Source organism: Shewanella sp. c952 (genome assembly GCF_019654975.1).
Taxonomy (GTDB): domain Bacteria; phylum Pseudomonadota; class Gammaproteobacteria; order Enterobacterales; family Shewanellaceae; genus Shewanella.
In genome coordinates, this window is sequence record NZ_BPEW01000034.1 from 1 (window position 1) to 45,864 (window position 45,864).

Annotated in this window: 29 protein-coding genes and 1 pseudogene; 15 read left to right on the forward strand and 15 right to left on the reverse strand. The window is 42.0% G+C overall.

Annotated features, from left to right (window positions below):
- Window positions 1-250: 250 nt before the first annotated feature.
- From K5R16_RS18010 to rplY, 4 genes and pseudogenes are all read left to right on the forward strand, one after another.
- Window positions 251-817 (forward strand): annotated as a pseudogene (locus K5R16_RS18010) (type II secretion system protein); the annotation flags it as partial.
- 166 nt (window positions 818-983) lie between these two features.
- On the forward strand, window positions 984-2,378 hold the full coding sequence (locus K5R16_RS18015) for a murein L,D-transpeptidase (protein WP_220739195.1): 1,395 nt from the start codon (window positions 984-986) through the stop codon (window positions 2,376-2,378).
- Window positions 2,379-2,474: 96 nt separating this feature from the next.
- Complete coding sequence (locus K5R16_RS18020) at window positions 2,475-3,023, forward strand: DUF882 domain-containing protein (RefSeq protein WP_220739197.1); 549 nt, start codon at window positions 2,475-2,477, stop codon at window positions 3,021-3,023.
- A 135-nt stretch (window positions 3,024-3,158) separates the two neighbouring features.
- On the forward strand, window positions 3,159-3,446 hold the full coding sequence (rplY, locus tag K5R16_RS18025) for a 50S ribosomal protein L25 (RefSeq protein WP_220739199.1): 288 nt from the start codon (window positions 3,159-3,161) through the stop codon (window positions 3,444-3,446).
- A gap of 60 nt (window positions 3,447-3,506) precedes the next feature.
- Here rplY and K5R16_RS18030 read toward each other — a convergent pair whose 3' ends face one another.
- The 5 genes from K5R16_RS18030 to nhaB form a co-directional block, all read right to left on the reverse strand.
- Window positions 3,507-5,036, reverse strand: a complete 1,530-nt coding sequence (locus K5R16_RS18030) for a SpoVR family protein (RefSeq protein WP_220739201.1) — start codon at window positions 5,034-5,036, stop codon at window positions 3,507-3,509.
- 8 nt (window positions 5,037-5,044) lie between these two features.
- Entirely contained in the window at window positions 5,045-6,313 is a 1,269-nt protein-coding gene (locus K5R16_RS18035) for a YeaH/YhbH family protein (protein ID WP_220739203.1), read from the reverse strand.
- Between the two features lie 55 nt (window positions 6,314-6,368).
- Window positions 6,369-8,303: a PrkA family serine protein kinase gene (locus K5R16_RS18040; RefSeq protein WP_220739205.1), complete on the reverse strand. Its 1,935-nt coding sequence runs from the start codon at window positions 8,301-8,303 to the stop codon at window positions 6,369-6,371.
- A gap of 407 nt (window positions 8,304-8,710) precedes the next feature.
- Window positions 8,711-9,235 carry a disulfide bond formation protein DsbB gene (gene dsbB, locus K5R16_RS18045; RefSeq protein WP_220739207.1) on the reverse strand — a complete coding sequence of 175 codons (525 nt, stop codon included), beginning with the start codon at window positions 9,233-9,235 and terminating at the stop codon, window positions 8,711-8,713.
- Between the two features lie 92 nt (window positions 9,236-9,327).
- Window positions 9,328-10,914, reverse strand: a complete 1,587-nt coding sequence (nhaB, locus tag K5R16_RS18050; protein WP_220739209.1) for a sodium/proton antiporter NhaB — start codon at window positions 10,912-10,914, stop codon at window positions 9,328-9,330.
- A gap of 305 nt (window positions 10,915-11,219) precedes the next feature.
- Between nhaB and fadR the strand changes: the two genes are divergently transcribed.
- The gene (gene fadR / locus K5R16_RS18055) at window positions 11,220-11,939 is read left to right on the forward strand and encodes a fatty acid metabolism transcriptional regulator FadR (RefSeq protein WP_220739210.1); all 720 of its coding nucleotides are present in this window, start codon (window positions 11,220-11,222) and stop codon (window positions 11,937-11,939) included.
- A gap of 69 nt (window positions 11,940-12,008) precedes the next feature.
- Here the strand turns inward: fadR and K5R16_RS18060 are convergent, their stop codons facing one another.
- Together K5R16_RS18060 and K5R16_RS18065 are read right to left on the reverse strand one after the other, a co-directional pair.
- The gene (locus K5R16_RS18060; RefSeq protein WP_220739212.1) at window positions 12,009-16,010 is read right to left on the reverse strand and encodes a translocation/assembly module TamB domain-containing protein; all 4,002 of its coding nucleotides are present in this window, start codon (window positions 16,008-16,010) and stop codon (window positions 12,009-12,011) included.
- Window positions 16,007-17,848 (reverse strand): autotransporter assembly complex family protein, encoded by a 1,842-nt coding sequence (locus K5R16_RS18065; RefSeq protein ID WP_374758408.1) that lies wholly within the window; start codon window positions 17,846-17,848, stop codon window positions 16,007-16,009. Before K5R16_RS18065 ends, K5R16_RS18060 begins: the two co-directional genes overlap by 4 nt.
- 162 nt (window positions 17,849-18,010) lie before the next feature.
- On the opposite strand from K5R16_RS18065, the gene K5R16_RS18070 reads away from it, so the two are divergent.
- From K5R16_RS18070 to K5R16_RS18115, 10 genes are all read left to right on the forward strand, one after another.
- Window positions 18,011-19,048 (forward strand): isoaspartyl peptidase/L-asparaginase family protein, encoded by a 1,038-nt coding sequence (locus tag K5R16_RS18070; RefSeq protein WP_374758409.1) that lies wholly within the window; start codon window positions 18,011-18,013, stop codon window positions 19,046-19,048.
- A gap of 94 nt (window positions 19,049-19,142) precedes the next feature.
- Window positions 19,143-19,439, forward strand: a complete 297-nt coding sequence (locus K5R16_RS18075; RefSeq protein ID WP_220739216.1) for a hypothetical protein — start codon at window positions 19,143-19,145, stop codon at window positions 19,437-19,439.
- 126 nt (window positions 19,440-19,565) lie between these two features.
- Window positions 19,566-20,525 carry a Solitary outer membrane autotransporter beta-barrel domain gene (locus K5R16_RS18080; RefSeq protein ID WP_220739218.1) on the forward strand — a complete coding sequence of 320 codons (960 nt, stop codon included), beginning with the start codon at window positions 19,566-19,568 and terminating at the stop codon, window positions 20,523-20,525.
- A 179-nt stretch (window positions 20,526-20,704) separates the two neighbouring features.
- Window positions 20,705-21,121 (forward strand): CBS domain-containing protein, encoded by a 417-nt coding sequence (locus tag K5R16_RS18085; RefSeq protein WP_220739220.1) that lies wholly within the window; start codon window positions 20,705-20,707, stop codon window positions 21,119-21,121.
- 88 nt (window positions 21,122-21,209) lie between these two features.
- Window positions 21,210-25,088 (forward strand): ATP-dependent RNA helicase HrpA, encoded by a 3,879-nt coding sequence (hrpA, locus tag K5R16_RS18090; RefSeq protein ID WP_220739222.1) that lies wholly within the window; start codon window positions 21,210-21,212, stop codon window positions 25,086-25,088.
- Window positions 25,089-25,806: 718 nt separating this feature from the next.
- On the forward strand, window positions 25,807-26,124 hold the full coding sequence (locus tag K5R16_RS18095) for a chaperone NapD (RefSeq protein ID WP_020912856.1): 318 nt from the start codon (window positions 25,807-25,809) through the stop codon (window positions 26,122-26,124).
- Window positions 26,121-28,610, forward strand: coding sequence for a nitrate reductase catalytic subunit NapA (gene napA, locus K5R16_RS18100; protein ID WP_220739224.1), 2,490 nt, complete (start codon window positions 26,121-26,123; stop codon window positions 28,608-28,610). Before K5R16_RS18095 ends, napA begins: the two co-directional genes overlap by 4 nt.
- A gap of 12 nt (window positions 28,611-28,622) precedes the next feature.
- A complete protein-coding gene (locus K5R16_RS18105; RefSeq protein ID WP_220739226.1) occupies window positions 28,623-29,093 on the forward strand; it encodes a nitrate reductase cytochrome c-type subunit in 471 nt (156 codons plus the stop codon).
- 20 nt (window positions 29,094-29,113) lie between these two features.
- Window positions 29,114-29,704: a NapC/NirT family cytochrome c gene (locus K5R16_RS18110; RefSeq protein WP_220739228.1), complete on the forward strand. Its 591-nt coding sequence runs from the start codon at window positions 29,114-29,116 to the stop codon at window positions 29,702-29,704.
- Window positions 29,705-29,713: 9 nt separating this feature from the next.
- Entirely contained in the window at window positions 29,714-29,842 is a 129-nt protein-coding gene (locus K5R16_RS18115) for a TIGR02808 family protein (RefSeq protein ID WP_220739230.1), read from the forward strand.
- A 277-nt stretch (window positions 29,843-30,119) separates the two neighbouring features.
- Here K5R16_RS18115 and K5R16_RS18120 read toward each other — a convergent pair whose 3' ends face one another.
- The 8 genes from K5R16_RS18120 to K5R16_RS18155 all read right to left on the reverse strand — a co-directional run bounded on the left by K5R16_RS18120 (window position 30,120) and on the right by K5R16_RS18155 (window position 45,723).
- Window positions 30,120-31,121, reverse strand: a complete 1,002-nt coding sequence (locus K5R16_RS18120) for a D-alanine--D-alanine ligase (RefSeq protein WP_220739232.1) — start codon at window positions 31,119-31,121, stop codon at window positions 30,120-30,122.
- Between the two features lie 117 nt (window positions 31,122-31,238).
- On the reverse strand, window positions 31,239-33,218 hold the full coding sequence (gene recD / locus K5R16_RS18125) for an exodeoxyribonuclease V subunit alpha (protein WP_220739234.1): 1,980 nt from the start codon (window positions 33,216-33,218) through the stop codon (window positions 31,239-31,241).
- Window positions 33,218-36,910 (reverse strand): exodeoxyribonuclease V subunit beta, encoded by a 3,693-nt coding sequence (gene recB, locus K5R16_RS18130; protein WP_220739236.1) that lies wholly within the window; start codon window positions 36,908-36,910, stop codon window positions 33,218-33,220. The genes recD and recB overlap by 1 nt, the downstream gene beginning before the upstream one ends.
- Before the next feature lies 1 nt (window position 36,911).
- Entirely contained in the window at window positions 36,912-40,580 is a 3,669-nt protein-coding gene (recC, locus tag K5R16_RS18135) for an exodeoxyribonuclease V subunit gamma (protein ID WP_220739238.1), read from the reverse strand.
- A gap of 173 nt (window positions 40,581-40,753) precedes the next feature.
- Entirely contained in the window at window positions 40,754-42,853 is a 2,100-nt protein-coding gene (locus K5R16_RS18140) for a DUF3488 and transglutaminase-like domain-containing protein (protein WP_220739240.1), read from the reverse strand.
- Window positions 42,846-43,835 carry a DUF58 domain-containing protein gene (locus K5R16_RS18145; RefSeq protein WP_220739242.1) on the reverse strand — a complete coding sequence of 330 codons (990 nt, stop codon included), beginning with the start codon at window positions 43,833-43,835 and terminating at the stop codon, window positions 42,846-42,848. Before K5R16_RS18145 ends, K5R16_RS18140 begins: the two co-directional genes overlap by 8 nt.
- A 44-nt stretch (window positions 43,836-43,879) precedes the next feature.
- Window positions 43,880-44,791, reverse strand: a complete 912-nt coding sequence (locus tag K5R16_RS18150; RefSeq protein ID WP_220739244.1) for a MoxR family ATPase — start codon at window positions 44,789-44,791, stop codon at window positions 43,880-43,882.
- 209 nt (window positions 44,792-45,000) lie between these two features.
- On the reverse strand, window positions 45,001-45,723 hold the full coding sequence (locus K5R16_RS18155; protein WP_220739246.1) for an EAL domain-containing protein: 723 nt from the start codon (window positions 45,721-45,723) through the stop codon (window positions 45,001-45,003).
- Window positions 45,724-45,864: the final 141 nt, after the last annotated feature.

Consider the following 45,864-nt stretch of genomic DNA (forward strand, 5'->3'; position numbering starts at 1 on the left):
GACACAAGGGATTTAAAATCCCTCGCTTAATAGGCGTGCCGGTTCAAGTCCGGCCTCGGGTACCAAACATTCTCGCAAGAGAATTACAATAAGCCTCAACGAAAGTTGGGGCTTTTTTGTATCTTAAATTGACACTCCTTTAGTTTTTCCTTAATTAGATCGGTGGACTAGATGTTGCGTGACATCAAGCAGTCACCTATGTATGTTACGTCCAAATCTATATCTAAAGGTCAAAACATGAAGCCTATTTAAAGGGTTTACTCTTATTGAGCTAGTTACTGTAATTACCATACTGGGGATTATCGCAATAGTCGCTATGCCGAGGTTTGTAAGCTTGGGTCAAGATGCCCATGATTCCGTTGCCCGTAATGTGTTTGCTAGCTTTAGCACATCTGTGAGCCTTTACCATAGTTGTTGGGCGGCTTTTGGCGCTAATGGCTACCAAGTTGATTTAACTTGTTACGGTGCTGGAGATGTTGACTCTACGACGACTGGTTATCCTTTAGGTAAAGACACAAGTAGCAGTGCAAATGGTACTAAACTTCAAGGTGACTACTGTAAACAAGTTTGGCAAGGACTGTTAGCTAACAACGACTACAAGCTTGCAATGCATTCAAATGCAGCCTTTGAAGGTAATAATGATATTGTTTATTGGTATTATGGCGGCGATCTGACAAACAAAGAGACCCACTGTTATTACAATTACATTGCCGATGATAGAAGTAAGGGCGCTGAAAACTGGCAACTAAAATACTTCCCAGGTACAGGTCTAACTCAGGTCTCAAGGTCAACTTTAAGTATTCAACCCGATCCATAATAAAAAGATGTCGGTTAATGTTTTATCTTTTTTACCATTAACTAGTTGATTCAGCAATATTGACCTAGTTTAAGACATTGTCTTAGTCGCTTTATGCTGTCTACTGTCATATACAAAGCACATTTATTTGCCATACTTAAAAGGTGTATTCTTTTTTGGTGTGTCAATGCGCTTTTTTAGTCTTAGCTTGTTTATCTATTTTGTATTGATGAGTGCTACTGCTCTCGCGGACGAGAGATTGAGTGCAGCAAACAACATGTTGTTAAAGCAACTCAAATTAATTGCCATTGTTGAACCTGATACTGAGTATCAACAGCACATTACGGCGTTGAATACTACAGTCGTAAGTAAAGAGCAACTACAGGTTATAGAAGCAGACATTGTTAATTTTTGGACACGTCATCACATTGAAACCCGCAAGATTGCAACCTCTCAAGTTAAGGATCCACTTGTTCGAGCAATGTCTCTAGAGCCTAGGATCAACAACTATTTACAATTACAAAATCGGATATCGCACCTGCAGTGGCTTGCTAAACAATATCAATGGAAATTAATACGTATTGAAGGATTAGTAAGGCCGGGTATGAAGAGTGCTTCTCTTTCCCTAATAGCACAACGTTTGTCTTTGCTTGGGGACGGCGCAGCTAGCTCTATTGATGCAGATATTTTCGATGATAACTTAGTTAATGCCGTTAAACGTTTTCAACGTCGTCATGGCTTAAGCGCTGATGGAATTTTAGGCCCAGAAACAATGAAATGGCTGAATATTACTCCTTCAGAGCGGGCTACTATTTTAGCGCAAAGCTTTATGCAGAAATCAGAGTTTATGTCCCAAAGAGCAGATCGCTTTTTGGTGATCAATATTCCCGCCTTTGAAATGGAACTTATTAATAAAGGTAAAGTGGAACTCGAATCTCGGGTCATTGTTGGTAAGCCATATAGGCAAACACCGTTGTTGAGCAGTGCAATCTCTAATGTTGTTATCAACCCAAGTTGGCGTGTGCCCAAAAAGATCCTATACAATGATTTATTGCCACAGGTACGCAAAGATGGTCATTATATCGAACAACGTGAATTTGATGTTTTTGATCGAGCCGGCAATCAAGTGTTCAAGTCACCACAGCAGTGGCGTGATTTAGCGGCAGGCCCATTTCCATTTAGATTTGTCCAGCGTCCTGGTGCTAATAATACCCTTGGGCGTTACAAATTTTACTTTCCCAATGACTTCAGTGTTTACCTGCACGACACGTCGGATCCTAATCTTTTTAATCAGAGTAATAGAGCACTATCTTCCGGTTGTATAAGAATTGAGAATGTAGAAGGTTTAGCCAACTGGATGGCTGCGAACCTAGTGAAGGACAAACAAACCTGGGTTGATAGGCATATCGATAGAAACAAGACACAGTGGTTTGCGCTCAATTCAACATTAAACGTTCATTTAGTTTACTGGACCGCATGGATTGATAAAAATAATTTGGCTCAATTTAGAAATGACATTTACCAAAAGCAGTCGATTAACACTGAGTCAGCGCCCTCTGTTGCACAGATCAATAGCTTATAGCTAATTTCGCGATATTTTAAACTGAGAACTTGCATTCCTAAGACTTTAAGGCTACTTTGCCAGCCAGTTGTAGGAAAAGTAGTCAGTGGTGATCGTGTGACCGTAGTATGTTCTGCTCGTAGACAGTTATTATTAGGCCTTGGTGGAGTAGCAATGTTTTCTATGCTGCCAACTAAAGCACAAGCAAGTCGTTCAACCAAAGGGGTTAGAAGTTTAGGCTTTTACAACCGTCATACAGGTGAACGCGGGCAGGGAAGCTATTGGATTGATGGTGATTACCAAAGTGATATTTTGACTGATTTTAGTCAAGTATTGCGTGATCATCGCCAAAATGAATCTGCTCCAATGGACAAGCGTTTATTTGATTTTGCTTTTTTATTAAAACAATCCTTAAATTATGACGATGAATTACACATAATATCAGGATATCGCTCTCCAAAAACAAATCAAATGCTTGCTAAGAGAAGTAATGGTGTTGCTAAGAAAAGCTACCATATGAAAGGCATGGCTCTAGATATCGCAGTGCCAGGTGTAAAGCTTGCTGAAGTCAGAAGTGCTGCTTTAGCGCTTAAACTGGGTGGAGTCGGCTATTACCCTAACTCAGGTTTCGTGCATATCGACACAGGACCAATTAGAAGTTGGTAACTAACTTTGCGTGCTGACAGATAATATTTTGTTTACGCGATAATGTATGTTAGTATCCGCCCGCTTTTAGTAAGTAATGGTTGGTCGAAAATCGTTACTGTACATTTATATTATTTTTATTAAGTGAGTTTTATTATGTCTTATACAATCGCTGCACAAATCCGCACTGAAATAGGGAAAGGTTCGAGCCGCCGCCTACGTCATGCTAACAAAGTTCCTGCTGTTATCTATGGTCCAGGTAAAGAAGCTATCTCTATTGTTTTCGATCATAAAGATATCATCAATATCCAAGCGAACGATGAATTTTACAATACTGACCTAACTATCTCTTTAGATGGTAAAGACGTATTAGTACGCGTTCAAGACATGCAACGTCATGCGTTCAAGCCTTTGATTGAACATATTGATTTCAAATTTGCTTAAATCTTAAGTAAATTTAAAAAGCGCCAAATAAGGCGCTTTTTTTGTGGGCTATTTTTAGGATCAGATGTTAGCAGCGTTATCTAACTTTTGTTCAGGGCAGGCCGCTATTACCTTAATATCACCATTTTCACCTTGCTCTATCTTTACGTCAAATCCCCAAAGCCGATGTATATGTTTGACAACCTCGTGGCGTGTATCTGCTAACGGGATCCTCGCATTGGGCACATATCTGAGGGTTAGCGATCTATCACCTGAGACTTCCACATTGTGAACTTGGATATTGGGTTCTAAGTTGGACAGGTTATATTGTTGTGACAGCTTCTCTCTGATCTCTTTATACCCCTGCTCGTCATGTATCGCTGATACAGCCAAGTAGTTTTTGTTATCGTCATCTAGAATTGAAAAAAGCTTGAATTGACGAATGATATTGGGAGAAAGGTACTGACTAATGAAACTTTCATCTTTAAAATTCTCCATGGCAAAATGCAGTGTCGTTAGCCAATCACTGCCAGCAATGTCTGGGAACCAGTGTTTATCTTCCTCTGTTGGGTTTTCGCATATACGGCGTATATCAATAAACATATTAAAACCGAGTGCGTAAGGGTTTATGCCGCTATAGTGTGGACTGTTATAACTTGGCTGAGCGACAACGCCGGTGTGGCTTTGCAAAAATTCTAACATGAAGCGGTCTGTCACTAATCCCTCATCGTAGAGATGATTTAAAATTGTATAGTGCCAAAAAGTAGCCCATCCTTCATTCATTACCTGGGTTTGCTTTTGTGGGTAAAAATACTGCCCCATCTTTCTTACAATACGAACTATTTCTCGTTGCCAAGGTTCTAGAAGGGGAGCATTTTTCTCAATAAAGTACAGAATGTTCTCTTGGGGCTCTGCCGGAAAGCGTTGCGCTTGAGCTTTCTGCTCTTCATGAGGTGCTACAGGCACGGTACGCCATAGATCATTAACCTGACTTTGAAGATATGCTTCACGGTCTTTCTGGCGCATTTTCTCCTCTTTGAAAGAGATCTCACTAGGCCGTTTGTATCTATCGACTCCAAAGCTCATTAGTGCATGGCATGAGTCAATGACACTTTCTACTCTTTCAATTCCATGTTTTTCCTCGCAATCACTAATATAGTTTCTAGCAAATACCAGATAATCAATAATAGAACTAGCGTCAGTCCAAGTCTTAAATAAATAGTTACCTTTGAAAAAACTATTATGGCCGAAACTTGCATGCGCCATTACTAGCGCTTGCATCGTTATGGTGTTTTCCTCCATTAGGTATGCAATACAAGGGTCTGAATTGATGACTATTTCATAGGCTAAGCCCATTTGTCCTCTTTTATAGCCTTGCTCAGTCTCGATAAATCTCTTGCCAAAGGACCAATGAGTGTAGCCAATAGGCATACCTATACCAGCATAGGCATCCATCATCTGTTCAGCGGTAATAACCTCAATTTGATTTGGGTAGGCATCCAATCGGTAGTGGTTTGCTACGCGTTCAATCTCTGTTAAATAGGTCTGTAGCAACTCGAAATTCCAATCGGGACCATCGTCTAATGGTGTTCTTTTTTTTGTGTTGTCCATAGCACCCCCTAAACAGCCTGTTTCTTGAACAATTCTCTAAATACAGGATAAATATCCTCTGCTTGCTTTATATGTTGCACAGCGATGTTATCGTGAGATTTCTGTAGGGTTTCGTACTCTCGCCACAGTGTTTGATGCGCTCTGTTGGTGATTTCGATATAACTGAAGTACCTGACTACTGGCAGCAATTTTTTTTCCAATATTTGATGGCAAGATGGAGAGTCGTCGGCCCAATTGTCACCATCAGAAGCCTGTGCTGCATAGATATTCCATTCATTTTCAGGGTAACGCTTCTGTTGGATCTCGTGCATTAATTTCAATGCGCTAGACACAATTGTTCCCCCCGTTTCTTGGGAATAGAAGAATTCGTGTTCGTCGACCTCTTTAGCTTGGGTGTGATGGCGGATGTAAACAACTTCTAGGTTTTTATAGGTTCTTGTTAAAAATAAATAAAGCAAAATGTAGAAACGCTTAGCCATGTCTTTTGTCGCCTGATCCATCGATCCTGAAACATCCATGAGGCAAAACATGACAGCCTGACTGGAGGGGACTTCGCGTTTAGCATAGTTGTTATAGCGTAAATCAAAGGTATCAATGAAAGGCACCTTCTTGATCCTACGTTGTAAATCATCTATTTCTGCTTTTAAAACTAAAATGCGTTCTGCGTTAGAGCCTGCTTTACTTTCAAGTTCTTCAAGTTCTTGTTGCAGTTCATTTAGGGTACGCTTCTTGGTGGATGTCATCGCCATACGACGTGCGATTGACGAGCGTAGTGAACGTACTATATTAATATTTGCGGGAACGCCGTCATTGGTAAAACCTGCCCGATAAACCTGATACTCAACAAGCTTATTAAGTCGGTTATTTTGAAGGTTAGGCAGCTCCAGATCTTCAAATAACAGTTCTAAGTATTCATCTTTAGAGATCTGAAATACGAAATCATCGTTGCCTTCTCCTGAATCAGAGGCTTCACCTTGTCCTGCTCCTTGGCCGTTACCTGAAGGCGGTCTTTCTATTTGGTCACCACGACTAAATTGGTCGTTTCCTGGGTGAACCCTGTCACGAACGCCCCCACTTCCCTGATGGAATGTCGGCTCACTAATATCCCGTGTGGGAATGCTTATCTTCTCACCTTTGTCTACGTCAGTAACACTACGATGTGTTACAGCGTCACTTACCGCTTTCTTTATCTGTTTTTTATAGCGATTAATAAATCGCTGTCTATTGACGGTACTTTTACCCTTAGCGTTAAGTCTTCTATCAATGAAATTTGCCATGCGCACCTCCTAACCAGACAAAGGGGAGTTTGTCTCCCCTTTTATTGTGGCTTTTCTAAGAAGACTTTCTAACTCTCAGATACCACTCTGATAGCAGTCTTACTTGCTTTTGGGTATAGCCTTTCTCCATCATTCTATTGACAAAATCATCATGCTTACGCTGATCATCAGTGGATGTTTTGCCATTAAAGGAGATTACTGGTAGTAGATCTTCAGTATTAGAGAACATTTTCTTCTCTATTACCGTTCTTAGTTTTTCATAACTTGTCCACAGAGGATTTGTGCCTTCATTATTAGCTCTTGCCCTAAGAACAAAGTTAACTATTTCATTTCTAAAATCTTTTGGGTTACTTATACCTGCTGGCTTTTCTATTTTTTCTAGCTCGGCATTAAGCGCTGCTCTATCAAATAATTGACCAGTTTCAGGATCTCTATATTCTTGATCCTGAATCCAAAAATCAGCATAGGTAACATATCTATCGAAAATGTTTTGTCCATATTCCGAGTAAGATTCTAGATAGGCTGTTTGAATTTCTTTGCCGATAAATTCAACATATTTAGGAATAAGATAGCCTTTTAAAAATTCTAAATAGCGCTCGGCAGTTTCAGTTGGAAACTGTTCCTGCTCGATTTGGCGTTCCAATACATAGAAAAGATGTACTGGATTTGCTGCAATTTCCGTATGGTCAAAATTGAATACTTTGGATAAGATTTTGAATGCAAAGCGGGTAGATAATCCCAGCATACCCTCATCAACGCCAGCATAGTCACGATACTCTTGGTAAGATTTTGCCTTAGGATCAGTATCCTTTAGGCTTTCACCATCATAAACACGCATTTTTGAATAGATTGAGGAGTTCTCTGGCGCGATGACTCGTGAGAGAACGCTGAATTGCGCTAAGGTTTCTAGTGTACCTGGAGCACAAGGTGTATTGGCCAGTTCTGAGTTTGTGAGGAGCTTTTCGTAAATTCGCACCTCTTCAGATAGACGTAAACAATAGGGGACTTTTACGATATAAACACGGTCTAAAAATGCTTCATTGGTTTTGTTGTTTCTAAAGGTTGTCCATTCTGACTCATTAGAGTGAGCCAAAATAATACCGCCAAAGGGAAGGGCGGAAAGCCCCTCTGTGCCGTTAAAGTTACCTTCTTGAGTCGCTGTTAACAGCGGGTGAAGGACTTTTATTGGCGCCTTAAACATCTCTACAAACTCCATAATCCCTTGGTTTGCCCGACACAGTGCGCCTGAGTAAGAGTATGCATCTGCGTCATTTTGCGCAAAATGTTCTAATTGCCTGATATCTACTTTCCCGACTAACGATGAAATGTCTTGGTTGTTTTCATCTCCGGGTTCGGTTTTAGCGATGGCAAGTTGGTCTAGAATAGAGGGGTAAACTTTAACGACTTTAAATTTAGATATGTCTCCACCAAATTCATGTAGTCGTTTTACTGCCCACGGTGACATAATACTTTTTAAGTAACGCTTCGGAATGCCATACTCTTGTTTCAAGATCTCGCCATCTTCTTCTAGATTAAATAGACAGAAAGGATGGTCGTTTACAGGGCTGCGAACACCGTCGGCAGTGAGTACATAAATAGGTACATTTTGCATCAAAGCTTTCAGCTTTTCAGCCAAAGATGATTTACCACCACCAACTGGGCCTAACAAATAGAGGATTTGCTTAGACTCTTCTAACCCTTGGGCTGAATGCTTTAAATAAGCGACAATTTGCTCAATCGCATCTTCCATACCGTAAAAGTCTTTAAAAGCTGGGTATCGCGAAATTAGTCGATTAGAAAACAGTCTACTTAAGATAGGATCTTTCGAAGTATCAACGAGTTCGGGCTCTCCTATTGCAATTAAAAGCCGCTCAGCTGCTGACGCAAAGGAGCTACGGTCCTCTTTACAAATGCTTAGAAACTCTTCTAATGAATACTCTTCATCTAGCTTTTTTTCATAGCGTTGTTGGTAATGCTCGAAAATACCCATAACCCACCCCCTAAAACAACTTAAAAAGAATTAGAGGCTAATATAAACTGCCTCCTACTATTAAGGTTAGACCCTAAATTGCTTCATTGAGATAAAAAACCAAATAAAAACAACAAGAAATAGTTGCAATTGCAATAGTTGCAAATGAGGTAATGGGCTATTCATTAATTTTTACTTCAAGAAATTGTTGAATGTGAGCATCAAAATTCATTTGAAAATAGGCGATATGTTGCTTAAAAAGCGCAATTATTGCCGTTATAGAAAGTATTGCTCTTGTGGAGCTAGGTGCTTTTAGTTTGGAAGAGATAATGATGAATGTATTTTTTGCAGGGAAGACAATCCGAGATAAATACTCGGATTGTCTATGTTAACTAGTAGCAATAACCGCTAGGCTAGCTGCATTTTTCCTATCTAAACTGGCTTTTAGTTTTTGAAAGCAATGCTGGAATAAAAAAGAGGACTAACGCTAATAGATATACTGAAAATGCCACGATCATCCATTGACCCATTGTGACGCCCATCATCTGCCATGGTATATCGGTGCACATCCCTGTCGGCATGAAAATCGATGGGATCCATTCATGCAGAGGCATCCAGCTTGGAAACTCTGGCAAAAAAGAGCAGGTTGCAAACGGAGAAGGGTTAGTTTGCATATCGACTAACTCAAGCGCTAGCTTAAGGCCATAGGCAGCACTCGTTCCCCAGAGTCCCATCGCAACAAAACGTACGATACGAGATTGGTAGCCAACAATGCCAAGCATACCAGCAAATAAAATACCAAATATTGCCAACCTCTGATAGATACACATCACACAAGGGTCAAGCTTCATTACATATTGAAAAAATAATGCGGCAAGTTCTAAAGCAAGTGCCGTAGCCGTCAGTGTTAGCCATGCTGTACGTGATTGGGCAAAATTGATTAATGCATTCAACGATTAGGTCTCCATTGCAAATAAAAAACGCCCGAAATAGGGCGTTTTATATGACTTACAAACTCTAAATTAGTTCAGTCAGCACATTATCATTAATGCGCTGATGCTGCACTATTTCCAACTTCTTGAAGAGTGTGGTGCAGCAACATATTATTATCATAGAAATACTGTGTCATCTGCTCAAGCCCTCCAAACTGAATTGCTAAGATACCTACAATTGATAAAACAATGGTATAAGGTAGTGCCATCCAAACCATACGCCCGTAAGAAAGGCGAATAAGTGGGGCAATAGCTGATGTCAGCAAGAATAGGAAAGCCGCTTGTCCGTTTGGTGTTGCCACCGACGGTAAGTTAGTACCAGTGTTAATTGCAACAGCGAGAAGATCGAACTGATCGCGAGTGATTTGTCCATCAAGTAAGGCTGCTTTAACCTCATTGATGTAAACCGTACCCACAAACACGTTATCACTAACCATTGACAGCAAACCGTTGGCGATATAGAAAATAACTAACTGAGTGTTACCTTCATAACTAAGCGCCCACTGAATGACGGGGGCAAATAGTTGTTGGTCGATAATAACGCCCACTATGGCAAAAAACACAGCAAGTAAGGCTGTGAAAGGTAGCGCTTCTTCGAAAGCTTTACCAAGTGCATGCTCGTTAGTTACGCCATTGAATGCAGTCGTTAAAATGATGACGGATAAGCCAATGAGACCTACTGATGCAAGGTGGAATGCGAGGCCAATAATAAGCCAAATACCCACAAATGCTTGCACGACTAATTTGATCTTGTCATGTTTAGTACGGTGAGCGTCTTCGTGAGCAGAGTAATCAGACAAGATCTTATGTACTGCATCGGGTAATTGTTTACCGTAATCAAAGACTTTGAACTTCTCTACCAGATAACAAGTGAGCACGCCTGCAACAAAAACGGGCACGGTTACAGGAGACATACGCAGCGCAAATTCTGCGAACTGCCAATTTGCTTGAGCAGCAATAATGAGGTTTTGTGGTTCGCCGACCATGGTGCAAACACCACCCAATGCCGTACCAACACCTGCATGCATCAATAGGTTACGTAAAAAGCCTCGAAATGCTTCAAGCTCCTCTTCACATAACTGGTTCTGTCCATCGCTAGTATGATCATGGCTATCATTAAAGTTTTTACCCGATGCCACTTTGTGGTAAATCGAATAAAAGCCAACTGCAACTGCAATAATGACTGCTATTACCGTCAGCGCATCTAGGAATGCTGACAAAAATGCTGATGCGACACAGAACATTATTGAAACTGCAATCTTGGAACGAACTTTGGTGATCATTTTCGTGAAGGCAAACAGTAATAGTTGCTTCATGAAATAGATACCAGCAACCATAAAGATCAGTAGCAATAAAACTTCTAGGTTTGCTTCAATCTCATGCAGGACTTGACTGGGTGAAGTCATGCCTATTATTACCGCTTCGATTGCAAGTAAGCCCCCTGGTTGCAATGGATAGCATTTGAGAGCCATAGCAAGGGTAAAGATAAACTCTAAAACCAACAGCCAACCCGCTACAAACGGATTAAGATAGAAAACGACAGGGTTGATCACTAGAAACGATAATATTGCGAATTTGAACCACTTTGGCGAATTGCCTAGAAAGTTATCAAGAAACGCCTGACTCATTGTCACAGGCATGGAATCCTCACTCTTGTTTTTGTAATGTTCGATTGTAACAAGAAATTAACTAGATTTGTTGTTACTAATAAAATTGCCGACGCTAAAGGTAATTCCTTTTGACTAACTTAAACAGCATTGATTACCCAAACGTGTATCTAAATCAAAAAAAATCAACTAAAACTCATTGCTAGCGTGTTTTTTGACCGTAATTTGTATTTTCTCGTAACAGTGTTTATCTAATGGAGCGGTTTAGGTTTCCATTTTAAATAGCTCTGGTATGATCAGTAGTTAGAACAACACTAATAATTGGATAGAGTAGGCTGATGATCATCAATGCCAAAGGCCCTGCAAGTTTTGCAGAGAAATATATTGTACGATCCATTTGGGAGAACAAATTTGCCCCCGGTTCTATTTTGCCAGCTGAACGAGAGTTGTCTGAATTAATAGGCGTAACACGCACAACATTACGTGAAGTGTTGCAACGTCTTGCGCGAGATGGCTGGCTAACTATTCAACATGGTAAACCCACTCGAGTGAATAACTTCTGGGAGACCTCTGGACTTAATATCCTAGAGACCATCGCTGAACTTGATCCTGATGGCTTTCCTGAACTCGTCGATCAATTGTTATCGGCCCGCAGCAGTGTGAGTGCTATCTATTTTAGAGGTGCTATTCGCAACAACCCTGACAAAGCTGTTGAAGCTTTATCAAAGTTAGGTGAGCTTGAAGATACAGCTCAGGCCTATGCTGATTTTGATTATGAGTTGCAGCACACATTAGCGTTTTCTTCTGGTAATCCTCTTTATGTTCTCATTTTGAATGGCTTTAAAGGGTTATATAGCAGAGTCGGACGTTATTATTTTTCGAGTGCCGATGCTCGAGCATTAGCGCTGGACTTTTATAAGCAACTGCAACAGCTCGCAGTTGATAAGAATTATGCAGATGTTGCTGCGTTAATGCGAACCTACGGGATTAATAGCGGCATGATGTGGCAGAGTTTACGCGACCAAATGCCAGTTGAGCTAGGTCATTCAAATACGTAGAATTTTGTCTTAGTTTGGTTCGTTTAATAAAAAAGCCATCTTTTAAGATGGCTTTTTTGATGCTTAAGATTAAAGGTCAAAGCTATAGTAGATATCTAAGGATTGTTCGATTGTACCCGATACAGTCTCCAAATAGAGTTGCGACAACAAGTAATAACGAACGGTCATTTCATAGCCTGGATTAAACACCCCAATACCGTATTTCACCATGAGATCCTCACCGATAAAGCCACTAATAGCAAATCGCCCATCATCGTTTGCATCGAGTTGGACATTTGAAAAACCAATTTTTTCAATGATACCAGTTGCTGTATTACCTATATTGCCGATGGCTCCGCCGCCAATTTGGTTACTCAATGTCAATGCCGCTCCCATCATCAAGCCGCTGTTTTGGTCAACATCGTTACTGTTTAGGCCTGTACCTCTGACAATATAATTTAAAATTTCAGCCTGTTCTTTTGCTGGGTTTGAATAAAGGTTAACGATTGGTTTCATCGGTGTTCCTGTTATGCGAACACCTGCAATCACATCTTCTTCTTTTATTTCCCGGGCAGCCTCTATATTCAAATTGGGTACATCAATAGGGCCAATAAACTGCATTTCACCGGCTTTTATTTTTAAAGTCTGCCCCATGAACTTATAAGATCCATCAATAACTTTAATTTCGCCGAAAAGTAGTGGGGGTCTAAAAGGACTTTGCTTTAATTCCAACTTGCCTAATAGTTTGCCGTCGAGTCCCATTCCATCAACTTTTAAATCGTCGCCAATATTTAAATTCACTTCTGCTGAAACGGCTAACGGCGTGGCTTTCGACGTTTGTGTTGCAAAGCTATCCTTAAACACGACGTCTTTAGACACTGCTACACCGCCTTCTGGCAACTGAACAATCGTAATCTGCCCACTAGGCACATTAATATCGCCTTTTACATCAACGGAATGGTCGGTAAAACTAATATTGAGATCTGTTCCAACACTTAGAATAGCAAGCGGCGGCTGAATAACAGCAAGGTCTTTACCTTTTATATCGAAGTTACCTTGTAACTGTTTATTTAACCAATCCAGTTGACCGTCGATATAAGCGAGTCCTTTGCCCATTTTAAGCTCACCGTCTATTTGTGCTTGTTTGCCGGCGAAGGTTAGATTCAAGTCCACATCTTCTATAAGCGTTGGGTTTGCAGTTGCTAGAATAGAACCATTTCTAAGAGTTATGTCGCCTGAGGCTTGAGGGTCTGCAAGCGTTCCGCTCAAATTAAGATTACTAGAGACTATACCTTCTAATGTTTCTAGCTCAGGTAATAGCTGGGCGAGTGCTTGTAAGTCTATTTGATGTAAGGCTAGTTTGCCGTCAATGGTTCTATCAGGGGTGACACTGACTGTGAGGTTTGCATCCAAACTGGCTATCTTATAAGACTCTAGTGCGATTGTAGTTTTAAGGAACTGTTCATTTAATAGGCTTTGTATGTTGAAGGATTTATATCCGACACTGACCTCATTACTATTGGTTGTCTTAAAGTCTATAGTGCCAGGCTTTAGATCCAGCTCTAATCGACCTGTTGGCTTACCTTGTTCAAACCACTTAAATTCTGTCGCTAATGTTGAAGGCGCTTGCCACTTTATACTTTCAGGTAGCCATGGTGAAATTAAAACCCCAAGATCACCAGCATATTCCATTGTTGCCTGACCACTGAGTCCGACTTCAATTGGCTTTACAGCACATAATTTCCCGCTTTCATGGATTAAACAAAATGGGGTTATCTGTCCCTTAGTTTTCGACATGTCGTACTGCGCATTTAATGGCTTTTCTAGGTTAACCTCACCAAGCTTTGATTGCAGACTAAGTTGATTTATTTGGGCATTAACAGTGTTTTTATTGTCATCAAACTGGCTGTTTATCGCTGTGGTTAATCCGAGTTCTCCTAGGGTTTCAATATTCAAGGATTGTTGGTTTAAGTCGCCGTTACTTTTCACATCGATACTATCTAGAAAAATAGTATCGTAGCTAAACTTGTCTGAGGTTAACTGAGCTGAGAATGCCTGATTATCAAGAGGTTTATAGTGACCTTTTAAATTTAGTTTTTCTAGAGATAGCTGACTAAACTTAAGGCCATTGGCTAAAAGAGACACTTCAATGTTTGGGTGTTCAGATTCTCCCGTGACGGTAATGTCGCTATCAATATGACCTCGTGCATCTTGGTGCCAAAGGCTTAAATCGGGTACGGTTAAGTCACCTGTTAGTGCCCAGCGCTTATCTACTTCACCTTCAATGTATAAAGAACTCTTCAACGCGTGAATATTAAGTCCAGTCGAACTTAAGTACCAATTGTGATTAAGTGTTAGATTGCCATCGACCGTTAATGGGTATGTTTCTATATCGCCATTAAGTTCTGCATCTGATATGCCTACTGACCAGTGTGTATTGGCTAATGAGAATTGTCCGTTACTGCTAAACTGGCCATTAATGCTGCTCTCAGGCAAAGACTGTTCCAAATCGAGTTGGAGTTGGCCAATATCTAGTTTTTCAGTAACGACATTAGTGTCCCATATAAACGTATCGCCGTAAGCCAGTTTTCCGTCGATAGACGCATTACCCATCTTGCTTTCAATCTTTAATACACTGAAATCAATTGTGGAATCTTGGTGTTCGAATAGAGTGTTAACTTTCATCATTGGGTGGTAGTTGGAGTTGAAATGCGTTTGTAAATCGACTTGTTGCTGCTTGAGATCACCTTGAGTCTTCAGCGTGATGTTGGTTGCAATATATTCAGGCTTTTTTATCGGCCATTGTAGTTTTTTCGATTGCAGTGCTATCGAATAGGGGAGCTTGGGATCCGCTAGCGCAATACTCGACGATAGCTCAAATTCAAACTGCCCCTGACCGGAGACCTCGCTTTTCAGTTGTTTGAATCCTTGAACGACTGTGACATTAAGTTGCTGCCCCTTTAGTCCCGGTACTTCATCAACGTGATCAAGATTAATATCTAGTTCAAAATCCATTGGGTAATCATTTGAAAGAGACATATGCCCATCTAATTCGACCGAACCGTAGCTGTGAGATACTGATAATTCATCTATATTGATCAGAAAAGTTTGATAGCTTCCACTAAGGGTAATAGTGTTAAAATGATCTTCTCTTGGCCCTAGAATTAAATCTCCGTTGTTGACCTCAAGTGATTCAACATAGACAGGTATTGGCATAAACACTTCAGGTAAATGAGCCATGGCCCACTTATTAGCATCATCAGTAATTGCATTGGCGCCACTTGCTTGATTTATGGCTTCACTTGTCGAGGTAGGCTTAGCTGGTTTTTCTTCAGTGACCATAGTAGCGTCTGCATTATTCTCATCGCTGCTACCGAGTGGAATAGATACTAATAAATCTTCAGCATAAATCGATTGAGCTCGAATTCCGGTGCTTTGCCATTCAGCTCTTAAATTAAGTTGCGCTGCATTAAAGTCCATATCATTGACGCGCACAGTCACTTGGCTCAATGCACCTATAGCAAGCTTAATACCAAACGGTAAGACAATTTCTTGATTCTCTTCAATGCCATTGACGATAGTATCGATAGGTTGACTGATATCTGTGATTAAATTGTCTTGATTGTCATTGGAGATTGCAATTGCGGCATCATTTGTAGCCACTTCAATAGTGGTTGGCTCACCAAGCAAGTCGGTATCTATTTCAACATTAACCTTAGTTGCACTTAACTCATTTACGCATAACTGCTTTTGCACTAAGCACATAGGGTTCCAATCTAAGATTAACCCTGTAGTTTCAACTTTGACTCCTGACATTTGCCAGTTACCGACGTCTAATTGAAGACGGTTGTTTATTTTCCCTGATACATAACTGACGTCGAGATCGGGCACCAAAATATCCGCTATTTTAACTGCGAAGTGAGAACCAAAGTTTGTACCGATAATAATGGCTAAGCTGATTAACAAGCCAAGAGGAATATAGAAAATAATCCGGAAAAGGCGTTTAAACCAGCGCCAGATGGCACCTTTTGTTTGATGAGTCTTGTTATTTGGTTGCGGAGCTTTGTCTGTATTCGTTGTTCTTGTTGTCATAGCTCTGCCCCCATCGTGATATGGATACGCCAAGGTCTACTAATGGTATCGGTTTCCTTTAAGCCTACACCCACATCAAATTTCACTGGGCCTATTGGAGATATCCAATGGATGCCGGCACCGACAGAGGTAATGGCTTCTATCTGATTAACATCAAAGGCGTTACCCGCATCAATAAAGGTGGCTACCCGCCAAGTGGGGGTGACGTAATACTGATACTCAATGCTACCTACCATCAAATAACGTCCACCGACAACTTCTCTCACTATTTCGCCTTCATCATTTACAGAGTCTATAGATGGACCAAGTTCGTTATAACTGTAGCCACGAATACTTTGGTCACCACCTGCAAAATAGCGTAATGAGGGCGGGATCTGCGCTAAATTGCTTTCATTGGTAATATTTGCGGCGAGATCTAGACGCGATACAATACGGTGGTTTTCGAAAAACCGCTGGATCCATTTAAACTTAGCCTGCAGGCGTGCTAAACGTACCTCTGAGCCCAAATTTGGATCTGCATACTCTACGCTGTAATACTGCAAAAAGCCTGATTTGGGATCGAGAGAGTTATCACCACGAGACGTTTTAGACACATTTGCCCCGAATAGTACAAAGAAGGGATCGTAATCGACACCAGATTGAGTGTAACTCTCACGCATTACTTCGGTAGAGTAATTGAGGATCCATTGATGACCGAGACGTTGCTGACGGATAACCGCAAAAAGTAATTTAGATGATTCTAATTGCCCAGTATTCTTAAATTTTCTATCTTCTTCATTGTAAATTTGGGTCACACCATATTTGTCTCTTAACATGCCAACCCGCAACTTAAGCTGATCATCGAGAGGGTGGGTTAAAGGAATGGTGTAAGTGGTTAAAAACTTTGGTCTATCAGGCGCCCATTCTGCTGAGGTTTCTTGAGAATGACCATAACTGTTTATTTGTGGTGTACGCCAAGTCACTCGAACCCGGGGCTCGATATTGTTATCGACGGTATTACCGACATCCACACCTAAGCCAAGCTCAATGGAGTGATCCGGTTTAGGGCTGAGATCGACCCTAACGGGAACAAGTAACCCCTCAACTTGCTCAACTAAAGGTAACACCTTAATGTTTGAAAAGTAGCCTGTATCAAGTAGTTGTCTATTTAATTGCCCCAAATTGCCAGTACTATAGGGAGCATCAAGCTCGAAAGGGATCAGCTCCTCTAAAATTTCAGGCTGTAGTGTGTGGCCAGTAAAGGTGACTTCACCAATATGGTAGCGTTTACCTGAGTCATAATGCAGCGCTATTTTTGCGCTATTGTAATCCCTATCAACTTCTATCTCAGCCTTGTCAAATTTGCCATCAAAATAGCCACGGGCTAATGATAAAGTCAGTAACTGAGCTTTCAATTCTTCATATACGCCGTGATTAAGCCTATCTCCTGGTCGAATGGCCAATTGGGAAAGCCATTGTTCGAACAGTTGATCATTGCGCATCTCACCACTAACTTGAATATCAACCCAACGGACTGTAGTTGGCTCTCCAGGAGTGATGTGATAGCTAAGTTGCCAAGGGCCTTTATCGTTACGATTAAACTCTTGCTCTATCTTGCTATTGTAATAACCCATAGAGTGCAAAGCGGCATTGATATTATCTTCAGCATTAAAAATAAAAGCACGGCGTTGTACATCTGACTTAGGTAATGTTCCCAGATGCGCTTTTACATTGCGTTCAAGACTGCCAGTTACGCCTTCTACCTTCAGCGTTAACAGGTCATTTGCGAAAACAGCAAAAGGACTCAGTAGAAAACCGAACAATAATGTCAGTATGCTGGTTGTTCGAATCAAACTTATCAAAAATATCAGACTCTTATTATTAACTTTAGTTTTATGAAGCTATTGTCACTAGAATCGCCAAATCAAGCAAGTTGCTGATTGTAATTATGGTCGAAAATAGTTACAAAGAGAGCAAATAAATGCAAAAGGATACCGTTTGTGAATTATTCTCCAATCGTAGTGAGTTGTTTATTGGCATTAACCATTGTAACGCCCGTGGCTTTTGCAACCGAAAAGCCATTTTCTATCGCAATTCATGGCGGTGCAGGTACCATTTCCAAAGCAAAACTGACTGATGAGCAGCAAAAGGCCTATCGCAGTAAGCTACAAGAAGCCATTGATGCAGGTTATAAAGTGCTTAGTGAGGGCGGTGACAGCTTAGAAGCAGTCAGGGTGTCTATTAATATACTTGAAGATAGCCCCTTGTTTAATGCGGGCTTAGGTGCTGTTTACACCTATGATGGTGCTCATGAGATGGACTCATCTATTATGGATGGTAAAACCATGAACGCTGGTGCTGTTGCTGGGGTTAGGCATATTAAAAACCCAATCAATTTAGCTCAAACCGTAATGGATAAGTCTCCACATGTTATGCTTTCAGGCCAAGGTGCTGAAGAGTTTGCCCTAACACAAGGGTATAATTTGGTACCCGTTAGTCATTTCGATACCGAAAACCGTTATAAACAACTGCAAAGTGCCAAAGAGAAAATCAAAAAGGCTGAATCAAATAAAGACTATCAGGCAAGCAATGGGCATAACTATAAGCAAAGTGCTTTAGATTATATGGAGTTCGATTATAAATTTGGCACAGTCGGCGCTGTTGCGCTGGATCAAAACGGTAACCTCGCGGCAGGGACTTCAACCGGTGGCATGACGGCAAAGCGCTTCGGGCGTATCGGTGATTCGCCAGTGATTGGCGCTGGAACTTACGCCGAAAATGGTGTTTGTGCTGTGTCTGCTACAGGCCATGGGGAGTATTTTATCCGCTACCATGTGGCTGGAGATATCTGCGCTAAAGTTAAGTATCAGAAAAAATCGATTATACAAGCGGCTGATGAAGTGATTAATCAACGGTTAATTACCGCTGGAGGTACTGGCGGTGTGATAGCTATTGACCAACGTGGCAATATCGCAACACCGTTTAATACCGAAGGTATGTACCGTGCGACCCGAAAGAAGGGTGAAGCAGCGCAAGTAATGATCTGGTCTGATTTATAGGACTAGATATGTGTACCAAACTTAATCACCGAGCTTTGGTACACATTTTCAATTACACTTACATGCAATACTCATTGTGCTAATTAGCCGTTTTATGTCACCTAAGCCCGATCGCGTTACCGCGATGAAAAATATTATTAAGCAAGTTAAGCAGGAGCTCCCTCTTAAAGATCCACAACACTTTGTCTGCGGTCCTGAAGGAGCTTGTATTGGCTGCCCCAAAAAACTGTTAGAGATTGTAGACAGTGAATTGAGTTATTGGGAGAGTGCAATCGATAATGGTGAGGTCCCTCAATTTGGTGATATTAGTCGTTTTGCAAAACTGTGCAAAAATGTTAGACGAGGATTAGTCCGGAACAACGTATTGGAAAGTTATCAGAGCACGAAATAGTAGTGCATAAGCTTTGAATCAGATTAAGTATGAAATGACGCTAGAAAGAATCGTGAATTTGTAACACTTCTAAATCATAGGCATTCGATGCATATTTATAGAGTAATGATATGTTTGATCATGATCATGTTGAGCAACATAGCTTATGGGGCGAGCCAATCAATAAACTCTCTTGATAACATGGTGAGTAGAGTTGCAAAACAGAATATAGCGACAGCCATTGTGTTAACCGATGCCAATTTAATCACGTTAGGAGTGGTTAATTTTGACCCTAGCTCGGTTATCGATTTTGGCGATCTAGATGCTGGGTCTGAAAGCTCGCTTGAGCGGCGCCGAGAGCTAAAAAGCTATTCTTTACCTTGGCATTCCGATTGGAGTGAGTTAACACCAAATTGGAACACTTCTACCTACCTTAAATTTTCTTACGTCGGATCCAGTCAAACCGTCGACTTTTCTCAATCAGCTGAAAATTTTGATTCTTTTACTGAAAAAAGTTACTTATTTCAGGCTGAGCAACGTTGGCAACATGCGCTCAGTGAGCATTGGAAAATGCAGTTTGGCATCGGAGCACAAACAATTTGGTATGAAAATAATTTTCAATATCGAAGCGTATTGGAACAGTTAGCACCTGTATTTGATAATGGGCTACTTAATACTTCTTATGGTGCGTTAATGATTGATCCATCAATCGAGTTTAGATACGACAGTCACTTTTATGGTCATCGGTGGCAGTTCATCAGTAGTTATCGATATGCCATCGGCCATACTCTTTTAACCGACTCAGAACCGCAAAAGGTGACATCAAAAGTCGGCCGTTTTAACAACACCTTACTGTTTCATTATCAGCTTCCACAAATGGGTATGAATGATAATGAACTTCGCTTTATGTTTAAAAGAATTGATTTATCGGGAGATGCAGTTGAGCCTTTAGCGACCGACCACTACTATGAAGTTGGCGCGGGCTGGGTGATTGACACACCTTGGTTAAATTCATGGGTAGATAACTTAGGTATTGGCGTTACAGTTAATGTTGGTAGCGTCCTAAGCGGTGGTAGTATTTTGCTCTTATTTAATGAAGATATTTAGCCCCCATTAAATGTGTATCGATTTCCAGTTCGCTTGCTCAATATTCGATAATACAAGCATATAGCGCGGAATTTAATTTTCAGATTCTAGTCACTCGTTTAAGGCAATCGCTTTAATCCACTCCCCAATTGCCAAATATTAGCTAAACTAAAATTGAGGTAAATAATTAGGGGAATGTAATGGATTCAATACATGTAAAAGAGCATATGGATCGTCAACCAGTGATGCTAACGCCTTCAATGTCTTTAGCGACTGCAGTGGAAAATCTATTAACTAACAAAAAATTAGGAGCTCCAGTTGTTGATAATGACGGCAAGCTAGTGGGCTTTTTATCACAACAAGATTGTTTAGCTGTGATGCTCAAAAGCAGTTATCACTGTGATTTAACCGCTATCGTTAAAGATTGCATGCGCACCGATGTATTATCAGTTGAGCCCAATACCAGTGTATTAACTTTAGCTGAGCAGATGTTAGGCCCAAAACCTAAGGTTTATCCAGTGGTAGATGACGGCAAAGTAGTCGGCACCATTAACCGAACAAATGTACTTGCGGCCATTAATACCTATATGCAGCAATGTTATTTAACACCCGCTTAAAATATAAAGATATTTTATATCTGCTATACCACTGACGTGCGTTCCTTGTTAGGATCGGCCTCTTTGATTTTGGCTATGGAATTTGCACTTGAGTTCGCAACAGCATCATTTATCTAACGCATTTTTAAAACACTGTTATGAAGCCGACGCCGCTAAAATAAGGCGTCGCCTTTTTAGGCTTCGTAAAGAACTTGATTCTGACAAAAAGAGTGCAACGTTAGATTCTCTTGAGCAGTTGGCACTAGCGTCTCGTAAAAAAGTTGAGCTGCGCTTAGCAAATCGTCCACAAGTGACCTTTCCTGAAAATCTACCTGTATCGCAAAAACGAGATGAAATAGCGACGGCCATCGCCGGAAATCAGGTGGTTATTATTGCCGGTGAAACCGGTTCTGGTAAAACCACTCAGTTACCTAAAATCTGTCTTGAATTGGGTCTAGGCACTCGTGGCCTAATAGGCCATACACAGCCACGTAGACTTGCTGCCCGCAGTGTTGCCACTCGCATTGCTGAAGAGATGAATACGCCACTTGGTGAAGCAGTAGGTTTTAAAGTACGTTTTGCCGACGCGATTAAGCCAGAGTCCTATATCAAATTAATGACCGACGGTATTTTATTGGCAGAACTTACCTCGGATAAGTTCTTGAATCAGTATGACGCCATCATTATTGATGAAGCGCACGAGCGTAGTCTTAACATTGATTTTATTTTGGGTTATTTGAAGAATGTTTTAAAGAAGCGCCCTGATCTTAAGGTGATAATTACCTCCGCCACTATCGATGTTGAGCGTTTCTCGCAACATTTTAATGGTGCGCCAGTGATTGAGGTTTCTGGCCGTACTTATCCAGTAGAGACTCGCTATCGTCCGTTAGTTAGAGACAGTGATGAAGATTTAGATCTGGTGGAAGGTATTTTTGCCGCAACAGATGAGCTGATCAATGAAGGTCTTGGTGACATTCTTATATTTATGAATGGTGAGCGAGAAATTCGAGACGTAGCAGAGCAACTGAATCGAAGACAGTATCGAGACACAGAAATCCTGCCCTTATATGCAAGACTCTCTTATGGTGAGCAGTCAAAAGTATTTAAGAGTCATGTTGGTAGGCGTATCGTCTTGGCGACAAACGTAGCGGAGACATCTTTAACCGTACCGGGTATTCGGTATGTCATAGACCCTGGAACAGCGCGTATTAGTCGTTACAGCTATCGTACCAAGGTACAACGATTGCCGATTGAACCTATTTCACAAGCAAGTGCTAATCAGCGTCAAGGTCGTTGCGGCCGTGTCGCACCAGGGATCTGTATAAGATTATATAGTGAAGATGATTTTACTTCTCGTCCTGAGTTTACCGATCCTGAGATTTTACGAACAAACCTAGCATCGGTAATTTTGAAAATGCTGGCTATTGGTTTAGGGGATATCGAAGGCTTCCCATTTATTCAGCCACCAGATGCCCGTTATATACGTGATGGTTTTATGTTGCTTGAGGAGCTCCAAGCAGTAAGTCAGGCAAAAGGCCAGCTCAATCTCACCGCTCTAGGTAAGCAGCTTGCTCATATCCCTGTTGATCCACGCCTAGCAAGAATGGTTATACAGGCGCAGCAGAATGGTTGTTTGCATGAAGCGCTAGTGATCACCTCTGCGCTGTCTATCCAAGATCCGCGTGAGCGGCCAATGGATAAGAAGCAAGCTGCCGATCAAGCACACAACCGCTTTAGCGATAAAGATTCAGATTTTGTCTCATATCTAAATCTTTGGGATTTCTTAAAACAGAGCCAAAAAGAACTGTCGAGCAATCAGTTTAGAAAGCAGTGTAAGGCTGAATTTTTAGCCTACCTTAGAGTGCGTGAATGGCAAGATCTCTATGCCCAGCTGAGGCAAGCTACCCATGAGCTAAAGTGGAAGCTTAACGACACTAATGCTGAATTGAATTATGAGCTTTTACATAAGTCTTTATTAACCGGGTTATTGAGCCATATTGGTTTTAAAGATAAAGACAAAGAGTACCTTGGTGCCCGTAATCGTAAGTTTTTTGTGTTTCCAGGTTCGCCTCTCGCCAAGAAAGGCCCCAAATGGTTAATGGCGGCAGAGCTCACTGAAACATCACGTTTATTTGCACGCTGCTGCGCGAAGATCCAGCCAGAATGGATAGAGCCGCTTGCGGCACACTTAGTCAAGAAAAACTATGTAGAACCGCATTTCGAGTCAAAACAAGGTTCGGTGGTCGCGCTAGAGAATCAAGTGCTGTATGGCTTGCAGATCGTAAATCGACGTAAAGTGCAATATGGGCCGATTGAACCCGTTGAAGCGCGGGATATCTTTATTCGTTCGGCGTTAGCTGAGGGCGAACTTAGGACTAGTGAAGCGTTTTTCATCAATAACCAGAAATTATTGCTCGATATCGAATCGCTTGAACATAAGTCTCGCCGACGAGATATTTTAGTCGACGAACAAGCATTGTTTCATTTCTATGAACCTAAAATACCCGCAGATATTTATAACGCACCGACGTTTATAAAATGGTGGAAAAAAGCAAAGCAAAAAAATCCTGATTTACTTGATTTTGAACGTGAAGCGTTAATGCAACGCAGTAGTGACCATGTGTCTGCGTTGGACTTCCCTGAAAAGTGGCATAAAGGTAATTTGAAACTTAAGATCAGTTACCACTTTGAGCCGTCAGCTGCGGATGATGGAGTGTCGGTTCATATCCCTGTTGCATTGATCAACCAGGTCGATGACATTGATTTTGATTGGATAGTACCAGGGTTACGAGAAGAAAAATGCATCGCATTGATAAAGTCATTGCCCAAAGCGCTACGCAGAAATTTTGTCCCTGCACCAGATTATGCCAAGGCCTGTTTACAAGCGATCACACCTTTCGAATTGCCACTGATTGAAGCGATGTGCAAACAGCTGCTTAGAATGAGTGGAGTGCGAATTTCAGCTGAGGATTTTGATGACACGCAGTTAGCACAGCATCTGTTAGTCAATTTTAAAATTGAAGGTGATAAAGGAAAATTATTAACTCAAGGACGCATTCTTGAACCGTTAAAATCGAGTATGCAAGGACAGGTTGTACAGGCTATCCGTGAAGTTGCTGACTCCGGTATTGAGCAAAAAGGGATCGAGAAATGGACCTTTGGTGATTTGCCAAAGCGATTTGAACAAAAGAAAGGTAATTTTGAAGTTAAAGCCTTTCCTGCGCTGGTTGATGATAAAACCAGTGTTTCGATTAAATTATTTGATGATGAGTTTGAGGCGCAGAAACAGCATCGAGTGGGTCTGCAGCGATTGTTATTAATCAATATTCCTTCGCCAGTTAAGCATCTACAAAAATCACTGCCAAATAAAGCCAAGTTGGCGATGTATTTTAACCCGTTTGGCCAAGTGCAAGTGCTGATTGACGATATATTATCAGCGGCAGTACAACAGCTTATTGATGAAAAAGGGATCGATATTCGTGCAGAGCAGCAGTTTGATGAAGCCAGAGAGTGGGTGAGGCAAGAGCTTAATCCTACAGCGGAAAAAATTGCTCTAAAAGTAGAAGAAGTTCTCACTATTTATAATCGTATAAAGAAGCGTTTGAAAGGAAAGATAAGCTTAGATATTGCCTTTGCTATGAGTGATATTCAAAGCCAACTTGACCAATTAGTCTTTAAAGGCTTTGTAGAGCAGTGCGGTTGGAGCCGACTTAGCGATATTATTCGTTACTTAAAAGGGATCGAAAACCGCTTAGATAAACTACCAGTTGATCCTAACCGTGATCGTTTGCATATGCATAGTATTAACAAAGTTCAAGAAGTGCTAAAAGGCCAAATGGCTAAACTGCCTAAATCTATGCCTATACCTGATGTTTTGACGGAAGCACGGTGGATGATAGAGGAGTATAGAGTGTCTTGTTTTGCTCAAGTGTTGGGGACTGCTTATCCGATATCTGAGAAACGAATTTTAAATCAGTTGCAAAGCTAAACCTTAACCCTTTCATCAAGATAAATTAAACACAGCTCTACTGCCTAAGGTTTTATACCGGTGGTAGAGTTGATCATTCTGCACTTTGTTGCTAGTACCATTTCTTTGCCTCCCCCTAAAATATTGTTGCGAATGTGTTAGAAACATTTGTAAAGCCCAAAATAAACAGCCATTATTGAATTGTCCTTTAAGTCATTACTTAAGTAAGCGCTTGACTTGTTAGGTCATTTTTTAACCGAACAAACCAGCGTAAATACGTGATCAAGTTAAATATTGCATAAAAAAGATGATCTAGATCAACCTAGAGCAGGCTTTACCAAAAGTAGGTATATAACAGTTAGATAGACAGCTGTTACTCTCTGCGCCAAGTTAACTATATGTTGATATTGGCTCTGAACCTCATGTGGATTCAGCAAAAATAGGTACTGTTAAATCGTACTTCGTGAGCATCAAAGCTAGATTAAATTTGGTGCTTGAAGCGATGACAATAGGATATGAAAAGTGGGTTTTTGATGTTTTTGTCAATTTTCCAGCCATAAAATAAAGGCCTAGTTGCAGTTTTAGTCGGTTTTTGAGGTTAAAACTTGCTACTGGGGCACTGTACAAATCAACAATAACAATAACAAAACACGACTGTACTGGATGAGGGAAGACATGATTAGTTTACCCAGACAATATCCTTTCAGCTTTATTACTCAGATAGATAAGGAACGCAACCATGTCGTTACCTGAGGCTCATATTTCTAGCTTGCTGGTTCAAGTTAGTCCAGAGCACTTAAGCCAAACTCAAGAACTCATTTTAGAGTTCAAAGAAGCCGAGATTTATGGTGTCAGCGAAGTCGGAAAAATCGTCGTAGTGTTAGAAACACAAACTGAAGGTTTTATTAGCGACATTATTGGGAAAATAAGTGATATGCCGGGTGTGCTTGGTGCAACCATGGTTTACCACCAAATCGATAGTGAACCTACTGAAAGTGCTGAATCCACCAATTTACCCCCTTATAAAAAAGAGTGTGTTAGCGAGGAACAAGTATGAAAATGTCTAGACGTGAGTTTATCAAAGCAAATGCAGCAGCGTCTGCTGCAGCACTTGCAGGTGTTACTCTTCCAGCCACAGCAACGAACTTAATCGCATTAAGTGATGAGTCAAAAATTCATTGGGATAAAGCCCCTTGTCGTTTTTGTGGTACTGGTTGCTCGGTACTTGTTGGAACTCAGGAAGGTAAAGTTGTTGCGACCCAAGGTGACCCTGAAGCACCCGTCAATAAAGGCCTTAATTGTATTAAGGGTTATTTTCTTTCTAAAATCATGTATGGCGATGACCGCTTAACTCAGCCGTTACTTCGCCAAACAAATGGCAAATTTGATAAAGCTGGCGATTTTGCCCCAGTAAGCTGGGATCAAGCATTTGATATCATGGCTGACAAGTGGAAAACGGCATTGAAAGCAAAAGGCCCAACTAGCGTGGGTATGTTTGGTTCAGGTCAGTGGACGGTAATGGAAGGCTATGCTGCTTCTAAGATGATGAAAGCGGGGTTCCGCTCTAACAACATTGACCCTAATGCTCGCCACTGTATGGCTTCTGCTGTTGGTGGCTTTATGCGAAGCTTCGGTATCGATGAACCAATGGGCTGTTATGATGACTTCGAAGAAGCAGATGCATTTGTGCTTTGGGGTTCTAATATGGCAGAGATGCACCCGATTTTGTGGAGCCGCATCACCGACCGTCGCTTGAGCTTTCCACATGTTAAAGTGAACGTGTTATCTACTTATTATCACCGTTCGTTCGAACTCGCTGATAAAGGTTACATTTTTAAGCCACAAACCGACCTTGTAATTGCAAACTTTATTGCTAATTACATCATTGAAAATGATGCTGTCAATTGGGACTTTGTTAGTAAGCATACCCATTTCAAGCAGGCAACCACAGATATTGGTTATGGTTTAAGAGATGAGCATCCTCTGCAGCAAGCGGCGGCTAATCCGAATGTCGGTAAGATGTACTCAATTGATTTTGAAGAGTACAAAAAGTCAGTAGCACCATATACGCTTGAAAAAGCCGTAGAAATGACCGGCCTAAATGAAGAACAACTGGTTACGCTTGCTAAGCAATTCGCTGATCCTAAGATTAAGGTAATGTCTCTTTGGACGATGGGTATGAACCAACATACTCGTGGTGTCTGGATGAATTCGCTTGTTTATAATATTCACTTGCTAGTGGGTAAAATATCGACTCCTGGTAATGGTCCGTTCTCACTAACGGGTCAACCATCTGCGTGTGGTACAGCGCGTGAAGTTGGTACATTCTCACACCGTTTACCTGCAGACATGGTTGTTGCTAACCCTGAGCACCGTAAGCATGCTGAGCATTTGTGGAAAATACCAGAAGGCACAATCCCTGCAAAGCCAGGCTTTCATGCGGTACTGCAAGATCGCAAGCTTAATGACGGCGTGCTAAATGCTTATTGGACTATGTGTAACAATAACATGCAGGCTGGTCCTAACATCAATCAGGAGCGTTTACCGGGCTACCGTAATCCGGAAAACTTCATTGTCTGTTCAGATCCGTACCCAACAGCAACTGCACAAGCTGCTGACTTAATCTTGCCTACGGCTATGTGGGTAGAAAAAGAGGGGGCTTATGGTAATGCTGAACGCCGTACACAAGTTTGGTATCAGCAGGTTAAAGCACCTGGTGAGGCTAAATCAGATCTATGGCAAATCATGGAATTCGCAAAGCGCTTCAAAATTGAAGAGGTGTGGAGCGAAGAGCTAATCGCACAGATGCCAGAAGTACGTGGTAAAAATATGTGTGAAGTGTTGTTTGAAAACGGCCAAGTTAATAAGTTTCCTTTATCAGAAGCACAAGCACTAAATGATGATGCTAAAGACCAAGGTTACTACGTACAAAAAGGTCTATTTGAAGAGTATGCAAGCTTCGGACGTGGTCATGGTCATGATTTAGCACCCTATGATCGCTACCATAAAGAGCGCGGATTACGCTGGCCAGTTGTTGACGGTAAAGAAACAAAATGGCGCTTTAAAGAAGGATCAGATCCTTATGTAGGTAAAGGTAAAGGCTTTGAGTTCTATGGTAAACCAGATGGCAAAGCATGGATTATTTCAGCGCCATATGAAGCGCCGCCAGAGTCGCCTGATGAAGAGTACAACTTGTGGTTATGTACCGGCCGAGTATTAGAACATTGGCATACAGGCACCATGACACGTCGTGTACCTGAACTTTACAAGGCCGTTCCTGATGGGCTTTGTTACATGCATCCAGACGATGCTAAAGCTCATGGTGTTCGTCGTGGTGATGAAGTGCTAATGAGTAATAAACGTGGTGATATTCGTGTGCGTGTTGAGACTCGTGGACGTAACCGTCCACCAAAAGGATTGGTATTTGTGCCATTCTTCGACGCTCGTATCTTAATTAATAAACTGATTTTAGATGCAACGGATCCACTATCAAAACAGACAGACTATAAAAAGTGTCCTGTTAAAATCACGAAAATAGTATAAGGCAGGGTTACGATGAAAAAATCAATTTTATTAACATTGAGTATTACCTTAACTCTTATCAGTGGTTTTGCTTTCAGTGAGGAACCGGCAACCGGTCTGGACAGAGGGATCGGTGGCGTTGAATCGCTACGTGGCGATACTGAGCTAGAAACCACAAGGCCTGCAGATCCTATGAAGAAAGTGCCGCGCGATCAAGTGGATATTGAAAGCAGTTATGTGTTTCAGCCACCATTGATCCCGCATCACATTCGACACTATGAAGTCTCATTGAATGCTAACAAGTGTTTGTCATGCCACAGCTGGACTAAAGCGAAGCAGATGGGCGCGACTAAAATCAGTGTGACGCACTTTACTAATCGAAACGACGAAGTATTGGCTGATGTATCTCCAAGACGCTACTTTTGCTTACAGTGCCACGTAACACAAGCAGATGCGAAACCGTTAGTCGGTAACTCGTTCGAACGTGTTAAATCACTGCAATAACAATTAAGGCAGGTAATAATATGAAATGGATTATTAACGCCTTAAAAGGCTTCTGGGGCATATTAAAAAGCCCTAGTAAGGCCGCTGTAGGTATCGTGCTATTTATGGGGTTTGCAGGCGGACTCATGTTCTGGGGTGCATTTAACACCGGCATGGAAGCGACTAACACTGAAGAGTTTTGTTCTGGATGTCATGCACCTATTGTGGCTGAAATCCAAGAAACGATTCATTATGCAAACCGATCTGGTGTTCGTGCTATCTGTTCAGATTGTCACGTACCTCATGCTTGGACGGACAAAATCGTGCGTAAAGTTCAGGCTTCAAAAGAGCTTTTTGCATATTTTGTGACTCAAACCATTAATACACCTGAAAAGTTTAAAGAGCGTCGTGCTCATTTAGCTGAAAGGGAATGGGCAAGAATGAAGAAGAACGACTCTTTAGAGTGTCGTAACTGTCATAACTTTGAGTTTATGGATTTCTCTGAGCAGAGTCCGCGTAGTGTAAGGCAGCATTCTACAGCACTTGCGAATGGTGAAAACACCTGTGTCGATTGTCATAAAGGTATTGCCCATAATCTACCAGATATGCACAAAGTTGAAGGTTGGCAATAAGGAGCCATTATGAGTACATTAGAGAATGTTATATGGCATGTCCTTGGCTATACCGCCATGCCAGTCATTATACTTGCAGGTTTTACTGTTGTTGCAGTTGCTTCTATTTGGATTTTGTCCAAAACCGCTGACAAGTAAGCTAGAGGATTAGGTGCAAAGGTCTGATGTTGTTGCATTGACCATCGCACTAAATCAAAAAAGCCTGACTTAAATTAAGTCAGGCTTTTTTATGCTTGGCCGTTCTGTGCTGAGGTAATTAGTCTTGAGATTGATTGAAGCCTACAGTGATGCAAATTTACTATTTAGGCCTAGATATTTTTCTGAACTTTGATGTTGTCTCTAAACATGGTTTGCAAAGCTATTGTAATAGCGTTGCATCTACAGCGGGACAATCTCGATCATAACGGCTCAGTGTCTATGTTTTTTTAATGGTAATGTTACTCGACAGAAATTCTGCAAAACTGTCGCCGTGATTCTGTAGCATCTTGGGAAACATAGAAATAGGGGTTAGGCCTGGAAAGGTATTGATCTCATTTAATAGCACTTCACCGTCATCGGTTAAGAAAAAGTCAATACGCGACAGATGTCTAAGCTTCATCCCCTTGAAGGCACTGATCGCATATTTACGGATCTCATCGCTGAGCTCTTTTGAGATATCTGCCACGACTTGTGTTTGTGCTTGGCTATTGGCTGCATACTTTTCATCAAAGGTGTAAAAGCTATCACTGGCGCAGATGACTTCACCCGGTACTGTTGCAACCACTTTGCCATCAATTTCATAGACGGCGATTTCTAGCTCTCTAGCACTAATGGTTTTTTCGACAATGACATAATCTGAAAAAGTAAACGCTTGTGCTAATGTCGACGCCACATCTTCTTGATTATCGATACGGTAACAGCCAACGGATGACCCTTGAGACGCAGCCTTAACGAAGATACTGCCCCAATCTTTAAGCGCATTAGTCGCTTGTTCTATGGAGGCATCATTCAACTCATTGAGAAACAGATAGGGAGTATTGGGGATGTTCAACGCGCTAAACCACATCTTTGCGGTAATTTTATTAAAGCAATTACGGCTCGCCTCTGCTTTACAGCCGAAGTAGGGAAGATTAATCAGTTCAAAGTAAGATTGGATATCGCCAGTTTCACCAGGAAAACCGTGAATACAAGGAATGGCAAAATCGACTTCCCATGGTGCTTTATTATCTGCTTCGAAACGGATCTGCCTGCGGCTAGTTAGCTCGCAATTTGCGCCAGCAGCAGTTCGATAATGACCATTTGCATCTAATTCCACGCGTAGCACATTAAATTGGGGAAGAGTTGCTAGCGAAGTTTCAAAATAATTTGCTGATAAAAGGGATATTGCATGTTCGTCGCCACCACCACCGCACAGCAATAAAATATTCGTTGTACTCATCTAATCCCCACTTGTAACTGGTTAAAATTTTGCAAGGCTCAACTATGGCGCAATCACTTGGTAATGCAACCGTTCAAGTTGATTTTAAAGCCAGTAGCTGCTTTTATCTTCTGTTTACTAGCAAGTATCAGCTATTTTGCTCCAAAGACGTTCAGACAAGCCTGAAGAGCGCTGAGTTAAACGTGAACTTGCTTGCTCAAATATTCGTTGACTGCCTAGACAGGTAAAGTGGTGTTTAGCGCGAGTGATCGCGGTATAAACCAATTCTTTTGATAGCAGCTGCTGCTGTGCAAGGCTTGGCCTTATTGGCATGACTAACGAGACGTGACTAAATTCACTACCTTGGCTCTTATGAACAGTCATCGCATAGCAAGTTTCGTGGCTTGGCAAGCGTGCAGGCAGTACTTTTAGCAGTCCACCGTCGGCTTGGATAAAGTGTGCCATTAACCGCCTTGAGTCACTGCTCTCATCGGGCAAAATTAACCCAATGTCACCGTTAAAAAGGCCGAGATTATAGTCATTGCTCTGAATGATTACCGGGCGACCAGCATAAAATTCTTGTTCGGGACTAATAAGGCCAGCGGCTGCAAGACTGATGCTGACACTTTGGTTGATCCCTTCTACGCCATATTCGCCGGCGCGCATAGCGCACAATATACGGTACTGATTGAAGCTATCGATAATCTCAGCGGCGGACAGGGCGCTATTGTTCATCAATTTAAGGTAGCAGCCATATTGTTCAACTGACTGCGCTAACAGAGCTTCTAGGCCGAGGTTTGAGTGATTGCTGCTACTGTTAATATTGCTATGTTCTAACCAAAGTAATTCTTTATAGCCCGTCTGCCACACTTGAGCAATTCTCTGCAAGTTAGCTTGGTTTACCGCTTCGGCTAATTGACCAATACCAGCATCGCCAATAAAGCGGTGACTGTGCATTAGCATGCAAAGGCTGTCTCCAATCTGTGGGTCATCACTGATAAAGTTATCTAGTGGATAATTGGTTAGCTGGCTTAACAATTTTGCCTGTTGTTTTGAATAGCGCATCTGCCATCCGTTAGCGCCATTATCTAAATTTACTCTTAATCCACTACAGATATCAGCAAGGACTGCACCCGCTTCTACGGAGGCTAGCTGGTCTTGATCTCCTAAGAGGATCAGGCTTGCTTGTGCGGGCAGCGCTGATAACAACTTGTGCATCATTGGTAAATCAACCATAGATGCTTCATCGATAATTAATAGATCAAGTCGTAAAGGGTTATCTTTATGGTGCCTAAATTGATGGGAGTTAGGGATAACGCCAAGTAATCGATGCAGAGTGGCGGCCTCTTCTGGGATCTGCGCCATAGTCGATTTAAGTTTATCTTCTGGAAGATGCTGTAGCTCACTGGCAAGCCGCTGCTTAGATGCTTTGATTGATTCACTTAAACGCGCTGCCGCTTTCCCTGTCGGCGCCACTAGGCGAATAGTCAGTTCTTGCTGTGAAGTTAGCAGGTACAAAAGCTTAGTTACTGTTGTCGTTTTTCCTGTGCCAGGTCCTCCAGTGATCACCGCTAAGCGTTTGGTTAACGCCGTAGCTGTGGATATTTTCTGCCAGTCATACTGCTGCTCATTTGAGGTAAATAGCTGTTCGAGTAATATCTTAGCGTCATCTAACGGATCAGTGGATGATTGTTTGAGCATCGGCGAATGAGCTAAGCGGATAAGGTGTTCTGCCACTTCACACTCGTAATGGTAATAACGCTGTAAATACAGGTTACCCTTGTCTAAGATCAATGGTGCTAATGTCGCGCTATCAGGTGTGCTGACGGCATCGAAACTGAGCAGTTCTGTTGTAAGCTCCTCAAGCGTCAGATTAATCTGACATTGGCTTTTTTGCTCTTTGAGTGGGTTGCCAAAGTCTATTTGTTCAAGGGGCAGGCAGGAGTGCTGGCTCGAAAGATGCTGACTAAGCAAAGTACAGATCAAAATAAACAGCGGAGATTGCTGCTGATGAAGCTGCGCCATCTGTAGTGCAAAATGTCTATCAAGCGGTGTTAATAAACGGTCGTTTTGCCACTCTTTAAGTAAAATATCCAATGAAGCTGAAGTTGTTAACATTAGTTAGCCTCAATTGATGAAGTCGTTGATAAGTTACCGAACAATAGATCGAGCTTTTCTATTAGTGCTTTAGGTGGCTTATCGTAATACACCCCGGCTTGAGGCGCGCTTACTGACATACCACGTAAAAACAGATAAAAGCTGCCGCCAATGTGTTGGTCGTAATCGTAGTCGGTCATTCTTAGCCCTAGATATCGATGTAAGGCTAAGGTGTAGATGATGTACTGCAGATCGTATCGATGACTGCTAATGGCGGTCTTCATTGATTGGTAGTTATATAAATCGAGGTTATCGCCCAAATGGTTGGATTTGTAATCGGCAATAAAATACTGCTGGTTATGTTCAAACGTTAAGTCGATAAATCCTTTGAGCATACCTTGTAGATCATCAAATAAAAGCCCAGCGCTGTAGCCAAAATCGATAAGCAGTTGATTGAGCTTATTTGCATTCAGTTTACTAATTGGCAGGTAAAACTCCATCTCTACCAATTTCTGGTTATCGGATAATTGGGCGAGTGACAATGTGTTGTCAGTTGCTAGTGGTGCATACAGTAGATCCAGATACCAATCTTTAAGCACCGAAGTCCAGCTCTCGTCAATGCCATATTTTTTCATCGCGTTGGGTAGATGTTCATCTAAACCGGGGCTGGCATTGGTAAAATCAATGAGTTCAAGTACCAAGTGCATAAAGCTACCCGCATTTGCACCGCGCTCGAAGGTAAAACGTGACGGCTGTTGGTCGAGCTCATCAATAATGACATCAACCTCAGGGAACTGCTCGTCATCAGCACCTGGCTGTACTTTTTCGTGAGCTAGATGTTTTACGAGTCCAGAGTAACTTCCTACTCTCCACGGTATTTGTTGTGGACGAATGAGTGTTTTGGGGGCGAATTTATTGTCAGGGTCGCTCGCAACCGTCAGTTTACGTTGTACTTGTTCGAAGTTGTTATCACCAGCAGGTGTTAACTCTTTTAGACCAATGGCAATAGGCGCTTTATCGACCAACTGCTGAGCTTTACTGTGTAGCTCGCTGTATTCACATATTTTATTTTCGATACCAAGCAAATAACCAATAGCAGTTTCGTGCAATTGACTGGTCATGCCTTTACTTTTTGTCAGACGACTGTGGTTGGTAATGTACAGGTAGCATTTAAGTACTGGCCTTGTGAGCGCAACATACAATAATCGTAAATCTTCAGCTAACGTTTCACGTTTTTGTCTATCCCATCCTTCATCAGTCTGTTCGATATCCCAAACTAACTTATTGTCCTCGTGGTAAAGCATAGGGGCTGGTTTTTTACGATTATCTCGACTAAGGCTGACAAAGGGAATAAAGCAGATAGGGTACTCGAGTCCCTTACTTTTATGAATGGTGACAATCTGTACCAGGTTTTGCTCACTAGCGAGTTTTAATTGGGACTCTTCATTGGCTTGATTACCAATTAGTGCCTGTTCAAACCAATTGATAAGTGCACTCATACCGTCAAGTTCAGTGGCTTTTTGCTGAAGCAGTTCACTCAAATGTCTAAAGTCAGTTAAGCGGCGCTCGCCCTCGTTGGTGTGAAGTAAGCGTTCGATGATGTTTGTTTGGCTAGCGAGATTAAGCAGCGCTGGCATAATGCCGCGCTTTAACCATTGTTGCTGCAAAGCGGCAAATTGCTCTAGTAGCAGTTGACGTTTGTCTTCATCCTGATTAAAGGCGTGGATCTCTTCTGCGCGGTAACCGAGTAGCGAGGTTGCTAGTGCACTACGCAATGCACGTTCATCTTTAGGTTCTGACATTGCGTACAAAATTAACAACATTTCACGGGCATCAACGGTATCAAATACGCTATCTCGGCTTAAAAATACTGAGCCAACATTACGCTGCTCTAACGCTTGCTTTATGACGTTGGCTTCGTGTCTATCTCTGACCAAGACTGCAATGTCTTTGGCTTTTAGCTGAGTGGCACCGATAGCAGATAAGCCTTGCTCGGCATCGATGAGTAAGCGCGCTATCTCATCGGCTGCATCACTAGCCAGTAACTGTCTTGCCGTTGTTTTATTAAGGCCTTTCTCTGGATCTTCACTAAGAAGCCGTAGCCTTAGAGCACTGTTATCCGTTATCGATTCGCTGAGTACTTTCTTATCTGAGAAATGAGCTGCTTTCACGGGCACAAAAGGGATCGAGTCACTGATAAAAGGATCATCCCGATGTGAGAATATACAATTGACGGCTTCAACCATCTGTCGATTGGAGCGATAGTTTGTATCCAGATTATAGTGTTTTGCTGTTTGCTCTCGTGCATGGATATAAGTGTGAATATCGGCGCCACGAAAAGCATAAATAGCCTGTTTAGGATCACCAATCATCAATAAACTTAATGATTCAGATTGTGCTTTATCTGCTGAAGAGGTTGTAGAACCGTCGTCTTGCTTTTTGGTTTGATAGATATGATTAAAAATATCAAACTGTAGTGGATCAGTGTCTTGAAATTCATCGATTAACGCTATGGGAAAACGCTTAGCAATTGTTTTAGATAAGGACTGTTCCCGGGAGTCTTTTAACGCTTGTGCCAACGTCAGTAACAGATCATCTGGCGTTAACAGGTTACGCTCTAACTTTTGCTCGGCGAACCGTTTGGCGATCCCGTCTCTTGCGCTATAAAGAAAACTCGGAATTAACTCTGCAACAAGCGCGGCAAGTCTTTCTATATGTTCCAGTACAGTTGCTTGTTCTCGACTTGGGATCTCGCCGCCTTTATTGAGTTTCAAACTATTAAGCGATAATGTTTCCAATACTTTTTGTGGCGGCAGCGCTGTGCCAAAAGCGACCCAGTTATCGAGTGCATCGAACATGGCAGCAAGCTTAGGGTAACTATCAGCTTTTTTACCAAAACGAGCACCATTAAGAGGAAGGCTGTGCAACAACTCTTCTGTTTGCTCGCGCTCTCTTGGCCAAATCAATTTGAGCCGACTTAAACTTTGTACTAAATTGGCTGAAACTTTATCAAATGCAGTGGGTTTAGGTTGCGCCATTGCGCTACTTGCGCCAAGCAAAGGTCGAAGTTGTCGTGACAGTTCATCGGGGCTGGCAAACTTCTTTTGTATGACTCCAGCAAGACTTTCACTAAGCGGATAGCACTTTTCTCTCCAAAAATCCCGTACAGCGTGGTGCAGAAATTCGCTGTCGTCGAGAGTAAACTCAGACTCAAACAGCAATGATGACTCAAATGCCATGTCGGCTAGAATACGTTGGCAAAACCCATGAATGGTAAAAATCGCTGCTTCATCAAGAGATTTGAGTGCTAAATCTAGACGCTTACGAGCTAGGGCTTTGTCGCATTCGGGGGTTTCGTTATAGAGTTGGCTAATGAGCTCATCATCGACCTTTAAGCCGATAAAACAGCGATAGGCCAACTGTATTTTTTTACGGATCCGATCGCGTAGTTCGCCAGTTGCGGCATTGGTAAATGTCACCACTAAAATCTGTTCGCAACTTAACGCTTGAGCAGTGCCATGACCAAGTAGCAAACGGACATAAAGACCTGCAATCGTGTAGGTCTTTCCTGTTCCTGCACTCGCTTCAATCAATCGACTTCCACCAAAGGGCAGGGTGAGCGTGTTAAGTGGTTCTGTGACGATATGACTTGGCCCGTCGGTTTGCTCACTAGGTTTGGGTTCGTTACAAGCCGCTAATGACGAATGTTCCATGTTAGTGCTCCTCACTTATAGAGGTGGGAGAGGGTTGCGCTCCAGCTTCAACATAAGTGGCTAGTTCGCCAAGTCTGCCTTTGTAATACAAGCTAATTAACGGTGACAATAATGTTTGCGCTGTATCGCCAAATCGTTGTTCACTAAAGTCTTCAGGGAATTGATATAAACGCTGGAAATGTGGTTCCATGCCTTCGCCTAATTGGGTCTGTTCGTCCAACCATTGAGGCTGCGCCTCACGCAATTTTTGAATATGGTCACCTTCTGCTTCAACGTAGGCTAGGGCGGTTCTTGGCATAAACATTAAAGGTTGTGCTTGCCCCTGTTTAAACAAAGCAAACCACAGGGCTAATTGTTTTTTTGCTTGAACGGCAGTCATCGGCGCAAAAACATGGAAATGGCCAATATCAAGTAGGTAGCTATTTATTGGCTGATTGAGCCTAGTAATATCAGTGCTATCTTGCATTGCGCAAAGGCAAAGGTGCCTTAAGTAAACGCGCACTAAATCTCGACCATTAGCGGTTCCTGGCCGGTAGTTAACCAGTCCTTTAGCGCTTAAATCATCTATGCGACCAACCAGTTTAATAGATTGAGCTGTTACTGGGCTGCTATCATCAAACGGTGCTACATCAATGGCAATTTCTACTGATTGGCTTGACTCTCCTTTAAGGTACAAGCTTCTGCCAATCAGTGGCGTGATATCATGCAGATATTGGCTGAGTAATAGATCATCAAAGGGTTTGAGTGGGATATTACCTTGCGCTTTAAGGCGCTCAAGCAGTTCGTCATCAGGGCGCTCTGTTTGATTTTCTATGGCATGATCTATCAAGACTGATTGTAATTTATAACGCTCTAAAGCATTCAAACTAAAGGGTTCATCGTTGTCATCAGCCCGAACATCAATAGATAAGTCAACTTTAAGCGTTCGATTAAAAAAGTACTGTGCAGGGTTTCGGAAAAATCGAATCAGGGCTGATAGTTCTATCTCCTCTACTTCGTTGCTATCGGGCAGGGCTGTATTTAATAGTGAAGTGTCTAAATTAATAAAGCCATTGCTACTTTTGTTGGCGACCTCAATCGTTGTTTGTGCCATGGGGGCTGGACACCACTGCGCACTGTAACTTTGTTGTAGCGGTAAACTATCAGCAATATTAGTACTTTGGTAAAGGCGTTCATCGAATGGTTGTAGTGGCTGTTTACAGATCAGTTGTGTTGAGATTGCTTGCTCTATTTTATCAACAAACAGAGCCGCATCTTGCTCACTTTGGCTATTAGCTTCTGCCTCTAAAGCAAGTTTTGCGGGCAGGTAAGCTAACTGACAGTATTCGACTAACTCAGAGACAAGCATTGATGGGATCCGCTCAGAATCATCACGTTCACTGTTACCGATGTAACTGATATACAACTGCTGCCTTGCCGAAAGTATTGCTTCAAGGAAAAGGTATCTATCGTCTAATCGGCGAGAGCGGTCGCCTTTACGGGGACCCATTTGAGCCACCAAGTCGAAGCCGACTGGATGCTGTACTCTTGGATAAATCCCATCGTTCATACCGAGTAAACAGACAACTTTAAACGGAATTGAGCGCATAGGCATTAACGTACAAAAGTTAACACTTCCCGCGAGGTAACGTTGCCCGACTCGAGATTCTGATAAACGACTATTAAACCAGTTTTGCAACACTTCGATGGGAAGGGGGGTCGTATGACCCGATTCAGTTAACTCTTCAGCAAGTGTGACTATCGCGTCACGGATCTCTTGTAATTGTACTTGTTCATCGTCATCGACTAGATAAAAAGCAGCAAGTAGCAACTCTAGCTGTTCGATACGCTCTGTTAAACTGCAACTTTGTGCTAAAGCGGCGTGCACATCGTCTAAAGCTTCAATGAAATCTAGTAGTTTACCTAACGCCTGAGCCGTTTGTCCTTCAATACCGTTGACTGCTAGCGTTTGCTGATACAGCGGCGAGTCGTCGGCAAAGCTGTAGCCTAAAATAAGACGTTTAATTCCCAGCGACCAAGCATTTTGCTCAAAAGCTGGCAGCTGATGTTCGGCTCGGCTGGCGCCATTTCGGCCCCATCGCACACCCGCTTGTTCGAGCCAGCGCTTAAGAATTGTTAGCGAATCATCGTCTAACTCAAACCGCCTTAGCACACTGGGGACCTCTAAAATACCGATGATATCGGTCAGACCAAACCGGCTTTGATTGATATTAAGTAAGTGTAAAAAACTGGCAATAAGCGGAGATTCCTGTACTGCACCGCGATCGGCAATGGCATACGGAATGTAATGACTGCCTTGCTTAGCGCTAAAAACGGCATCAATATAAGGTGCGTATGCTGCCACATCAGGCATCATTATCACGATATCTTTAGGCGCTAGTGTTTGCCCTTTAGAGTCTTTTTGCTTGGATAGCATCTCTAGTAGATGGTCATGCAGAGTTTCTACTTCTCGCAGTGGGCTATGGCAACTGCGAATTGTGATCGAGTGGTCATCTTGTTGCAGTATTCTTCTGCCATCAACCGTTAAATAAAGCGAGGCATCGGGGCCTAAACTTTGTCCTCGGGTACTCAGCTGTAAAATGTCGTGTTGCACGCCATGTAGCATGCAATCAATACCTGGATCTTGGTAACAATCTAAGTTAAATGCAGTATGTTCTTCTGGCAATTCAAGCATAAGATCTAACAGCTCACGACCCATCTTGCCGTTATTTGCAAGTAATGGATTACCGACCTCAAGCTTGTCTTCCCACTCAACTTCAAGTTTTTGTTTGTTGGCATACTGCAGTGCCATGCGCGCTCTAAGCCGAGGGTCAACGATATCTCCCCAATAATGCTGACAGGGACTTAGGCTTAGCATTATCACATCAAGACGCTTAGCTAAGTGATGCAGCACATCTAGTGTTTGCGGCGCCATTGATGAGATCCCAAACACAAATAGACGTCGGGGGAGAGATGCCATTGAGGTATTTGGGTCATCAAGTTTATCAAAAAGTGCTTGATGTAAATTAGCGCGGTGATACTGGCTTTTATGTAACGTATTGGCGTTAAACTCGATTAAGGCTCGCCATAATATAGGTTGCCATGCTTGGGCCTGCGCTAATTTATCTCCCTTGGGAGGTAAGGTCGGCTCATTCGCTTCCCATGCTGCGATCCAATCCGGTCTATAAACTAAATACTGGTCAAATATATCCGCTATTTGGCCACAGAGTTGATAGAGCTTTAGCGGACTTTGCGGATGAGGTTCCGATATGGTTGCAGACACATCAGTTTCAGGGCGCTCGCCCTGTAAGTCATTTGAGCTATGACCTTGGTTACCGTTATTTAAATAATTGGCTAGAGGAGCAAAATCATCTTGGTCGATAAGAGAAGGCAAAAGCTCCATTAACTTCCAGGTCATTGCTGCTTTAGTGAAGGCATTTTCCTTAGGTACGTCATCCAATAAGGTATGGCAAAGCTGCCAAATAAAACTTGAAGGAAGCGGAAACTCAAGCGCTGCGGCAATATTATTCTGTCTTGCTATCTCTAGTCTTAACCAGGTTGACATGCCAGGGCTTTGCACCAGTATATGCTCTGGTAAAAGTAGTGGTGCTCCAGGCAGTGGTGTTGTTAGCTCTGTGGCTAAAATCTGCGATAGTGCTTCCATCTGGTTAGACTGTACTAGGTATAGCATGGCGTTCCTTTAACAATAATGAATGGTGCGCTTATTGTTTTTGAATTTAGTTTTTATCCCGTTTCGGGTCTACAGTAAACGATGGACTAATCAGTCAGTTCTACATTTGTCTAAATGACTTTCAAGCAAAAAATCGATAATAATAACCGCAGCGTTTACTGAATTTATCTATTCTATGTGTTTGTTTTATCAAGTGCCAATCTCTGTTTAATGATATTAAACTTTAACCATCTTGATTGAGTGATAAGTAACCGAGAAATGCGTTTATAGGCAGCAGGTGTTAATGTTTGATACTTAAGCGCAACGTAATAACGAGTGAGTTTGTCAAAGTCAGCTTCGATGGTCGGGAAGCTTGTCTGTACTCGTTGATAATAGTCTTCAGGGCCTTCGCTCTCTGCTCTTTTTAACCCTCGACGGGCTAGTGAATGGCACACTCCCATATAGGCTGTAACGTGCTTGTCAGTTGCTCGACTGAACTGCAATAGCCCTGCACTATAGGCGATGGCAAGCCCTATGATTAATAGTGACGTAAAGACTAAGATAGCAACTCTTACCTGAGTGACTTCGCCTAGCATTTTTTGCAGCACATCTTGCTGCTTATCAGAATTAAAGCCCAAAACCCATACGCTCCAGAAATAATCAATACCGGCAAACTGCAGCCTTAATTGATTAAATATGTCGCTAGTGCGACTGCCTAAATATCCAAACGGGCTATCAATAAGGTAACTTTGGTGGGGATCAAACACCGCATCGAATCCCTGTTCTATCCGTTCAGGGGCTATCATCGCTGTTGGATCATAACGCGTCCATCCTTGGCCTGGTAACCATACCTCTACCCATGCATGTGCCATATATTGATACACACTAAAGTAGCCAGCTGCTTCATTATACTCACCGCCTTGATAACCTGAGACTATTCTAGCTGGAAGTCCTGTAGCCCTCGCCATAAAGGCAAATGCACTAGCGTAATGCACACAAAATCCTGCTTTATTGCGTAATAGAAAATCATCAATTTGCTGATGACCCACTGCTGGTGGCCGTAAAGTGTAGTAGTAAGGCTGCTCGCTAAAGTAGTTCATCATGGCATTAAGCCGCTTCTGTGGGGTTGGATATTGCTGCTCAAACTGCTGAGCCAATAATCTGGTTCCGGGGTTGCTTTGGTTTGGTAACGCAAGATTTACCTCTCGAACAGCTTGAGAAATCACTGCGTCCATTGAATGTTCAGGGTAGGAGGTGACTTTATAAAGCCTACGTTGGTCAATAGGCCGCTTGGCGAACAAGCGATGATCTGTAAGTGTTGAGATACCAGGATCTTGAGTGGTTGCGACATCAAGTCCAAATAACCACTGTTGTGAACTCGGCTCTGCAATGATTGTGTATGAGATAGACTGGTTTATATTTTTATTTAGGTAGTTTATTTTGTGAGTGTTTGGGGATTGCTTGGACGCGTTATGAGTTGAAACAGCATTTTCGCTAGCAATAATTGCGCTATTTTGCGACCACTGTTTACCGTCATAATCCTCCATCACTATTGCCCGCCAATATAGTGCTGAATTTTTAGGGTATTCGCCTTGTTGAAAGGTTGCTCTAAATGCTAGTTCAGCTGAGCGGGTGAGTTCAGTAATATTGGAGAAATTTACTGTACTTGATAGGCCTGTTTTTGCACCCCCTTGAGCTGGGACTAACCAAAGCGGTGGTAGTCTAGGAAGTACCAAGAATAATAAAATGGCTAATGGAAAGCTTTGGAGTATGATTTTGCTTCCTAGATTAGCAGTAAAGCGAAAGTGAGCTTTATCATGATGCAAGCTAACTAATACACAGGTGTTAATCAGTGTGACGATAACAAGGTGTAATGCGGACCATAGGCTTTGCTGCTGAATAAAGCTTAATGCTATTAGAAAGTAACCAACTAAAACGACAATATGCACATCTCGGCGACTACGCATCTCAATGTATTTGAGCGCATAACCTAAGATCAGTAAGTTTATTAAAGCATTTAAGGCACCAATTTGACTTACCACCATGGTCAAGGTTACCGCCGATGCAAGCCCCAAGGCTGTCACTAACCAACGAGGTGGTTTAGCAACTTTACCGAGATAAATACCGAGTCGCCAAATAATGCAGATAGTGCAAATCGCTAATGACCATAGGGTGATCTGCGAATAGAGCGGGCTAATAATGGCAATATTGGTAAGCAGTAACCACATCAAGGTTTGGCGAGATAAATCGAACTGATTGCTCGTTCGTGATCGCTGGGGTTTGATTCTAACCATTGTTATTGCTCAACTGGTGGTTGTGATACAGCGCTAGTTGAGTCTGTGCATTGATTCGGTGTTGCTCGCCATGATCGGGATTGATAGTGGCCTCAGCTAATTTTAAACCGAAAATTTGATGCTTTGAAGACAAGTGCTCAACTTGCCATGATAGCCGACTGAGATTGACCTCTAAATTGTAATCGTTATCGTCTAAGGTTATCCATAATGGCGTGCCTTGTGGTTGTTGAAACTCCTTGGTTAACATACCGCGCCCTTGTGCGAGCTGTTTCCATGCAATTTGCTTTAGCGACTCGCCCTTTACGTATTGCTTAAGCCCGCTAAATTCATCGACTCCAGCGACGTACTTTCCAACAGATTCGACATTATTATCGTTAGAAAGGCTTGCCAGTGCTAAGTTAGCTTTGATTGGTTTAGCAAATATTATTTGCTCAATGCTTAAGTCGACATGAGACCACACTCTGCATAAACCAAGTGGAAAACGGGATTCAACTTTTATTCTGCCTGGATTGAGTTTACCGCGAACGGTGCCATTAAAACTTAAACTAGATTCAGTAGTTTCAGCAGATACTTTTTTTACCACTTCTATTTGTTGACCAGCAAAACTGAGGTGGATCTCAAATGCCTCGTTAGGGCAGGAGTGAAGCACGGGGACATAGCAAAGCTGGCTGGCAAAAGTATCTGGGGCGTTTGTTAAGCGGGTTAATGACAGGCCTGCCAGATTCTTATAACTATAGATAATACAGGTATTGAATACACTAAAGAGAAGAAAGCTTAATCCCATCACAAGATTATTTTGGTAGTTAGTACCAAATACAAACAAGATGGTAATCAACATTAGCCAGCTAAAACCGAGTCCAGTAGGCAGGATAAATATACTTTTATGGCTAAGGGTGATACTGCTTGATGGCGGGATCCTCCGTGACAGCCAGCGGCCAAATACTCGAGTGAACCTTTGTCTTATCCCTTGTCCACTTTTCATCAATGCCTCTGAACTTATCTTGTGTTTTAACGTGAATAAATAATTTAAAGGATAGGGTTAACTCTACTCAAAATAATGTTAGAAATGACCGGTGTATTTTGGTTTGTCGAGCGACTCATTCTATGCTCCGCAACCAGTGGGAATATGGTTTGTACATCTTCAGGTACAACATATTGACGCCCCTGAACCATTGCCCATGATTTGGCTGCTTTTAAAATGGCTTTGCTGGCTCGAGGTGATAAGCCAATCGCTTCGTCTAACTCTCTAGAAGTTTTAACAAGCGCCAGTATGTATTTTATTAGTGAATCAGAAGCACTAATGTTATCAACTTTTTGCTGAAGTTCCTGCAGCGAGAGCGCATTTAGGCATGGAGGCAAGGGCTGGGCCTTGGTCAGTTTTTCTTGGCCTTTTAGCATCGCCATCTCTGCTTCTTGGCTTGGATAACCAATAGATAGTTTCATCATAAACCTATCTAACTGAGACTCTGGCAGTGGAAAGGTGCCTGATTGCTCACTTGGATTTTGGGTGGCAATAACAAAAAAGGGGTTAGGTAATGGATAGGTTTCACCGTCAACGGTGATCTGTTTTTCTGCCATTGCTTCTAAAAGTGAGCTTTGAGTCTTTGGGCTAGCTCGGTTAATCTCATCGGCTAAGATCATTTGTTTGAATATGGGACCTGGGTGAAATACAAATTTAGCCTGTTGTTTGTCAAAAATGCTCACTCCTAAAATATCGGCGGGTAACATATCACTGGTAAATTGGATGCGTTGATAGCTTAAACTCATACTCTGTGCCATTGCCTGCGACAGGCTCGTTTTACCCATCCCAGGCTGGTCTTCTATCAGCAGGTGTCCTTCTGCAAAAATACAGCTGAGAGCAAGTTTTATTTGCTGTTGTTTCCCGAGTAAAACTTGCTCTAGTTGCTCGACCAAAATTGAGATGTTTTCGTTGGGCATACAGCTCCCTTGTCGGTGGTTTTACACTGAGTTATCTAGCAAAATAATCTTTGCCATCTCGATGGCTACGTTTGTTAACTATGGTGGAAACTACAGCCTGTTTCCACCTTTTATCGTGGCTAATTATGATATTAAGAGAATAAGAAGAGTAAAAATTCAAAGTAAACTGATGTTTATAGAGTGGCTGTGATGGATATGCGTTATTAGTTCTATGGATTATCGACTACCAACAATTCTGGGCTGAGGGTGACACTTTCTTGTACTTGTATAAATTTGGGTTTGAACAGAAAACCTTGAACGAGATCGACCCCAACATCTTGGGCAAAGAGAAGATGTTCCTCGGTCTCTATACCTTCTAGTACTGTTAACTTATTGGTTTTACGAGCGAAACTTATTAGTGCGCTAATTAGGTGCAAATACTCAGGTTGCTGCGCTGTTTTTAACCAGTATTTGTCAAATTTTAAGCAGCTAACTTTACTCATTAAGTCGACCGATAGCATAGAGTGTGGCGCACCGATATCGTCTAATCCGACCGGTATTTTAGAGTGCACTAATTGTTCGATAAAGCTCGCTGCTAAATGTGCATCATTGATACAGGTATTTTCAATAATTTCGACATACAGATCTTGCCTTTCTTGCAGTAACGCCAGCATTTTTTCACTATTAAACTCTATTGCATGGGGATCGATATTGACGAACAATTTACCTTCTAAGGGCGCATGTGTTATTTGAAACGATTTTGCTGCAATTTCAACGCTAGTGAGCAATTTTTGATGGGAATGTAGCTCTTCAAATACAATATTAGGCGCGATAGCTAAACCATCAAGATTGTAAAACCGTGACAGTGCTTCGTAGCCAAAGATCTCTTTTGTATGTGGGTTAAGTAGCGGTTGATATTCTGCAGTTAAACGAAGGCCCGTTAGATCCAGCATAGCTCTTTTGTTTTTGGTGTAATGATAACCATTTACACTAACATAAAAGTAGTGAGATAAAACAATCAAAACACTTAAGCGCTTTATTAATAACCATTGTGACTAAAATAATTCTTAAGCCGTATGAATTTATTAGTGTTT

What these genes read in the sequence shown, in the direction of transcription:
- K5R16_RS18015 (WP_220739195.1), top strand. Translation starts at nt 984, where the DNA reads ATGCGCTTTTTTAGTCTTAGCTTGTTTATCTATTTTGTATTGATGAGT.
- rplY (WP_220739199.1), top strand. Translation starts at nt 3,159, where the DNA reads ATGTCTTATACAATCGCTGCACAAATCCGCACTGAAATAGGGAAAGGT.
- K5R16_RS18030 (WP_220739201.1), bottom strand. Translation starts at nt 5,036, where the DNA reads ATGGACAACACAAAAAAAAGAACACCATTAGACGATGGTCCCGATTGG.
- K5R16_RS18035 (WP_220739203.1), bottom strand. Translation starts at nt 6,313, where the DNA reads ATGGCAAATTTCATTGATAGAAGACTTAACGCTAAGGGTAAAAGTACC.
- K5R16_RS18040 (WP_220739205.1), bottom strand. Translation starts at nt 8,303, where the DNA reads ATGGGTATTTTCGAGCATTACCAACAACGCTATGAAAAAAAGCTAGAT.
- nhaB (WP_220739209.1), bottom strand. Translation starts at nt 10,914, where the DNA reads ATGCCTGTGACAATGAGTCAGGCGTTTCTTGATAACTTTCTAGGCAAT.
- fadR (WP_220739210.1), top strand. Translation starts at nt 11,220, where the DNA reads ATGATCATCAATGCCAAAGGCCCTGCAAGTTTTGCAGAGAAATATATT.
- K5R16_RS18060 (WP_220739212.1), bottom strand. Translation starts at nt 16,010, where the DNA reads ATGACAACAAGAACAACGAATACAGACAAAGCTCCGCAACCAAATAAC.
- K5R16_RS18075 (WP_220739216.1), top strand. Translation starts at nt 19,143, where the DNA reads ATGTCACCTAAGCCCGATCGCGTTACCGCGATGAAAAATATTATTAAG.
- K5R16_RS18080 (WP_220739218.1), top strand. Translation starts at nt 19,566, where the DNA reads ATGTTGAGCAACATAGCTTATGGGGCGAGCCAATCAATAAACTCTCTT.
- K5R16_RS18085 (WP_220739220.1), top strand. Translation starts at nt 20,705, where the DNA reads ATGGATTCAATACATGTAAAAGAGCATATGGATCGTCAACCAGTGATG.
- K5R16_RS18095 (WP_020912856.1), top strand. Translation starts at nt 25,807, where the DNA reads ATGTCGTTACCTGAGGCTCATATTTCTAGCTTGCTGGTTCAAGTTAGT.
- napA (WP_220739224.1), top strand. Translation starts at nt 26,121, where the DNA reads ATGAAAATGTCTAGACGTGAGTTTATCAAAGCAAATGCAGCAGCGTCT.
- K5R16_RS18105 (WP_220739226.1), top strand. Translation starts at nt 28,623, where the DNA reads ATGAAAAAATCAATTTTATTAACATTGAGTATTACCTTAACTCTTATC.
- K5R16_RS18110 (WP_220739228.1), top strand. Translation starts at nt 29,114, where the DNA reads ATGAAATGGATTATTAACGCCTTAAAAGGCTTCTGGGGCATATTAAAA.
- K5R16_RS18115 (WP_220739230.1), top strand. Translation starts at nt 29,714, where the DNA reads ATGAGTACATTAGAGAATGTTATATGGCATGTCCTTGGCTATACCGCC.
- K5R16_RS18120 (WP_220739232.1), bottom strand. Translation starts at nt 31,121, where the DNA reads ATGAGTACAACGAATATTTTATTGCTGTGCGGTGGTGGTGGCGACGAA.
- recD (WP_220739234.1), bottom strand. Translation starts at nt 33,218, where the DNA reads ATGTTAACAACTTCAGCTTCATTGGATATTTTACTTAAAGAGTGGCAA.
- recB (WP_220739236.1), bottom strand. Translation starts at nt 36,910, where the DNA reads ATGGAACATTCGTCATTAGCGGCTTGTAACGAACCCAAACCTAGTGAG.
- recC (WP_220739238.1), bottom strand. Translation starts at nt 40,580, where the DNA reads ATGCTATACCTAGTACAGTCTAACCAGATGGAAGCACTATCGCAGATT.
- K5R16_RS18140 (WP_220739240.1), bottom strand. Translation starts at nt 42,853, where the DNA reads ATGGTTAGAATCAAACCCCAGCGATCACGAACGAGCAATCAGTTCGAT.
- K5R16_RS18145 (WP_220739242.1), bottom strand. Translation starts at nt 43,835, where the DNA reads ATGAAAAGTGGACAAGGGATAAGACAAAGGTTCACTCGAGTATTTGGC.
- K5R16_RS18150 (WP_220739244.1), bottom strand. Translation starts at nt 44,791, where the DNA reads ATGCCCAACGAAAACATCTCAATTTTGGTCGAGCAACTAGAGCAAGTT.
- K5R16_RS18155 (WP_220739246.1), bottom strand. Translation starts at nt 45,723, where the DNA reads ATGCTGGATCTAACGGGCCTTCGTTTAACTGCAGAATATCAACCGCTA.